Origin of the sequence: Nitrospirillum pindoramense (assembly GCF_007827955.1) — a bacterium.
Lineage (GTDB): Bacteria > Pseudomonadota > Alphaproteobacteria > Azospirillales > Azospirillaceae > Nitrospirillum > Nitrospirillum amazonense_B.
Genome location: NZ_VITR01000001.1, coordinates 57075 through 114109, shown reverse-complemented (window position 1 = coordinate 114109; position 57035 = coordinate 57075). Strand labels below are relative to the sequence as shown.

Sequence of the window (57035 nt, the reverse complement as noted above, 5' to 3'; positions counted from 1 at the left end):
CCTTCCCGACGGAGACGGTCTACGGCCTGGGCGGCGACGCCGGCAATGATCAGGCGGTGGCCGACATCTTCGCCGCCAAGGGCCGCCCCAGCTTCAACCCCCTAATCGTCCATCTGCCCGATGTCGCGGCGGTGGAACGCTATGCTGTGATGGATGAGCGGGCGCACCAGATGGCCGACCTCTACTGGCCCGGCCCCCTGACCCTGGTCCTGCCCCGCAGGAAAGATGCCGCCCTGTCGCTGCTGGTCAGCGCCGGGCTGGATACGGTGGCGGTGCGGGTGCCGCGCCACACCACCGCCCGCGCCCTGCTGCAGGCCAGCGGCCGGCCCATCGCGGCGCCCAGCGCCAATCGGTCCGGCCATGTCAGCCCCACCGCCCCCATCCATGTGCGGGAGGAATTTCCTGACGGCGGCGGGGGCCGCCTGGCCCTGATCCTGGCGGACGGCCGCTGCCCGGTGGGGGTGGAGTCCACCGTGCTGGACCTGTCGGGCGAGCATCCCGTGCTGCTGCGCCCCGGTTCGATCACCCCTGAGGAGATCGAGGCCGTGCTGGGTCCCGTACAGCGCGCCGTCACTCCCGGAACCGGGATCAAGGCGCCGGGCATGCTGGAAAGCCATTACGCCCCGGGCCTGCCGGTCCGCCTGAACGCCCTGAACGCCGCGAAGGATGAGGCGCTGCTGGGCTTCGGCCCCGACCGCTTCGTCCTGGGCGGGGCGGAGCGGCTGAACCTGTCCCCCACCGGCGATTTGAACGAGGCCGCCGCCAACCTGTTCGCCATGCTGCGCCGGCTGGACAAGCCGGGGCTGAGCGGCATCGCGGTCATGACCATCCCGGATGTGGGCCTGGGCCTGGCCATCAATGATCGCCTGCGCCGCGCGGCGGCACCGCGCCCCTGACATCGGCCACCATGACCGGAACCGGTGGGCGGGCGACGCGTTAGCACTTGAATCCCACAGGCCGGGACCGGACACTCTGGCGCCCCGCCCCGGAGTTGAGGCCGCCTTATGACAGAGCCCCGGTATATCGCCCTGATGGCCCGCTACAACGCCTGGATGAACGCCAAGGTGATCGAAGCGGCGGGCAAACTGCCGGCGGAGGCCCTGACCGCCGACCGGGGGGCGTTCTTCCGCTCCATCCTAGGCACGCTGAACCATCTGATGGTGGCGGATCTGCTGTGGCTGCGGCGCTTCCGCACCCACCCCGCCGGCTATACCACCCTGGACCCGGTGATGGACTTGGCCCTGCCGTCGCGGCTGGACGAGGCGCTGTACCCGGATCTGGCCAGCCTGGCGGCCGATCGCCGGGTGGTCGACACGGCCATCACGCGGTGGGCGGCCAGCGTGCGCGCCTGTGACATGAACCACGTCCTGGCCTATATCAACAGCGCGGGCGTGGCCTGCGCCCGCCGCTTCGGCGACCTGACCGTGCAATTCTTCAACCACCAGACCCATCACCGTGGCCAGGCGACCACCCTGCTGACCCAGGCCGGCCAGGATGTGGGTGTGACGGATCTGGCGGCTTTGATTCCGGATGAAGCCCCATGAGCACACCCGTCCCCCAGACCGTTCAAGCCTGCCTGGCCGCCCTGGCCGACCTGCTGGGCCCCGCCGGCGTCATCAGCGAGGCGGAGGCGCAGGCCCCCTATCTGATGGAGGCGCGCGGCAACGCCGTCAGCACGCCGCTGGCCCTGCTGCGCCCAGGCACGGTGGAAGAGGTGGCGGCCGTGGTGCGCCTGACGGCGGCGGCCGGCATCGCCCTGGTGCCCCAGGGGGGCAACACCGGCCTGGTGGGCGGGGCGCTGGCGGCGGCGGGCACCGTGCTGCTGAACCTGGGCCGCCTGAACCGCATCCGCGAGGTGGACGCGCTGGACCATACCATGACGGTGGAGGCGGGCGTTATCCTGGCCACGGTGCAGCAGGCGGCGAACGACGTCGACCTGATGTTCCCCCTGAGCCTGGGTGCCGAGGGCAGTTGCACCATCGGCGGCAACCTGTCGACCAACGCCGGCGGCATCCTGACCCTGCGCTACGGCAACGCCCGCGCCCAGGTGCTGGGGCTGGAGGTGGTGCTGCCGGACGGCCAGATCTGGAACGGCCTGCGCCGCCTGCGCAAGGACAACACCGGCTATGACCTGAAGCACCTGTTCCTGGGGGCGGAGGGCACGCTGGGCATCATCACCGCCGCCACCCTGTCGCTGGTGCCTCGGCCGCGCCAGATGGAAACGGCCCTGGTGGCCGTGCCGGACGTGACCGCCGCCCTGCGCCTGCTGAAACGGCTGCGCCAGGCCAGCGGCGACGCCGTGTCGGCCTTCGAGATCATGCCGCGCTTCGCCATCGACGGCGCCGCCCGCTACCTGGGCGAACACAACGACCCGCTGTCGGAGCCGTCACCCTGGTACATCCTGACGGAACTGACGGCAGGCACGCCCGGCGACGCCCTGCGCGAAACGGTGGAAGGCGCCCTGGCCGAGGCCCTGGAGGCGGGGGAGGCCACGGACGCCACCCTGGCCGCCAGCGGCGACCAGCGCCAGAAGCTGTGGCGCCTGCGCGAGGGCCTGCCGGAGATCGGACGCAAGGTGGGCGGCGCCCTGCACCATGACGTGGCCGTGCCCGTCAGCCGCGTGCCCCAGTTCATCGAGCGGGCGAACCGGGCGGTGGCCGACCTTTGCCCCGGCGCCCGCCCCTACCCCTTCGGCCATCTGGGCGACGGCAACATCCACTACAACATCGCCCGGCCCGACAGCGACGACCCGGCCGACCGCGCCGCCTTCCTGGCGCTGGGGCCCCGCATCATGCGGGCCGTCCATGACGTGGTGCTGGACCTGGACGGATCGATCAGCGCCGAGCACGGCATCGGCAGCAAGAAGCGCGACGAATTGGCCCGCGCCCGCTCCCCCCTGGAAATCACCCTGATGGCGGAGTTGAAGCGCGTGCTGGACCCCCGGGACCTGATGAATCCGGGTAAAATCTTACCCTAATTGGCAGGTTTCGGCGCCCCGGCCAGCGCCAGGGCATAGGCCCGCACTGACCTTTGGCATCAATTGACGGCGACTCGGCGGCCGTGAGACGCTTCCACCTGAGATAGTGGAGCCGGTGACGCCGCCGCATTGCCCCGGTGGCCCACCCAGCAAAGGGAGGGAGCCCATGCCTGGCAAGACCTCGACCCCCACCGGCACCGCGCCCTCCCCCCTGGCCCTTTACCGCCGCCTGGTGCGCGGAACAGCCGGGATCCCATCCCCGGCCGACACGCTGCTGGACGCCGATGGCGCCCTGCATGTGCGTCCCCAGATGGCGGGCAGCGCCTGTGCCGGACAGATGATGGCCGGCCGGTGCGATGACCCGGCGCTGGTTCATTTCTAAGGCGATATACCGTCGGATGTAGTGCGGTTGGCCGAGGCGGCGCTATGATCCGCCGCCATGACGCCCTTTCTCACCACCTTCCTGGCCTTGCGGCGACGCCCCGCCCCCCTGCGCTATGCCGGGGCGGCACTGATGGTGATCCTGTCGTTCGGGCTGCGCATGGCGCTGGACGAGCTGCTGGACGGCTATCCCGTCCTGCAGTTCTTTCCCGCCCTGGTGCTGGCCACCCTTTGCTTCGGCGTGGGGCCCGGCCTGGCGTCCGTGGCCCTGAGCACGGTGCTGGCCCTGCCCTTCATCGCCCCGGCGGACGACACCCTGACATGGGCGCAGCAGTTGGCCACCCTGCCGGACCGGCTGGCGGCCCTGCCGCCCAAGGCATGGGCGGGCCCCTGCCTGTTCGTCATCATCGGCCTGGTGGTCGTGTCCATCATCGCGGCGCTGCACCGCGCCCTGGACACTCTGGCGGCGGGGGAGCAGCAGCAAGCCATGCTGTTGCGCGAGATCTACCACCGCATCCGCAATGACCTCCAGTCCGTCTCCAGCCTGCTGATGGTGGCGGAAAGCCGCGCAGGCGGGGTGGAGGCCGCGGAACTGGCCAAGGCCGGGGAACGCGTGCGCGTGCTGGGGCTGGTGTATTCCAGCCTGCAGCGGCTGCAGCGCGAACCCTTCGTGCCGGCCCGCAGCCTGCTGGAGCAGTTGGTGGAGAACCTGGCCGCGGCCCATGCCACCGGCCGGCCCATCACCTTCACCGTGGAGGTGGAGGACGTGCAGTTGCCGCAACGCGCCGCGGTCACCCTGGGCTTGGCCGCCAATGAGCTGCTGACCAATGCGTTGAAGTACGCCTTCCCCGATGGCCGTACCGGCACCGTCGCCGTGCGGCTGGCGACGGAGGGGGAGCAATGGGTGCTGCGCGTGGAGGATGACGGCGTGGGGCTGGGCCCCCCGTCCAACGACAAGGACCCGGCAACAAGCGCCGGGTCGGCAGAAGATTCCGGCACCGGGGCGCGGCCGCCCGCCGGCCTGGGGCGCCTGCTGCTGGAACAGCTGGCCCGGCAGTGCGGCGGTCAGTTGGGGCAGGTCAGCGATGGCGGTGTCAAGGCGTGGATGGCTGTGCCGGCGACGCCGGAGACCTACCGCTCCGCTTAGGCGCTGGCCATGTAGGCGGCGGCCATGTTGGGGGCGCGGTTGATGGTCATGCGCTGTTCCTGCTGGCTGTAGCCGTCCTTGTTGTCCTGGTCGTCATCCTCGGTGGGGGCGGCCAGGGCGTTCAGCATCATGATGGTGTAGGTGGACAGCGGCATCTTGGATGAGCTGGCGCCCCGCGCCATGTCCCACGGCTGCGACGTGCTGTCGGCCGCCTGCACGGTGCCCAGCGTGGTGGACCCGGCATATTTGTCCGCACTGGTGCCGCCCGTGCCGTCGAACTTCTTGGCGAAGCGGTCGTAGACCTGGCCCAGGGACAGGGCCTTGCCGTTGTTGTCATAGAAGACGGCGTCGTTGGCGTCCGCCGCGTCCGGCACGACGGTATCCGCCGCCTGGTTGGGGTTTTTCTTCAGCGCGTTCAGGAACTTGGCAGCGCCGCCGGCACCCAGGAAATGGGCCAGGTACAGCTCGGTACCGCCGATGGTGCCACCCACCTGCTGCTGCAGGGTGGTCTTGTTGTCCTGCGCCAGTTGGGCCGCCATCATGGCCGAGGTGGCGGCGTCCTTGCGCAGGTCGAGAATCTTTTGCCGGGTGGCCGGGTCGGAAACGTAGGCGCTGCCGTCGCTGCGGGTCTTGATGGCGCTGGCGTACTGGCCCAGGCCAACCTCGGCGCCATGCTGCTGCACCATGTTCAGCCACGTGGAGTCGGTGAACTGATAAAGGCCGGTGGCGCTGCTGGTGCTGGCCTTGGCGTTGGTATCGTAGCCGCTTTCCACCGACGCCTGCTTCAGCAGATAGGAAAAATCTACCCCGGCCTTGGTGCTGGCCTGCTGTACCGCCGCCACGATCCTGGCGGGGGCGGATGACGCCAAACCCTGTGCTGCAGTCAGCTGCGTGGTGGACAGTGCGCTGTTCACGACCGGACCTCACTTACCTGGGAAACGACCGGCCGACGGGGCCGATCCGATGTTGGCCCAAAAGGAAAGCAAGGGCCGTGCCAGATACAGGGAGCGGGATGAAATTGCACCGACCCTTGCCCGGTCGCCGCCATCCCGGCAGGATGAGACCCGCGTCGACGGGACGCGGCCTTTCCGCACCGATGAGGGGCCCGCCCGCCCAATAACAGTGAGCACCCCGCCGGCCGTGCCGGGCCCGCCCCCCTTGTCCTGAAGCGAGGGGGCGCCGGGCCGCCGCCGGCGCCCGGGAGGACCCGAGAGACCATGACCTATGAAGCGCCCCTGAAGGAAATCCGTTTCGTCCTGAATTCCGTCGTCGGCCTGGACCGCGTCGCGGCCTTCCCCGACTTCGAGGCCGCGACCCCCGACCTGGTGGACGCCGTGCTGGAGGAAGGCGCCAAGCTGGCCGACAACGTGCTGGCCCCCCTGAACGCCCCCGGCGACCGCCAGGGGTCCCACCTCACCGACACCGGCGTGCGCACCCCCGACGGTTTCAAGGACGCCTACCGCCAGTTCGTGGAGGGCGGCTGGAACAGCGTGCCCTTCGACCCCAACCATGGCGGCCAGGGCCTGCCCTGGACCCTGTTCATCGCCCTGCTGGAAACCTGGACCAGCGCCAACATGTCCTTTGCCCTGGGGCCGCTGCTGACCCAGGGAGCGGTGGAACTGCTGACCGCCCACGGGTCGGATGAGCAGAAGACGCTGTACCTGGAAAAGCTGATCTCCGGCGAATGGGCCGGAACCATGAACCTGACGGAGCCGCAGGCAGGGTCCGACGTGGGGGCGGTGCGCACCCGCGCGGTGCGGCACGAGGACGGCACCTACCGCATCACCGGCCAGAAGATCTTCATCACCTATGGTGACCATGACTGGACGGACAACATCGTCCACCTGGTGCTGGCCCGCACGCCGGAGGCGCCGGCGGGCACCAAGGGCATCTCGCTGTTCATCGTGCCCAAGTTCCTGCTGAACGCCGACGGCACGCCGGGTGAGCGCAACGACGCCCGCTGCGTCAGCCTGGAACACAAGCTGGGCATCCACGCCAGCCCCACGGCCGTCATGAGCTATGGCGACAACGGCGCCTGCGTCGGCTACCTGGTGGGCGAGGAGAACCGCGGCATCGAGTACATGTTCACCATGATGAACAACGCGCGCCTGGGGGTGGGCCTGCAGGGCGTCGCCATCGGCGACCGCGCCTACCAGCAGGCGCTGGCCTATGCCAAGACTCGGGTGCAGAGCCGCGACGTCGCCGGCGGACCGCAGCCGGTGACCATCATCCACCATCCCGACGTGCGGCGCATGCTGCTGACCATGCGGTCGAAGGTGGAGGCCGCGCGGGCCATCGTCTATTTCACCGCCTCCTTCCTCGACGGCCGGCACCATCATCCCGACGCGGCCGCCGCCCACCAGGCCGGCCTGCTGAACGACCTGATGACGCCGGTGGCCAAGGCGTGGAGCACCGACATCGGGGTGGAGGTCGCCAGCCTGGGCGTGCAGGTGCACGGCGGCATGGGCTTCATCGAGGAGACGGGCGCCGCCCAGTATTACCGCGACGCCCGCATCGCCCCGATTTACGAGGGCACCAACGGCATCCAGGCCAACGACCTGGTGTTCCGCAAGCTGGGCAGGGACGGCGGCGCCACCGCCCGCGCGCTATTCGCCCAGATGGCCGAAACGGCGGAGGCGGCATCCGCCCAGCCGGGCGACGACCTGGCCGTCATCGCCCAGGGCCTGAAGCGCGGCATCGCGGCGCTGGAGGACGCGACCTCCTTCCTGGTGAACCATGTGAAGGCCGACGCGCGCGCGGCGGCGGCCGGGGCCGTGCCCTACCTGACCCTGTTCGGCAACGTCACCGGCGCCTTCCTGCTGGCCCGCGGCGCCATCGCCGCCAGTCAGGCGCTGGCCCAGGGCCAGGACGCCGCCTTCCATGAGAGCAAGCTGGTCACCGCCCGCTTCTTCGTGGAACAGGTGGTGGGCCCGTCGCTGGGCCTGGCCGAGTTGATGCGCACTGGTCACCGCACCCTGATGGCCTTGTCGGAAGACCAGTTCTGAGTCAGGCACAGTGTACCTGGAGAGGTCGGCGTGTAATATCGCCGACCTCGCTCGCCGATATTAAATGTTTTTGGGTATTTTTTCGAGAAGATAAATAAATTCCAAAGTAGCATAGCTTATAAGCAGGGCCGATATCAGGTAAAGAGAAATTACTGCTGCCAAGAACGTGGCTGGATGCTCTCGGCTGGCAACATCTCCCAGTCGCCAGTATATTGATTTTATCTTTAATGACATAAATCTTATAATCCCCGCAATTGCTTTTCCACATAATAATGTGAGCGCCCATACAATTATAAAGAAGCTAGAGATGAAATAATGCATGAATGGATAGGCGTATGCTGCCACAGGATATCTACCGCCAAAATGAATATAAGATACAAGCTCCCCATCAGATAATGGGACAGGGATTCTGACAAATGTTGCCTGCATATTCCCAGACACCACGTTCATGAAGAACGTGAATACACTTGCAATGTCTTCATAAATACTATGCTTAAATGCCACGCCCATATAATCTAAAACTCCAGTCATCTGTATGCACGAAGTCTCCGTCACTAGGGATTGATGGAAATTCATGCCGCCTCGATTCGCCAAAATAAGAAATACGACAGAGTAGAAAGCAGAAAATAGAACTAAGAACATCGCGGGCGTAACAACGAGATCGGCAACAATGGCTAATATCCTATACCGTCCATTTCCATTGGCTACCTTAATAAGAAACAGAGTCTTATGAATAGAAATCATATCTATGACGATGGTAGATATGAATAACAATACGGCACCAAGAGCCATCCGATCATCATAAAATCTTATAGCCATAAACGCCTGATAGTTGGCAGAAGGCAAAAATATTTGATAAAGCAGACATGTTATAATAAACCACAGGACAGAAAATATTATAGATGCAAATACCCTCTTAAATGATAAGATTTTTTCTCCAAAAATTATCTGACAAAACTTCAGTTCAAATTTGAAATTGTGCAGAGAAAGTATATTTAATATTAATTCCCTGCTTCCATTTTGCAAAAGACGCCTAGATTTCCTGGGCCCCTGATATTCATACGACGACAAAAACGCAAGAATTGCGACAGACGCGCCAGCAAGCCACAAGATAATTTGCCAGAGCAGAGAGGCAATCATTTAATAACCATTACTTATCTTGAAGATAGTATTCAAATCCCCCCGCCGTCCATCAGATCGGACAGGCGATCGCGGATGCGGGTGACGAGCGCACGGGCGGCGCTGTCGTCGCGGGCGCGGGGACGGGGTGTGGCGATGCGATCCTCCGACCGCACGGTGGCGGGCGATCCGGCCAGCAGGATGACGCGGTCGGCCAGGTAGACGGCCTCATCGATGTCGTGGGTCACGAACAGGATGGTCTTGGACGTGCGCCGCCACAGATCCAGCAGTTCGTCCTGCAGGGACTGGCGGGTGATGGCGTCCAGGGCACCGAAGGGCTCGTCCATCATCAGCAGGTCGGGATCGACCGCCAGGGCGCGGGCGATGGCCACGCGCTGGCGCTGCCCGCCCGATAGCTGGTGCGGCCAGCGGCCGGCCTTGTCGGCCAGGCCCACCAGGGCCAGCGCCTCCTCCGCCCGCCGGCGGCGTTCGGCGCGGGACAGGCCCAGCCCTTCCAGGCCGAAGGCGACGTTGGCGCGCACGGTACGCCAGGGCAGCAGACGGGCGTCCTGGAACACCAGGCCGTAGGGGCGGCGGCCCCTGAGGTCGCCGCTTTGGGCATGAACCATCGTGCCGCTGTTGGGTGGAACCAGGCCGGCCACCACGCGCAGCAGCGTGGACTTACCCACCCCCGACGCGCCGACGATGGCGATGAACTCCCCCGGCGCGACCGACAGGTTGAAGTCGCGCAGCACCACAGTACGGCCATCGGGCGACGCGGGGTTGGGGAAGGCCAGGCTGAGATCGCGGATCTCGATCATGTGGGTCGTCTCCGCCATCTTAAGCCTTCCACCGCATCAGGCGGTCGCGCACCGCGACGAAACCCATGTCGACTAGGCCGTAGAACAGGGCCATGGTGGCCATGTAGACGATGACGATATCGGTCGCCAGCAGGGAACTGGCCTGCATCATGCGCTGGCCCAGGCCCGGCACGCCGAACAGTTCCGCCGCCACCACCGACATCCAGGCCTGGCCCAGGCCGGTGCGCAGGCCCGCCAGGATGGTGCCGGAGGCCGCCGGCAGCACGATCTTGACCAGCTTGGCCAGGGCGGAGCGATGGCCGAAGGCGTCGGCCAGTTCCAGCAGGTCCCGGTCCACCGCCTGCACGGCGCCCAGTGCCGCGAAGTAATTGATCCAGAAGACACCCAGCACGATGATGAAGGTGGCCGCCGTGGGGGTGACGCCGAACCAGATGATGGCGAAGGGGACCCACGCCAGGCCGGGGATGGGCCGCAGCAGGCGCACCACCCAGCTGGTGAAATCCTCCAGCCGCCGGGACATGCCGGTCAGCACGCCGGCGGCAATGCCGGTGACCGAGCCGATGAGCAGGCCCCAAAAGTAATGCACCAGGCTGTGGACGATGGCGTCGGTCCACTGGCCGCTGCGCACCTCCGCTACAAAGGCCTGCGGAATGGCGCTGGGCGGCGGCAGCAGGACGGGGCGCACCAGGCCCAGGCGAGGCACCGCCTCCCACACCGCCAGGAAGGCGATCACGCCCAGCAGCGCCCACAGGCCGCGATGCCGCCGGGACGGCTTGGCCAGGAAGGCGGACGGCGGAATGCGCTTGCCCGGGGCGGGTGTTTCCGCCCCGGGGCCGTTCTGCGATGCGGGAGGGGTCAAACGACGACGCTCACTTATGGAGTTTTTCGTAGTAGCTGGCGTCGAACAGCGTATCCAGCGGCTCCGCCTTCTTCAAGACGCCGGTCTTCACCTGGAAGTCCTGCAAGGTCTTGGTCTTTTCCACGATGCGGCGGGGGTCGACCACGAACTGCGAGGCGGGGGACGTCAGGGCCCGCTGCATGGTCTTCACGTCCACGATGCCACGGCCCAGCACCTTTTCCACGTCGGCCGCCGCGCGCGCCGGATCCTGGGCGATCAGGGTGACGGCCCTGTCCACCAGTTCCACCAGCTTCTGCACCTGGTCCGGATGCTCCTTGGCCAGGGCGGCGGTGACGCCCAGCACGGTGCCCGGCTGGTCCTTGATCATGTCCTTGCCATAGGCCAGCACCTTCACCGCCGGCTGACGGTCCTGGATGATGGTCAGGGCCGGCTCACGCACGGTGGCCGCGTCCACGGCGCCGGCCAACAGGGCCTGCTGGGTGGCGTCGATGCCCATGGCCACGATCTGCACCTTGGCCGGGTCGACGTGCTCATCCTCCTGCAACCAGTACTTCAGCACCGTGTCGGGGATGGAGCCCACGGGCTGGGTCGCGATCTTCACCGGCCGGCCCAGCTTGGCGGCCAGGCGCGAAATCGCCTCCGCCTTCGTGCCGCCCTTGGCCGCCTCGGCCGACAGCTCCGGCCCACCGGCCACCACCAGTTCCTCCACCGCGGTGGAGGCGACGACCTTGACCGCGATGCCCTGGGAGCCGGCGACCATCAGGGGGCCGATGCCGCCCATGTAGGCCTCCAGCGTGCCGGACGCCAGGCCCAGGATCATGTTGGGGCCGCTGTCGAATTGCGTCAGCTTCAGCTCGAACCCCGCCTGCCTGTCCCAGCCCTCCTGGCTGATGATGTAGGCGGGGGCCGCCCCCAGCACGGGGATGTAGCCGATGTGGATGACCGGCTGGGCGGCCTGGGCCTCCGCGTGGGTCGGGGCCGCCAGCAGCGCGCCGATCAGCGGCAGGGCCGTCAGCAGGGACGAATAGGCACGACGCATGGGCGCTCCCTTTCCAATTCCAATGTCGCCGACATGTTAAAGGCGGGTGGCGATACCCCGGCCGGCATAGGATCAACGGCGACGCGCGCCTGTCAATGCCCACGCATGCGTGCGGGATGTGCACAAATTTAACATGGCAATATGTTGAATTGTCGCGCCCCCGGATGGGCGCTCTTCCAGGTGACAGGCGTCACGGACGCGGCCACCCGGCCGAAGCACCCTTCACGCCGCGTCGAATGCCCGCCGAAAATGACCAATTCGCACCACTATCGTCCGCCCCTCAATTCAACATTAAAAATTCGTCATTGTAATCTTTATTGACATGGAAATCGGCGGATGACAGCCTTGGCATCAAGGAAGGGGCGCCCCCAGCGTCCTTTCCGGCCAGCGCCGGGCCCCACGACCCGCCAGGAACAACCGCCCGTTCGTTCCCTTATCGGTGTGGGGCCCGGCCAACCGGCCCGCGGCCATTTGACGGAGCAGCTTGCGCCGCGTCACCAACCGCTAAAGCGCCACGAAGCCCCTTCGTGGTTCTCCGGAACGTGAAGGACCAGGCAATGACCAGCACTTTCCCACACGCGTATCCGTCCCGAGTTTCCACGCCCGTCATTCCCCTGCCCGGCGCCGCCCTGGCGGCCCCGGGTGGACGCTGTCGCCTCATGCGCATGGATTGCCGCTGTTGATGCCCCGCCGGACGCGCCACACGCGTCCCGCCGGGCCCAGCCGCACCGTTCCGGGCCCCGGGGCCCCGAGCCACAAAACCATCGTGTTGTTTTCACACCCCCGTAATGGCGGGGGTGTAGAGGGAGCTCACCATGAGCCAGCGACTTCAAAACCAGGACATCGTCCGGGCGCCCGCGCCCGCCGCGGTCATCATCGAGACCGCCCGCCACACGGCGGGGCTGGCCGTGCAGGACGGCCGGGACGTGCAGTTCTTCGCCTCGCACACCCTGTTCCAGGCCCTGGACGGGCAGCGGTTCCGCAGCGTGCGGGCCGTGGAGCGGGCGGTGAGCAGCCTGGAGGCGGCATTGGCCGACCAGCGCCGCACCCGCGACAGCCGCGGCCAAATCTGGCGCAGCTGGGAAGGCCCCACCAGCCCGGGTCAGCCCGAAGCGGCCTGATCCCCGGCGGGGGCCCCGGCCCTTTCCTCAAAATACGTGTCACCGAACTCGGCGATCATCGCCTGGGCGTCCGTCACCAGCGCGCGCACCAGGCGGCGGTCGGGGTGTGTGCACAGCGTCTCGTTCATCGCCTTGCCCAGCAGGGCCTGGGCCTGGGCCAGCAGCTTCACCGCCAACCGATCCTCGAGTTCCATGCCATCCACCCTCTCTGCCTATCCGGCGCGGGAGCGCCGGGCCTTTTCGATAGCGCATCATCGCCGGCGCTGCCAACCCCGCCGGCACCACCCCGGAGGATACGCCATGACCCTGCGACTGGGCGACATCGCCCCCGACTTCCAGGCCGACACGTCGGAAGGCCCCATCCGTTTCCATGACTGGATCGGCGACGGCTGGGCCGTGCTGTTCTCCCATCCGCGCGACTTCACGCCGGTCTGCACCACCGAACTGGGGGCCGTCGCCCGGCTGAAGCCGGAATTCGACAAGCGCGGCGTTAAGCCCATCGGCCTGTCGGTGGACCCGGTGGGCCGCCACCGCGACTGGGCCCGGGACATCGAGGAGACGCAGGGTGCCGCCCTGAACTTCCCCCTGATCGCCGACCCGGACCGCGCGGTGGCGGCGCTCTACGACATGATCCATCCCAACCATGACGAGACGCACACCGTCCGAACCGTCTTCGTCATCGACCCGAAGAAGAAGGTGCGCCTGCTGCTGACCTATCCGCAGACCACGGGCCGCAACTTCCACGAAATCCTGCGGGTGATCGACAGCCTGCAACTGACCGACCGTCACAGCGTGGCCACCCCGGCCGACTGGCAGGCAGGCGACGACGTCATCATCGCCCTGTCGGTGTCGGATGAGGCCGCCAAGGCCAAGTTTCCGGACGGGTGGACAGCGCCCAGGCCCTACCTGCGCATCGTTCCGCAGCCGAAATAGGCTGGATTGGCGGCCGGCCGCATTCCGTGCGGCCGGCCTTCACCCTTAGGCCGCTTCCTTCAGCACGTCGGCGTAGAACGCCGGATCAACGTTGCCCCCCGACAGCACCACGGCGATGGTCCGCCCGGCGGCATCCACCTTGCCGGACAGCAGGGCCGCCAGCGCCACCGCCCCGCCCGGCTCCACCACCAGCTTCAGGTTCGCCGCCGCGAACCGCATGGCGGCGCGCACCTCCGCCTCCATCACCACCAGGCCGGGGCCCAGCAGGACCTGGGCCAAGGGGAAGGTGATGGTGCCCGGAATGGGGGACAGCAAGGCATCGCAGGAGGACTTGCCCCCCGGCGCGTTGGCCAGCCGTGCCCCGGCCGCCAGCGACCGCGCCATGTCGTCGAAGCCTTCCGGCTCCGCCGTATGCACGCGGGCGCCGGGGAAGGTTTGCTTCAGGCCCAGGGCGGTGCCGGTGGCCAAGCCACCGCCGCTGCAATTCACCAGGCAGGCGTCCACCGTCAGGCCCAGGGCCGCCGCCTGGTGCCCGATCTCCAGCCCCACCGTGCCCTGGCCGGCGATGATGTGGACATCGTCATAGGAGGGGACCAGCACAGCCCCGGTGCGGGCGCTCAGCTCCCGCCCGATGACCTCGCGATCCTCGGTATAGCGATCGTAGAAGACGATCTCGGCCCCCAGGGCGCGCGTGCCGGCCACCTTGATGGCGGGCGCGTCGGCCGGCATGACGATGGTGGCCTTGGTGCCCACCAGCCGCGCGGCCTCCGCCACGCCTTGGGCATGGTTGCCGGAGGACCAGGCGACGACGCCCCGCGCCCTTTCCTCGGCCGTCAGGCGGCCCAGGCGGTTATAGGCGCCGCGGAACTTGAAGGAGCCGGTGCGCTGCAGCACCTCGGGCTTCAGCAGAACCCGGGCGCCCACCGCCGCGTCCAGGGCTGCGTTGGTAAGCAGCGGCGTCATCACCGCCTTGCCCGCCAGCAGGTTCGCCGCCGCCTCGACATCCGCGCCTGTCACCGCCATGCCCATGACCCATCCCCTTCCGTGTGTGCGAGGGAAGCAGGCTGGCACCGTGCGCCCCCCAGGGGCAAGGGCCGCCCCGGCATGGCGCTCATTCCGGAAAGGGCGCCCAGCGCCCCCCGCAGTCGGGCGGCGGGCCCGCCGCCGGTGTCAGAGTAAGGCCGGGCGGCGTGGGTGAGACCCCGCCCGGCCCGGCGGACAGCTCCACATTTTCGACCTGCCAGGTCGCGCCCTGCCCAAACCGCACCCCGTCAAACTGGACCGTGAGGGGATGGTCACCGTCATGGCCCCGCAGGATCAGCGTGCCATCCGCCCCCGTCACGTCGTGCAGGCTGATCGCCTCATAGACGGGGATCGACAGGCCCCAGGCGCTGGCATCGTAACGGGTGTCGAAATCAATCGGCTTCTGATTGTCGCGCAGGCACACATCCTCATAGCGCACCCGGGTGACCAGGCCGCCCCGGCTGACATCGCTCTTGATGCGGAGGCCCGAGGCGGTCCCGTCGAGCGTCACGGCGCTGACCAGGATGTCGCTGACCCCCGCATTGGTCTCACTGCCGATCGACAGGCCGTGGCCCCAATAGAAATGGTCGTCCAGGATCGAGACATGGCGGGTGGCACCCTTGCCGGCCTTGATCGCGATATTGTCGTCGCCGGCGCGGATATAGCTGTGGACGATGGTGATATCCTGCGACGCGCTGGGATCAATGCCGTCGGTGTTGCGCGCGTCGGCGGGCGTGTCGATCTTCACGCCCCAGAAGGTCGCGCCCTCGACCTCATCGAGCATAACGTGAAAATTGGCCGCGTTACGCAAGGTGATGCGATAGAAGGTCAGGTCACGGGCGTGATCCGCCTGGATCAAGCGGGGATTGTTCTGCTTGCCGCCCTCCCGGTCGGCGCGCCGGGCGATCTGCCACCACGTCTCATCATGGCCGACCATGACCGCACCCCCCTGGCCGTCAATCTCGCCATCGCCGACGATGCCGCCGCCGGTCGTCCCCTTGAAGCTGATGAAGGGCAGGCAGCCACTCCCTTTCGCCGCGACGGAACCGCAAAGCCGCGCCCCGGTATCGTAAGCGCGTGGGTCCGGAACGGCGCTGAGAATGGCGCCGCGATCGATCCACAGCGTGACACCGGACTTCATGGTGAGTGGTCCGCTGAGGAAACGCCCGCCCTGGGCATCGGCAACCAGGCGAACGGCACCGCCGGAGGGACAGTGGTTGATCGCAGATTGCAGGCGCTGGGTCTCCTCCGGCCAGCGGCCTTCCGCCGAGGCCGGGGACGGGGATAGGGTGGCGCAAAGCTGTACCGGGAGGCTGGGCTCACTGACCGCCCGGCGGTCCTGCGCCTGAGCCGGGGCCGCCAGGAGGACGGCGCCAAGCAGTATCATCGAGATGAGGGCCGGGAGCATGCGACGCCACTGTCCTTGATCAGGATTCAAGGCGATAGAGTGACGGGTCCCCGAAGACGTCAAACGGCACGGTGTCGCACTGGCGCTAGTACCGGGGGATCACTCATAACGTAACGCCTGCACCGGCTTGGCCACCGCCACCCGCGCGGCGTGGCCCGCCACCGTGATCCAGGCGATCAGCAAGGCCCCAAGGCTGGCCAGCGCGAAGACCAGCGGGTCCATCTGGATGCGATAGACAAAGCCCCCTAGCCAGCGGCCCATCAGGACCCAGGCGACAGGCCAGGCAACCAGGTTGGCCACCAGCACCGGCTTGCTGAATTGCCAGACCAGCAGGCGCACGATGTCGGCCACGCCGGCGCCCAGCACCTTGCGCAAGCCGATCTCCTTGGTGCGCCGTTCCGCCATGAACGCCGCCAAACCGAACAGGCCCAGGCAGGCGATCAGGATGGCGAGGCCGGAGAACAGGGCCAGAAGATCCCCCTGCCGCGCCTCGTCCGCGTAGACCTGGCGGATGTGGTCATCCAGGAATTCACGCGTCAGCGGCAGATCCGGGAACAGCCGGCGCCAGGTGTCATCGATGGCGGCCAGGGTGGCGCCATCGGCCGTGGGCGACAGGCGCACCAGCAGGACGGAGCGGTCGTCATGCATGGCCAGGTAAATCGTGGGCTCGAAACCGGAATGGGCGCTGCCGAACTGCACGTCGTCGACCACGCCGATGATGGTCAGCGCGGTGCCGCCGCCATACATCACCGTCCGCCCCACCGCCTGTTCCGGTGTGGCCAAGCCCAGGCGCCGCACCGCCGTGCCCGACAGCACGACGGGAATGGTGACGCCTCCGGTACCCGCCCGCAGGGCGGCATGGCTGGTGATGTCGCCCGGTCGCGCCGGGTCGAACAGGCGTCCCGCCCGCAGGGGCACGCCCAGGGCCTGCAGATAGTCCGCGTCCACCGGCTCGGTCCGGATCAGCAGGTCGGGTGCGCCGGCCGGCGCCTCCGGCAGGCGGTAGTTGTTGGTCCATTCGCTGCGGTCGCTGGGCACATTGGCGGCGGCGCCGACGGCGGCGACGCCAGGGACGCGCCGCAGCACGTCGCGCAGGGCATCGATGCCGACCAGCCCCGCCGGTCGGTCCAATCCGCGCAGCACCACCGCCCCCTCCGCCCGGAAGCCAAGGTTCTGCGTACTGGCATAGCGGGTCTGCTGGCCGATGACGACGGTGGCGATCCCCAATACGATGGCCACCGTGAACTGCAGCATGACCAGGGCGGCGCGCATCCGCCCGCCGCCGCTCGCCCGGCTGGCCCGAAGCAGGTCGGTGGGCCGGGGCCGCGACAGGTCATAAGCGGGGTAGAGGCCGCCCACCAGACCGACAACCAGCACCAGCGGTGAAATGGCCGCGAAAAGCCAGGCGCTGGACAGGAAACCCGCATCCAGCCGCAGGTTCAGAAGGCGCAGGAAACGCGGCATGGCCAGTTCCACCAGCACCAGCCCCAACAGGCCGGCCACCAGGGCCAGCAGCATCGATTCCAGCAGGAACTGCGCCACGAGCTGACCGCGCTGGCCGCCCAAGGTCTTGCGGATGGCGACCTCGCGCGCCCGCAATGAGGAGCGGGCGGTCGACAGGTTCACGAAATTGACGACGGCGATGGCCAGCACCAGGCCGGCGATGCCCACGAACCCGGCCAATGTGGTGGGGGAAACGCCCCTGCCCTCCATCGGCTCGATGTGCATGGCCGTCAGCGGCTGCAATTCCAGGGTTTCCACCAGGCCCGGGGCCACAGTCTCCATGCCTTCGCGGTGGGCCGCCAGCAGGGCCGGGAAGCGCGGCGCCAGGGTCGCCGGGTCAACGCCCGGCCGCAGCATCACGAAGGTTTGCAGGAACTCATCCCGCCACCGGGTATCCTTGGCGGCGAACAAGGGGTCCCAACCGTCCTGGAACTTGGTGGCGATGTTGGTCCAAATCTGGGTGGGCGTGTCGCGGCTGAACAGGGTGTTGGACGGCAGGTCCCGCACCACGCCCGTCACCACCAACCCGGCGCCGGACGTCAGGGTCAGGGTCCGGCCCAAAACCTCCGTCGTGCCGAAATAGCGGCGGGCCTGGCCCTCCGTCAGGACCACGGTGCCCGGTCCGGCCAAGGCCGTGGCCGGGTCGCCCGCCAGGAAGGGAAAGTCGAACAGGCGGAAGAAGGGCGCATCCACCAGCGCGATGCGGTCCTCCACCGGCGTGCCCTTGTCGCGCAACACCACGGCATGGCGCGCCACCCGCACCATGGCTTCCACCTCCGGCAGGTCCGCCGCGAGGACGGGGCCCAGGGGCTTGGCCGTCACCGTCATGCGGCTGGGCTCATGGCCGGGCAGGTACTGGGTGGGGAGTACGCGGAAAACGCGGGCGGCATTGCTGTAAAAGCCGTCGAAGTGCATCTCATGCCAGACGAAGAGGCCGATCATGGCCGCCGTGGCAATGCCCAAGGCCAAGCCCGCGATGTTGAGGACGGTATAGAGTCGTTGGCGCACCAGCACGCGCACCGCGAGCCGCAGGTGGTACATCAGCATCGGCGCCCCCTTCCCCTCTGTCCGAATGGTCACTCGTACCGCAGCGCGTCGACCGGCTTGGCCGCCGCCACCCGTGCGGCGTGGCCCGCCACCGTGACCCAGGCGATCAGCAGGGCGGCGAGACCGGCCAGCGCGAAGACCAGCGGGTCCATCTGGATGCGATAGACGAAGCCCCCCAGCCAGCGCGACGCCAGCACCCAGGCCACCGGCCAGGCGATCAGCGCCGCCGCCATCACCGGCCGGCTGAATTGCCAGACCAGCAGGCGGACGATCTGCGGGATGGTGGCGCCCAGCACCTTGCGCAAGCCGATCTCCTTGGTCCGCCGCTCGGCCGTGAAGGCCGCCAGGCCGAACAGCCCCAGGCAGGCGATCAGGATGGCCAAGCCGGCGAATGTCGCCAGCAACACCGATTGCTGGTGTTCGCCGGCGTAGGCGGCGCGGATGTTGTCGTCCATGAACTCCCGCTTGAGCGGCAGGTCGGGGAACAGATGGCGCCAGGTGTCATCGATGGCGGACAGGGTGGCAGCACCGCCGCCCGCAGCCAACCGCACCGCCATGGCCTCAACCTGGGCGGGATAGATGACGTAGACCGTGGGCTCCAGCACCTCGCGGGCGGTGCTGAACTGCACATCGTCAACCACGCCGATGATCGTGAAGCCGGTGCGTTCCCCCATCATCAAGGTTTTGCCCAGCGCCTGTTCCGGTGTGCCCATCCCCAGGCGGGAGACCGTCAGCGCCGACAGGACGATGCTGCCGCCCAGGGGGGCAGCCGGGTCCTCCGGCGGCTGGCCCCGGTCGATGATGGTGTCGACAGGATGGGCAGGATCGAACAAGCGGCCGGCCAGCAAGTGGACGCCCATGGTTTCCATATAGCCCATGCCCACGCCCTCGGTCCGCAGGCGCATGGCCCCCTCCTTCGGCGTATCGGGCAGGTGGAAGGTGGAGAACCAGTCGGACCCATCGGACGGCGGCGCCATGGTGGCACCAGCCTGTACGACGCCAGGAATGCGCAGCAGGGCCTGACGCAAGGCATCCTGGTGCGCATGGCCCTGCGGATTGTCCAACCCCCGCAGCAGCAGCACGTTTTCCGGCAGGAAGCCCAGGCGCTGGCTGCTGGCGAAGGAGGTCTGCTGCACCATGATGACGGTGGAGATCACCAGCACGATGGCGGCGGCGAACTGGATGACCACCAGCGCGGCGCGCAGGCGGCCGCCACCGGGGCCGCTTCTGCCCCCCCTCAGCAGGTCACCCGGCCGGGGACGGGACAGCACCAGGGCCGGGTACAGGCCCGCCAGTAATCCCACCAGCGCCGCCAAGGGAATCAGGGCCGCCGCCATCCACCAGCCGGACAGGAAGTGATGATCCATGTGCAGGCCCAGAACGCGCAGGAACCGGGGCATGACCAATTCCAGCAGGACCAGCGCCACAATTCCGGATAGGAACGACAGCAGCAGCGATTCCGCCAGGAACTGCGCCAACAACGCTCCGCGCCGGCCGCCCATGGTCTTGCGGATCGCCACCTCCCGCGCCCGCAGGGAGGAACGGGCGGTCGACAGGTTCACGAAGTTCACCATGGCGATGCCCAGCACCAGGAGGGCGATGCCCACGAACGTCATCAGCACCGGCATGGGCACGCCGTCGTCGCTGATGGTCTCCACATGAATGCGGGTCAGGGGCTGCAGGGCCTGGGTAATATCGGGCTTGCCGGTCGTCGGGTTCAGGTAGTCCTTCATGCGCGCCAGAAGGAAATCCGGCAGCCGTGCGGTCACGGCCGCCGGATCCACCCCTGGCTTCAGCAGGACATAGGTGCGGAGAAAGCTGTGGGTCCACTCCTCATCAGCGGTGGCGAATACGGCATCCCAGCCATCGTTGAACCGGGTGGCGATGTTGGTCACCATCTCCAGACGGAAGACCGTATTGGAGGGCAGGTCGCGGATGACCCCGGTGACCGTCAGATCGGCGCCCGAGGTCAGCGTGAGCACCCGGCCCACGGCGTCGATGGTGCCGAAATACTTGCGCGCCGCCGTCTCGGTCAGCACCACCGTGCCGGGGGTGCGGATGGCCGTGGCGGGATCGCCCGCCAGGAAGGGCCAATCGAAAAGCCGGAAATAGTCCGCATCGGCCACGGTGACGCGCGCGCCGAAGACGCCGCCGTCCCGCCGCACCGCCACGGTGTGGCCGCTGACCCGCACCACGGCCTCCATCTCCGGGAAGTCGCGGGCGAGGGCCGGCCCCAGGGGCTTTGCCTGCGCCGCCACCGTGGTCGGCACGCCGCTGGGGGTGCGATAGGTGCGCACCATGCGGTAAATGCGATCGGCATGGGCGAAGAAGCCGTCATAGTGCATCTCATGCCAGACGAAGAGGCCGATCATGGCGGCCGTCGCGATGCCCAAGGCCAAGCCCGCGATGTTGAGGGCGGTGTAGAGCCGCTGACGCACCAGCACGCGCACCGCGACCCGCAGATAGTTCATCAGCATCGGCGCCCCCTCCCCCTCTGTCCGGATGGTCACTCGTACCGCAGCGCGTCGACCGGCTTGGCCGCCGCCACGCGCGCGGCGTGGCCCGCCACCGTCACCCAGGCGATCAGCAGGGCGGCCAGGCCGGCCAGCGCGAAGACCAGCGGGTTCAGCGCGATGCGGTAGGCGTAGCCCTGCAGCCAGTGGCTGAGCCCCAGCCAGGCCAGGGGCCAGGCGATCAGGTTGGCCACCATGACCGGCTTGCTGAACTGCCAGACCAGCAGGCGCATGATGTCGGGCACGCCGGCGCCCAGCACCTTGCGCAGCCCGATCTCCTTGGTCCGCCGCTGGGCGGTGAAGGCCGCGAGGCCGAACAAACCCAGGCAGGCGATCAGGATGGCCAGGCCGGTGAAGCCCGCCAGCAGCGTGCCCTGGCGCAGTTCGGCGGCGTAGGCGTCCCGCACATGGTCGTCCAGGAATTCCCGGTTCACGGGGATGGTGGGGAAGCTGTCCCGCCACAGCCGGTCGATGGCGGCCAACGTCGCGGCGTCGGCGGCGGGCGTCAGGCGCACGGCCATGACGTCCAGCCCGCTTTCATCCAGCAGGAAGGCCGTGGGCTGCAGGGCCACGCGGGCGCTGTTGAACTGCACATCATCCACCACGCCGATGATGGTCAGGGGATAGTCGACATCGTAGATGACCTGGCGACCCACGGCCTCCTCCGCCGTGTGGAAGCCCAGGCGCTGGGCCGCCCGCCAGGACAGGACGGCGGTGCGGCCGGGCGGATCGGAGGCGCGGACGGTCACGCCCCCCTCACCCACCGTCGATCCCGGCGGCCGCAGAGCATCGGCGGTGGCGGCCCGGTCGAACAGGCGGCCGGCCAGCAAGCGCACGCCCATGGCCTGCAGATAGTCGTGGCCGATATACTCGCTGCGGAAGACGATGGTGCCGTCATCCAGCGTGCCCGGCACATGGTAATTATCGGTGCTGTCCGATCCGTCGCTGGGAGCGTGGAAGGCGGCGCCCGCCTGCGCCACCCCCGGAATGCGCAGCAGCGCCTGGCGGAAGCTTTCGATATGAGCGCGCGCTTCGGGCTGATGCAGTTCGCGCAGCAACAGCACGCCATCGGCGTTAAAGCCCAGTTGCTGGCTGCTGACATAGCGGGTCTGCTGGAAGATGACGATGGTGGCGATGGCCAGCAGGATGGCCGCGCTGAACTGCGCCACCACCAGCAGGGCGCGCACGCCCGCGCCGCCGGCCGCCGTCGGCCCGCCCCGCAGCAGCACGGACGCCGTGGGCCGTGACAGGACCAGGGCGGGGTACAGGCCGGCCACGCCGCCCACCGCCACGACGCCCAGCAACTCGGCCAGCAGAAGCCAAGGGCTGTAGAGATAGGCGCGGTCGAAGCGGATGCCCAGCGCGGCGACGGAGGCGGGCATGGCCACCTCCAGCAGGACATAGGCCAGCACCGCCGCCACCAGGGTCAGCAGCACCGATTCCACCATGAACTGGCCGACCAGCATGCTGCGCGGCGCGCCCAGCGCCTTGCGCACCGCCACCTCGCGCACCCGCAAGGAGGAACGCGAGGTCGACAGGTTGACGAAGTTCACGACGGCGATGCCCAGCACCACGGCGGCCACGGCCTCCAGGCCATGCAGCACCCCCAGCAGGTTCGCGGGAACCCCGGTCGGATCGGTGTGGATGTGGGTAAGGCCGGTCAGAACCAGGGCCTTGGAGGGCTTATTGGTGCCGGTCGAGAGATAGTTGGGGTCGCGTGCCGACAGGAAGGCGGGGAAACGCGCCGTCAGCGCCACCGGGTCCGTGCCCGGCTTCACCAGGATATAGGTCTGGAGGAAGTTGCTGTTCCACACCGTGTCCATGCGGGCGAACCAGCCATCGACATTCTCGCCCAGCCGGGTCCGGATGTTGGTCAGCATGGCGTCGCGGCGCAGATGGGTGTTGGTCGGCAAATCGCGGATGACGCCGCTGACCGTCAGGCTGATGCCATTGGTCAGGGTGAGGCTGCGGCCCAGCACGTCCACGCCGTTGAAATACTTGCGCGCCAGGCTTTCCGTCAGGACGACCGTGCCGGGTGCGGCCAGCGCCGTGGCCGGATCGCCGGCGATGAAGGGCAGGTCGAAGAGGCGGAAGAAATCGGGGTCCACCACCTGCATATGCTCCCGGAACGGGCTGCCGTCGCGGGCGACCACCACCGGCTCGTCATGCACGCGGACGCTGGTTTCGATCTCCGGAAAGTCCTGCGGCAGCAGGGGGGCCAGGGGCTTCGGCGTGGACGAATAGGTGACGGGCTCCCGGCCGGGCATGAACTCCGTCTTGTCCACGCGGTAGATGCGGTCGGCCTTGCTGAAGAAGCCATCGTAATGCGTTTCATGCCAGACATAGAGGCCCAGCATGCTGGCGGCGGCGATGCCGATGGCCAGGCCCGCCACGTTCAGCACGGTGTACATCCGGTCACGCACCAGGATGCGCACCGCCACCCGCAGGAAATTGCCCAACATCTTCATGACCGGGACTCCTTACTCATAGCGCAGGGCGACGACGGGCTTGGTAGCCGCCACCCGGGCGGCGTGCAGCCCCACCGTGGCCCAGGCGACCATCAGGGCCGACAGGCCGGACGCCACGAACAGCAGGGGATTGAGCGAAACACGGTCGGCGAAGCCCTCCAGCCAATGCCGCATGGCGATCCAGGCGATGGGCCAGGCGATCAGGTTGGCCACCAGCACGGGCTTGCTGAACTGCCAGACCAGCAGGCGCACAATGTCGGCCACGCCGGCGCCCAGCACCTTGCGCAGCCCGATCTCCTTGGTCCGCCGCTCGGCCGTGAAGGAGGCGAGGCCGAACAAGCCCAGGGCGGCGATAACGATGGCGAGCCCTGAGAAGGCGGCGAACAGTTGCCCGATCTTGATCTCGCGCTCATAGACGCTTTGCAGTTGGGCATCCAGGAACAGCCGGGGCACCGGCCGGTCCGGAATCATCTGCCGCCAGGTGCGGTCGATCAGGTCCAGGGCGCCGGGCATCTCGCCCGCCTTCACCCGGATGAGAAGCTGGCTGTAGCTTTGCGGCGCCACCAAAAACATCTGCGGCGCCACGGCGGTGTGGACGCTGGCCTGGTGAAAGTCCTCCACCACACCCACCACCGTCATCTCTATGCCGGCACTGCCCAGGTTGCTGGGCAACGTCAGCGGCTGGCCCACCGCCGCCTCGGGCGAGGCGAAGCCCAGGCGCTTAACCGCGGCCCGGTTCAGGACCAGGCCGCCGTGCCGCGTCTTTTCCGGATGCGCGGGGTCGGCCGGGGGCAGCGTGTCGGCGGCGACGGATCGCCGGTCGAACACGCGACCGGCCAGCAGCGGCACCCCCAGGGCGGCGAAATAGTCGCCATCCACCGCGTCCTGGCGCAGCACCGCCGCGTCATCCATCATCGTGCCGGGGCGGTGCGCGCCCATGTTGTTTTCCGTGCCGCTGCCGGGATAGGACTGGGCCAGGGACGCCGCGACGATGCGCGGATCCTGGCGCAGGGCGTCGCGCAGCGTCTCCGCCTTTCGCAGATCCGGGCCATACAGGTCGGTCAGGACGACCACGTTTTCCTTGTTGAAGCCCAGGGCCCGGCCCTGCGCGTAGGCCAGCTGGCGATAGACCACGCCCGTCGCCACCATCAGGCCGATGGAAATGGCGAACTGCACCACCACCAGGACGACGCGCAGGCGGCCGCCGGCGCCGGTGCCGCCGCTGTTGCCCTTCAACACTGGGCCCGGCTGGAAGGCGGACAGGAAGACCGCCGGGTACACCCCGCCGGCGCCGCCCACCACCAGCACCAGGGCTGCCAGGCAGCCGATGACGCGCGCGTCCCGCAGATAATTGAAGGCCAGCGACGGCTTGCCCAGGAAGGCGGTGAAGGACGGCAGCAGCACCTCCACCAGCGCCACGGCCAGGATCAGGGCCAGCGTGGTCAGCAGGATGGATTCGCCCAGGAACTGGGCCATGATCTGGCCACGGCTGGCGCCCACCACCTTGCGCAAGGCCACCTCGCGCGCCCTCAGGGAGGCGCGCGCCGTCGCCAGGTTCATGAAGTTGATGCAGGCGATGACCAGCACCAGCACGGCGACGGCCGTGAAGATGGCGATTTCCACCGGGCTGATCCCGTCCACCATGGTGCCGCGCACGGGACGCAGGTGGGCGTCGCTCAACGGCACCAGGAAGAACTTGAAGACGTCGCCCACGCGAAACTCGCCCGTGTTGCTGCGAATGGGCGGTATGGCGGCGCCGAAGGCGGGCAGGCCAGCCTGGACGGCGTCGGCGCCGGCCCCCGGCTTCAGCTTCAGGAAGGTCATGGTCATCAGGCCGCCCCAGTGCTGGCGCAGATAGTCGGGGATCTGGTTGGCCTGGCTGTCCATGGGGATCAGCAGGGCGAAGGCGAACTGGGTGTTCGCCGGCAGGTCGCGCACCACACCGGTCACGCGCAGCAGATGGCCGTCCACCGACAGCGTGCGGCCCAGCGGATCGGCATCGCCGAAATACTTGGCGGAGGTCTTGGCCGTCAGCACCACCGAATTGGGATCGTCCAGGGCCGTGGCCCGGTCACCGGCCAGAAAGGGCCAATCGAACAGGTGGAAGAAACTGGCATCCGCCACGGCCGCCTGCTCGCTGAACAGTGCGCCGTCCTGGTCAGCGGCGGCCCGCTTCACCGTGGAGGTCTGGGCCGCGACGCGGGTCATGTCCGCCACCTGGGGGAAGGCCTGCCGCAGCGCCGGCCCCACCGGCATGGGCAGTGCCGCCCCATCCTCCGGCGCGCGGCCGGGCAGCGTCGCCGTGACCAGAACCTGCTGGATGCGGTCGGCGTCGGTGACGTCGCGGTCGTAGGTCAGTTCGTTATGGACGAACAGGCCGATCAGGATGGCCGCCGTCAGGCCCAGCGCCAGCCCGGCCACCGTGATGGCGGAATAGAGCCGGTGTTTGACCAGCATGCGCAGCGCCACGGTCAGGTAGTTGGCGAACATGGGGTGACATTCCCCCTTTCCGGCGAAGGGCGGCAGCAGAGCTCGGGCGGGACAAACGGATGCTGAGCGTCAGGCGGCGCGCAGGTTTTCCGCCACCACCTGGCCATCGAACAGATTGATGATGCGCCGGGCGTACTGGGCGTGCGGCATGGAGTGGGTGACCATGACGATGGTCGTGCCCTCGCCATTCAGGTCGGTCAGCATGTTCATGACCTCCTCACCGTTGGCGCTGTCCAGGTTGCCCGTGGGTTCGTCCGCCAGCAGCATGCGGGGGCGCGAGACGACGGCGCGGGCGATGGCCACGCGCTGCTGCTGCCCGCCGGACAATTGCTGCGGCAAATGGCTGGAGCGATGGGCGATGCTGACCTTGGCCAGCGCCTCCTTGACCCGTTCCTTCCGCTCCCGCGAAGGGATGTCGTGGTAGAGCAGCGCCAGCTCCACATTCTCGAACACCGTCAGCTCATCGATCAGGTTGAAGCTCTGGAAGATGAAGCCGATGTTCTTCTTGCGGATGTCGGCCAGCTTACGCTCGCCATAGCCCGCCACATCCTCATCCCCGAACCAGTATTGGCCGCTGCTGGGGTTGTCCAGCATGCCCACGATGTTCAGCAGCGAGGACTTGCCGCAGCCCGAGGGGCCCATGATGGCCACGAACTCACCCTGCTTGATGTGGATGTTCACCTGGTTCAGGGCCGTGGTCTCCACCTCTTCCGTGCGGTAAACCTTGGTCAGGTCGACTAGCTTCAGCATTCTTGCCACCCCGTCTTATAGCACCAAATCCGGTCATCATTTCGGTATCGGATCAATTTAACTCGATACGATCCATGTGGGCGAGATCGCCGTAGGACGAGACGATCACCCTGTCCCCCGCCGACAGCCCGTCGCGCACCTCGATCATCTGGGCGTTGCGGCGGCCCAGGTGCACGCGTCGCTTGTCGGCATAGGTCCCGTCGGGCCGCACCACGAAGATCCAGTCGCCGCCCGTGTCCTGGTAGAAACCGCCGTTGGGGATCAGCAGGGCGGTGGCCGCCGCCCCCAGCTTCAGGCGCATCTGCAGGGTCTGGCCGCTGCGGATATCCTGCGGCGCGGCGCCCAGGAATTCCAGGTCCACCTGGAACTGGCCATCGCGGACCTGCGGGTAGATCTTGGCGACCTTCAGTTTGTACTCCCCGGTGCCGATTGCGGCCTCCGCCGTCTGGCCTAATTCCAGGCGCGACAGGTAGAATTCGTCCATCTGCGCCTGCACCTTAAAACCGTCGTCGCGGTCGATGCGGCCCAGGCGTTCGCCCTTCTGCTTGGTCTGGCCGATTTCCACGTCCAGCACGGTGATCTGACCATCCACCGGCGCCCGCACCACCAGGCTGTCCAGGTTTTTGCGCGCCATGGCCAGGTTCTCCTCCAGCCGGCGGGTGCTGTCCTGCATCTCGGTGTATTGGCTGGCGCGCATCTTGTCGGTGGTGCGCATGGTTTCCAGCGTCAGCTCGCGCCGGCGCTCATACCATTTGATCTGGTCGCGGATGATGTCGATATCGCGTTGCGAGGACGCACCCGTCTTGATCAGCGCCGTCTTGCGCTCCAGGTCCTTGGACAGCCAGGACACATTGTAGTCGCACTCCGCCAACTCACGCTGGTTGCTGATGCGGTTGGTTTCCAGCTGCAGCTCGGTATCGTGCAGGCGGTTGATCTGTTCCATCACCTGCGCCTCGCGCGAGATGATGTCCAGCTGCAGCTGGGTGTTGGACAGCTCCACCAGCGGCTGGCCGGCCTTCACCTTCTGGCCCACCTCCACCAGCTTCTTCTCCACCCGGCCGCCCTCGATGCTGTCGAGATAGACGCTGTTCAACGGCTCCACCGCGCCGCGCACGGGGATGAAGTCCTCGAACGTGCCTTGGGCCACGGTGGCCACCGTCAGGCGGGATTCCGCCACGCGCACCGTCTGGCCGCCCTGGGTCTGGGTCAGCACGGCGGCCCCGCCGGCCAGGGCCAGCAGCGCCACGCCGGCGGCCCAGGCGCGCTTGTCCGTCCGGGCCCGATGCACCCAGCCCTTCCAGCCCGTGGGCCGTTCCACCCGGCGGTCCATGCCGGCCCCCATGCCCCCGCTCACGCCCGGCACCAGGGTGGACTTGACGATATGGGGACCGGTGCCGTCCAAGCTGGGGGACCCCGGCGCGCTCATCACAAGCCCCCCAGGCAGCGGATGGCGACCACCAGCAAGGCGCTGACCAGCCACAGGTCCGGATTGACCGACAGCAGCGCATCTTCGACCCGCTCGATCAATGGCCGGGCGTCAGCGGCTTGCGGCATGCCCATCAGGATGTCGTTGCGGACCATCATCAACCCCACTTCCTTATCAGTCGACCAGGGCCTGCCCCCGAGGCGGCCCGCCAGCGTCCCGTTCCCGATGGGACGCCGCACCCTTCCCGTTGGCAAGGGGTATGCCAGACACAATGTTCTTTATTTATCTGTATCTTAACCTCATTTCCCTTCCGTCCGATTGCGGACAGTGTCCGTTAGCGGACACCTGGACCGCCTGAAACCGGACTCCACCGCCAGGGGGCGGCAACGGCCGTTGACCTGGATCAACGCCGCAAAGGCGCGAGGGGTGGAAAAGGGGGCATCGCGGCAAGGTCCGTCCCGACCGGCCTCCCCGCCTCCGCCTCGTCAAGGTGCCCGAATGCCCGCCCTCTCCTCCCCCGCCGCGCCCAAGGCCCCGGTGCCGCCGTCGGCCATTTCCCCCACCAACCGGACGGACGGCGTCCTGAACCTGGACGGCCTGCGGGCCCTGCGCCCGGCCGAGGTGCCCTTCCCCCATCTGGTGATGACGGGATTCATCGCGCCCGCCGTCGCCGTCACCGCCCGCCACGACTTTCCCGACAGCCCCCATGGCGGCCTGGTCCCGGCACCGTCGCGCGCGGTGCTGGAGCGGGGCGGACTGGACGGCTTCACCCGGCTGCTGGCCGCGCTGACGGCGCCGGAGACGACCCAGGCTTTCGCCGAAACCTTCAACCTGGACCTGGACCCCAACGCCTTGATGGTGACGGTGCGCAGCCGCTGCGTGCCCAAGGATGGCCGCATCCACACCGACAGCGTGACCAAGCGCCTGACGGCGCTGCTGTACCTGAACGAGGAATGGAACGCACCCGGCGGCCGCCTGCGTCTGCTGCGCAGCGCCGACGACATGGAGGACATGCTGGCCGAGGTGCTGCCGCTGGACGGCACGCTGGTGGCCTTCCGCCGCACCGACAATTCCTTCCACGGGCATAAGCCGCATGACGGTGTGCGCCGGTACATCATGCTGAACTGGATGGTGGACGCCGGCACCGCGCGGCGCGAGACCCTGCGCCACGGCGTCACCGCCGGGCTGAAGCGCCTGGCCCTGGGCGGCGCCTTCTCCAAGGGGGAAATGTGATGAGCTTGACCGCAACCGTCCGCGCCGCCAACACGTCCGCCTTCGACCCGCAGGCCCTGGACGACACCACCGGCCGCCATGTGCGCGCCTGCCTGACGGCGGCGGACCGGGACGACCATCCCTACCGCCACTGGTATCTGAACAGCGTCTTCCCCGCCACCGTGGCGGAAGCCCTGGCCGAGTTGCCGTTCGCGGCCCCGGAGATCGAGGACACCCAGGGCCGGCGCGAAACCCACAACTCCACCCGCACCTTCCTGTCGGCCGACAACCAGCTGCTGTATCCGGTCTGCGGCGCGGTGGCGGCGGCCTTCCAATCGCCGGACACCATCGCCACCCTGGCGCGGCAGTTCGGCCTGGATCTGTCCGGATCTTCCCTGCGCATCGAATATTGCCTGGACCGGGAGGGGTTCTGGCTGGAGCCGCATACCGACATCGGCGCCAAGCTGTTCACCATGCTGGTCTACCTCAGCACCGGGCCGGACGCGGAAACCCTGGGCACCGACATCATGGACGGGCCCGAGGGCGGGCACGTCGGCCGGGCGTCGGGGCGGTTCAACACCGGCTTGGTCTTCATCCCCGGCAGCGACACCTGGCACGGCTTCGCCCGCCGACCGTTCCGGGGGGTTCGCCGCACCATCATCATCAACTACGTGAAGCCGGAATGGCGGGCGCGGCATGAGCTGGCCTTCCCCAACGACCCGGTATCGCCGAGCCCGGCCGCCTAAAAAGACGCGCCTGCCTAAAGGAATACCCCGGCCCGCCAATGGCACGATTGTAGATTGCGCAAGCCGCAACCTATAGTCGGATCAGGTGAGGGCTGGGCTCAAGGGCGGTCGTGACGGTCAATTCCGACATCGGTACGGCGCGATTGCCAGGCGCGGGTGCGCACGCTGCCGCCGCCCCCGCCCGGGGGACCTCCACCATGGCGGCCCTGCGGTTGCAGATGGCCGCCGCGGTGCTCATCCCCCTGGGCGTGCTGGCCGCCGCCGCCAGCCAAAGCTGGAAAGACATTACGGCCCAGGCCGGAGACCGGGTGGAGCGCATCGCCAGCCTGGCGGATGAGCGCGCGCAACGGACCGTGGAAAGCGACCGCCTGGTGCTGGATCGCATGCGCGACCTGCTGGTGCCCACGCGGCCGGCCGGCGGCGCTGTTCCCCCCGCCCCGGACACGCGGGAACTGGGCCGCGCCTTGGCCGGCATGGTGGCGGACACCCCGTCCATCCGGGCGCTGTGGCTGTGGGACGCGGATGGCCGGACCCTGGCCGCCAGTCGCCCACCCACCGCCGATGGCGCCGACATCGCCGGCACCACCCTTCATAGCCAGTTGAGCGCCGGCCAGGCGGAGGTGCTGGTGCCTCCCGGCCAGGAGCCGGTGAAGGGAACCGCCGCGCCCTCCGGCGTGGGCGCCTTCAGCCAGCGGGCATTCACCCTGGTTCGGCGCCTGAGCCGCGCGGACGGCAGCTTGGCGGGCATCGCCGCCGTGTCCATGTCGCCGGTCCACTTCGACGATTTCTTCCGGCGGGCGACGCGCGACGATCCGGCCACCGCGGTGGCGCTGCTGAGCCGGGACGGCCGGGTCATGGCCGGCGGGCCGGTCCCCGCCGGGGATGCGCGCGCCGACACGAGCTGCCCCGGGGCAGCCGCCGTCTGGCGGATATCGCCCCTGGATGGACGGGAACGCCTGACGGCCTGCCGCATGGTCGCCAACGCGCCGCTGGTGGTCATGGTGGGGGTGGACCGGTCCCAGGTGGAAGCGGCGTGGCATCAGCGCCTGGGCTGGCTGACACTGCTGACCTTGCCGGTCATGGGCATCTTCTGCGGCACCACGCTGCTGGCCATGCGGCGGGCGCGGCGGGAAAGGCGGGCGGCCAAGGCGTTGCGGGGGGCCGAGGCGCGGCGCGAACAGGCGGAGAGCGCGCTGCTTCGCACCCAGCGCCTGCAGGCCCTGGACCAGATCACCGGCGGCATCATCCACGACTTCGCCAACCTGCTGATGACCGTGCGGTCCGGCGCGGAAATATTGTGCCACCGGCCCCACACCGAACCGCAGCGCGAGGTGCTGGACGCCATGTTGCAGGCGATCACCTGGGGGGAACGCCTGACCCGCAACCTGCGCACCTTCAGTCGCCGGCCCCAGGCGAACCTGGACCCGGTGAGGCTGTCGGACATGGCCGACGACATCGCGGAATTGCTGCGCCCGGCGCTGCGCGGCGACATCCAATTGGCGACCGACCTGCCACCCCGCCTATGGCCCCTGCGGCTGGACAGAACGGAATTCGATCTGGCGCTGCTGAACCTGGCGGTCAACGCCCGCGATGCGATGCCCAGGGGTGGGACGCTGCGCCTGGCGGCGGCCAACGTCCACATCGCCCCTGCCACCCGCGAGAGCGAGCGTACCGGTGGCCTGATGGGCGATTTCGTCCGCCTGACCATCAGCGATACCGGCGACGGCATCCCCGCCGACATCCTGGATCGGGTCTTCGATCCCTTTTTCACCACCAAGCAGGACGGCCGATCGACCGGCCTGGGCTTGGCACAGGTGCAGAGCATGGTCGGCCAGGCGGGCGGCGCCGCCCTGGCCGACAGCCTGAGCGCCCGGGTTCCCGGCGCCGCGGCCGGGGGTACCACCATCACACTCTACCTGCCCCGGTCGGACGAGGATGAGGACGGCCAGGATGCCGCGGCCGGCCGATCCCCCACCGACGAGGTTCCGGACATCGACGGCAACGGACGCCAAGTCCTGCTGGTCGAGGACAATCCGGCGGTGTGCAAGGTGATGCAGCACATGGTGGAGGGGCTGGGGTTCGCCGTGCAGGCCACCGCCACGGCGGACGCGGCGCAGGTGCTGCTGACCGAGCGGCCCGACATCTCCCTGGTGCTGTGCGACATCGTGCTGCCGGGGGGGCGTGACGGCCTGGCACTGGCGCAGGGGGTGCGGCATATGCACCCCGGCCTGCCCATCCTGCTGGTCAGCGGCTATGGCGACAAGGTGGCGGAGGCGGAGAGCCTGGGCTTCGTCATCGTGGCCAAACCCTTGGACAGCACCCACCTGCGCCAGGCCCTGGCCCGCTGCTTGGCGCCCACCCAACCGGCGCCGGGGACGGGGGCGGGAACGGGCCGCGGCATACCCCGTTAAGAAGAGGGATGCCATTCCCCATCGCGCCGGGTTTCACGAAACGCTTGTCGCTGCTATATCTTGGTCGCAGACCAGCCGTCGGCGGCTGACGCCGGCGCGAATGGAGGACGGGTGTGACCAGACACGAGGAACGGGTTTTCCGCTCCGCCAAGCCGAAAACGGACCTGGCGACCTTGCGCAGCCAGTTGCAGCGCCTGAAGGGCGATCTCGAACAATACCTGGCGCGTAACAGCAGCAGCGCCATGATCGCCCCCTTGAAGGAGCGCATCCGCGAATTGGAAGGCACCATCGCCGCCGCCGAGGAACGCAGCGCCCGCCCCCGGGCGTCGGGCTGGACAGGCGCCATCGATGGCGCCGCCGCCCAGCGGGCCGAGGCGCCGCCGCGCAGCCATGGCGGCCCCGCGGGGGGCGATCGGTTCCCGCCCCGCCGCCGACCGGCCTCTGGCCCGGCCGGCGACAGCGAGGAGTAGGCGAAAACGCCTGAGCGGAAGCACCAGGGGAACGGGCGTCCGGCCCTGCCCCTTGGTGTGATCTCCAGGGTTCTGTCCGGCGGTGATTGCTGGACCGTCAGGTGCTTGTCGCCTTGGGCGGCGTTTCGTCTTTTTGCGCACCGGGCTGTGCCTCCCCGTCCTTGTTCTGGGAGTCTTTATCGGGGGAGCCTGACTTCTTCGGCTCAGGCGGCACGGCGATGATCTCCCGCACCGGCACCCGCAAGTGCAGCGGCTCGCCGATGATCTCGATATCCATGGGGGAGCAGACCCAATCGGACCCGCCCGGTTTGGTCACGATGGCCAGTTGCAGGCGCGTGGACAGGTCGGGCTGAGGCATGAACAGCTTCAGGTCATAGCGTTTGTTGATGCCCACCCGGATGCGCACGGTGTAGGGATCGATGCTGTTCCAACCGTCGATATCCCGGGTGAAAAAGCAGGGCGGCTGTTCCGCCTTGGGGGTGGCGCCAGGGGCCGCATCGGCCGAGGCGACAGCGCCGGCCCCCGCGCTGGCCGCGCCCGTTTGACCACCCGCTGGGCCACCGCCTGGGCCGGTCGACTGGCATCCCGCCAGCAGCACCGCCAGCGCCGCGGCGCCCCACCGGACCCCTGCCCCTATCCGACCATACCGCTCTGTCATTGCCATGCTCCCGAATCGCCGGAGAAACGGCCCTGGAACGCCCCCCGGAACGTGAAGGTTCCCCAGCCATCATAGGGGGATGGGCGCACGGGGCCACTATACCTGGGATTATACGGACCAAGGCCGCCTGGGCTTCTTGCGACAAAATTTCTATCCTGCCGCCAGGGGCAGGTGTACTTTGCCTAGTGGTTCAGGGCCCCGCTCGTGGTTTGGGCCCTTAGTTGTGGTTCGGAAACGTGTTTCAGGGGCGGGGGCGTGACGACGGCCCGCCCCAGCGGGACAATCCGGCGGCGGTGTGACGCCGGACAGGAGATGACGATACATGGCGATCCGGGTACGTGAAGATTACCGGGGTCTGACGGGGCCGGAGAAGGCCGCGGTGCTGATGCTGGCGCTGGGCGAGGAGCATGCCAGCCGCCTGTTCGCCCTGATGGCCGAGGACGAGATCAAGGAACTGTCGCAGACCATGGCCAATTTGGGCTCGGTCAGTTCCAACATCGTGGAGCGCCTGTTCGTCGAGTTCGCGGAGCAGATCAGTTCGACCGGCTCCCTGGTCGGTACCTTCGACAGCACCGAACGCCTGCTGATGAAGGTGCTGCCCAAGGAAAAGGTCGACACCATCATGGAGGAGATCCGCGGTCCCGCGGGTCGCACCATGTGGGACAAGCTGGCCAACGTGAACGAGCAGGTGCTGGCCAACTACCTGAAGAACGAATATCCGCAGACCGTCGCCGTCATCCTGACCAAGATCAAGGCCGACCACGCCGGCCGCGTGCTGCAGCTGTTGCCCGAAAGCTTCGCCATGGAAGTCATCATGCGCATGCTGCGCATGGAATCGGTGCAGAAGGAAGTGGTGGACGATATCGAGCGCACGCTGCGCACCGAGTTCATGTCCAACCTGGCGCGCACCAACCGCCGCGACGCGCATGAGATGATGGCGGAAATCTTCAACAGCCTGGACCGCAGCACGGAAAGCCGCTTCATCGCCGCGCTGGAGGAACGCAACCGCGACAGCGCGGAGCGTATCCGCGCCCTGATGTTCACCTTCGAGGATCTGGGCAAGCTGGACCCATCCGGCGTGCAGTCGCTGCTGCGCTCCGTCGACAAGTCCAAGCTGGCGACGGCGCTGAAGGGCGCCTCTGAGACGCTGAAGGACCTGTTCTTCACCAACATGTCGGAACGCGCCGCCAAGATCATGCGCGAGGACATGGCCGCCATGGGACCGGTGCGCCTGCGCGACGTGGACGAGGCGCAGATGTACATGGTGCAACTGGCCAAGGACATGGCCGCCCGCGGCGAGATCGTCATCGCCTCCGGCAAGGGCGACGACGAGCTGGTGTACTAAACTCCCGCATCTTCGTCCGCTGCGCCCATGCCGCCGCTGTGACCATCGCCACGGCGCGAGGTTCACACCCTAGGCAAGGTGCGGACGTCCTTCCTGCATACCGGAAATCCCCCATGACCAAGCGCCTGTCCCTCAACTTCGTCTCCGATGTTTCCTGCCCCTGGTGCGTCATCGGGCTGAAGGGCCTGCTAGCGGCGCTGGCGCGGCTGGAAGGGGAGGTCGAGGCCGACATCCACTTCCAGCCGTTCGAGCTGAATCCGCAGATGGGGCCGGAAGGCGAAGATGTGGATGAGCATATCGCCCGGAAATACGGCGCCGGCGCGGAGCAGATGGCCCAAACGCGGGAGATGATCCGCACCCGCGCCGCCGCCGTCGGCTTCACCATGTCAGCCACCGGGGCCAACGGCACGAAGCGCCGCATCTACAACACCTTCGATGCCCACCGCCTGCTGCACTGGGCCGACATCCAGGCGCCCGAGCGTCAGTTGGCGCTGAAGCTGGCTCTGTTCGAGGCGTACTTCACCCGGGGCGAGGCGCCATCCGATCCCGATGTCTTGCTGACCGCGGTGACCCAGGCCGGCCTGGACGCGGCGGAGGCCCGGGCCATCCTGGCCGGCGACCGCTACGGCGCCGAAGTGCGGGAGGCGGAACAGCTGTGGCTGTCGCGCGGCATCCAGTCAGTCCCCGCCGTGATCGTCAACGGCCGCTACCTCATTTCCGGCGGCCAGCCGCCGGAGGCGTATGAGGACGCGCTGCGAAAGATCGCCGAGGCGGCCTGACGCGGGCCCGTCCCCCGCTCGCCGCCCTCGGCGGTCCTTATTCGCCCGCCGCCCTCGGCGGTCCTTATTCGCCCGCCGCCTTCGGCAGTCCTCATTCGCTCGCCGCCTTCGGCGGCTGGGCAAACTGGATCAGGTAGTTGGCGTAGTCGGCAACCTTCAGCTTGAAATCCAGGCTTTCATTGCCGGCCATGGCGCGGGCCACGATCAGGTGGTTGCCCACCGTGGTGGGCGTCAGCTTGTAGATGCCGGCGGCCCCCTTCAGGCGAGGATAATAGTTGGGGTCGACCGGCTTTTCTTTGGCGGACAGGCGCTGCAGCGCCTCTTCCTCCGTCCAGTCACCGACCTCAACCTTCTTCACCAGGGTCCAGTCCTTTTCCGCCGCCCATCCGGCGGCCAGCGCCGCGGCCACCGCGTCGGCGCCGCCATCGACCACGCCCACCTTGAAGATGTTCTTGGGCAGGCCGACGTCGGAGGCCCATTTCGACAGGTTGGCGCTACGGGCGACGAACAGGGTGGCCATGACAAAACCGGTCTGTTGTTGAAAATCGGTTCCCAGGTCTACTCCACCACGGGCCACCTGGCCAGATTTAGCCGTCGCCAAGGGATTTCGACCCGGCGCGGCATGGAAGCGGATGCAACGCCGCCCGCATCTGGGTATGGTGGGGCCGCGGGCGTCGGTGGGGTGGCGTTCCCAAGAAAAGCTGTAAACCATTATTTAAGATTTGCCGCCCCATTCACAGGCGTCGCGCTGAAACGCGTCTTATAGAGTCGGGCGATCATCCATGTCGGCATTTCACCGGTTTCGTTTACCCCGGCCCGCGCGGGTCCTTGGGCTGGCCCTGACGGGCGCGCTGATGCTGTTCACAGGGCTGCTTTCCACCGGCGCTCTGGCATCGTTCCGCCTGATCCCCATCGAAATGGACATGGAGCCCAGCGGCCGCGGCGCCACCCAGATCTTCCGGGTGGAGAATGACGGCAAGGACCCGGTGGCCATCGACGTCAAGATCATGTCGCGCGGCATGGACCAGGACGGCCAGGACATCCTGGCCGATGCCGAGGACAGCTTCGCCATCGTGCCGGAACAGATCATCCTGCAGCCCGGCGAAAACCAGTCCATCCGCGTGCAGTGGTCGGGCGATCCCAAGCCGGCCAAGGAACTGCCCTTCCGCCTGGTGGCCGAGCAGTTGCCGATCGACCTGGGCAACGCGCCGGTGCAGGGCGGGCAGGTGAAGCTGCTGGTGAGGTACGTCGCCTCGCTCTACGTCGTGCCGGAAGGGGCGAAACCCAAGCTGACCGTCGTGTCCGCCGGCCCCAAGCCCGCCACGGCCCCCGCCACCGGCACGGTGATGGAGGTGGTGGTGCGCAACGACGGCGGCTCGCGCCAGGTGATGCGCGACCTGGAACTGACCGCCCAGGTCAACGGCAAGAGCGTCACCCTGCGCAAGGAGCAGCTGACCGGCATGGTCGGCGAAAACGTCCTAGCCGGGGTCACCCGCCGTTTCCACATCCCCTGGCCGGCGGATCTGCCCCAGGGCCCCGCCACGGTGACCCTGTCGGTGCCCTGATAAGAGGACGGCGGTGCGCCTGTCGCGACCGAAGATGCCCGGCCGCCGGACGTGCGGTCCGTTTTGTGTTGCCCGCCCCGGCCCCCATCCCGGCCGCCTGCGCCAGGGCGCGCTTGCCTGCGTCCTGGTTTCGGCCCTGCTGGCCCCGCTGCTGACCTCCCGCGCGGCGTGGGCCCAGACGGCGCCACCCGCCAACCAGAACACCGAGGCGCTGTTCGAGAAGACGTTCGGCAAGAAAAAGAAGGCGGAAAAGTCCACCAGCCTGGACCTGCCGGTTAAGGTGGAGGGACGGGAGGTCGGCCAGGTGCCGGTCAAGATGGCCCCGGACCCCGCCGAGACCCAGGTGGATCTGAACCGCCTGTCTCTGCTGCTGCGCGACTTCGTGCAGGCCAAGGCCCTGGGCGACCTGGTGGCCCAGGCCGGCCCCGACGGCTATGTCAAGCTGGGGGCCCTCTACCAGGGCGGGCCGGCTGGCGGCACGCGCAGCGGTCCGTCAGGCGCCACCATTTCCATCACCGTGGACCCCAAGGAGCTGACGCTGTCGGTGAAGGTGCCGGCGCAGCTACGCGCGGTGCGCAACCTGACCGTGGTGAACCGCGCCAACGCGGCCAGCGGCTATCAGGTGCTGGAACCGGCGGATGCCGCCGCCTACGTCAACCTGCGCACCGCCCAGGTCTTCCTGGCGCAGCCCGCCACCGACAGCGGCAATTACCGCCAGCCGCTGAACCTGGGCCTGGACGGCGGCGGCAACATCGACGGCTGGTCCTTCGAATGGCAGGGCCAATACCAGGAGCAGTACAGCCACCATTTCATGCGGGGGCCCGCGCGGCTGATCCGCGACTTCCCGGAGGACGCGGTGCGCCTTCAGGCCGGCGACCTGGACTATTCCATCACCGGCATCCAGACCAACCGCCCCCTGACCGGCCTGTCCATCGCCCGCAATTACACCCTGCAGCCCTATCGCGCCATCCAGCCCACGGGCAGCCGGGACTTCATCCTGGATTCGCCGTCGCAGGTGGAGGTGCTGGTGAACGGCCGCCCCACCCGCGTGTTCCGCGAGGACGCGGGGCCCGTCAACCTGTCCGACTTCCCCGGCACGTCCGGCACCAACGACGTGCAGGTGCGCATCACCGACACCTATGGCCAGACGCGCACCATCGATTTCCCCTTCTTCTTCGATTCCGAGCTGCTGGCCGAAGGCGTGTCGGAGTTCAACTACACGGTGGGCGTGCCCTACACCACCGCCAGCGACCGCCTGACCTATGACCGCAGCCGCCCGACCTTTTCCGGCTATCATCGCCAGGGCATCACCGACAACCTGACCGTGGGCGCCAGCCTGCAGGCGGACAAGAGCCAGCAGGTCATCGGGACCGAGGTGCTGTTCGTCACCGGCCTCGGCACCATCGGCATCAACCCCGGCGCCAGCCTGGGCGCCTCCCGCGGGGCGTCGGTGGACCTGACCTACCGCGACTACACGAACGACGAACAGTTCTTCCAGCAGCGCACCCTCACGGCCCAGGGCAGCTGGCGGTCCGGCGGCTATGCCAGCCTGGGCACCCTGGATCCGCGCAACACCGTGTCCTACGACCTGGCGGCGCGGTACGGCCAGCCGCTGGATGAGGATTTGACCGCCACCGTGAGCGGCCGCTACCAGTTGGTGCGCGATGACAGCCAGATCGACGGCTATTCCGTGGATCTGGGGTTCCGCCGCCGCTTCGGCCGGCACGCGACGCTGGAGCTGACGCTGAGCCGGGCCCGCAACACCGTGACGCGTGAGGCGGACAACAGCGCGTATCTGGCCTTCCGCTACACCTTCGGCGACGGTGTGCAATCCGCCGGCCTCACCATGGACACACTGAGCCGCCAGCGGGAGCTGGACTGGCGCTACCAGGACCCCTGGCCCACGAATTCCTGGAACCTGGGCGTGGACGCGACCAACACCACCGGCACCTACCAGGCCAGCGGCTCCGTCGGGTACACCATGGACCGGTTCGAGGCTTCGATCCGCCATGACTACAGCCAGCGCCTGTCCACGGTGGACGGCCCGCTGCAGAATGACGAGCGCACGACCCTGAACTTCGCCACCGGCCTGGTGTTCGCCGATGGCCATGTCGGCGTCACCCGGCCGGTGACCAACAGCTTCGCCCTGGTGGTCCCTCACCCCCGCATCGCGGATGAGGAGATCGGCGTGGACCCCGTCACCGGCCATTACCTGTCATCCAGCGATTGGCTGGGCCCGCCGGTGGTGCCCAACATCTCAGCATATCTGGTGCGGCCGCTGCTGCTGGACGTGCCGGACGCGCCCATGGGCTATGACATCGGCAACGACCGGCCCGCCATCGTGCCGGGCAACCATACCGGCACCCTGGTGCCCATCGGCACCGACGCCACCGTGTCGCTGGACGGCGTGCTGCTGGACCCGGCGGGCAAGCCCGTGCCGCTGGCGGCCGGTCTGTTGCGGCGCACGGACGGCAAGGCGGTCAAGGCCACCAACGCCAAGGACCCCAAAGCGGGGCTGGAGGTGCCGTTCTTCACCAACCGCAAGGGCCGGTTCCGTGTGGAGGCGGTACGCCCCGGCGAATGGCTGATGCAGTTGAATGGCGTGCCGCACAAGCCCATCCCCGTGACCGTGCCGGCGGCGGCCGAAGGCCTGTTTCCGCTGGGCACGCTGACGCTGGAGCCGCTGCCCGGCCAGACCATCAACCTGTCGCCCGTCAAGCCGGCCTCCACCCCCGCCGGGGACGGCCCGTCATGAGCGGGACCACCACGCGGGGATGGCAGGGTGGGGATGGATGGCGCCCCCCGGCGGAACGCTTCTTGCTTACATTTGCCAGACCGACCGGCGGCCCGCGCTGCCGCCCCCCTTTTTCTGACCGGGTGCCGCCCGGCCGGAACGCCGCTATCCTGGACGCCATGCAACAGCCGACCCGCCTTCGCTCCGCCGCCGCCCGGCCTTCAGACGCCCGGCCCCGGGGCGTCCCGCTGTGGGCCCTGCTGGCGCTGGCCCTGCTGCTGGCCTTGGCCAGTGTGCCCGCCCGTGCCACCCAAACCTGCTACGCGCAGCTGAGCGGCCTGTCGCAGGTGACACCCGTCACCAGCTACGACCCTTTCGCGGCGCTGCAGCCCCCCACCTACAACACGGTGACGGTGCAATACATCGCGGGCAGCAACTGCCTGTTCGGGATCGGCATCGACAGCGGGCTGTGGAGCAACACGCGGCGCATGCTGGGCTTCAGCGGCAACTGGCTGAGCTATGATTTGTACAAGGACGGCGCCCTGACCCAGCGGGTGGGGGACTATGGCACGGGCAACGCCAGCAACCTGATCACCGGGTCCGTGAGCAACGGGCGCGGCTCCCAGACGGCGACCACCGGATTCTACGCCTCCGTCCCGGCCGGGCAACTGGTGGGGGCGTCCTATTATTTCGACCAGGTGACGGTGACGCTGTACCAGCTGAACAGCGCCGGCACCATCGTGGCCATCATGGACAGCGCCATCGTCCAGGTGCGGGCCACCGTGCGCACCTCCGTCTCCGCCACCGTCAATGTCGGGGGCGTGCGCAGCAACCTGGCGGCATCGACCGCCAACGTCGACTTCGGGGAGTTGACCACCGGGGCCAGCCGCAGCTTCGACCTGGAGGTATCGGGCAACACCGGGTACAGCGTCACCATCCAGTCGCAGAACGGCGGCCAGCTGGTGAACAGCGCCGCCAACACCCGCATCCCTTACAGCATGACGGTGGACGGCCGGGGCGTGGCCGCTGGTGGCACCACGCTGAACTATTACAGTTATTCCAGCCTGGACCGGCACACCTTCATCATCGTCATCGGTGACGTCACCAAGGTCATCGCCGGGACCTATACGGATTATCTCCTGATGACGGTGACGGCGAACTGACATACCATCTGGACCAGGCGGCTGGATCATCCATTTGATCCAACGCAGGGCGCCGCAGAAGGCGGTTGCCCATTCTGACCGACAGATGGCGTCCATCCCGGGGCGCCCATGGAGACAAAAAATGTCCCAGCGTCTGCCCGCCGCACCCCGCGACCATACCCCCGCCCATGGGGCCCCCGCGCATAGGGTTTGCCTGGCCCTGACCATCACCGCCACCCTGGTCCTGGGCTGTTCCGCCTGGGCGGGCAACAGCAGCGGCACCATCCAGCTCAGCGCCACCGTCCCCACCGTCTGCACCGTCGCCGTCACGTCCAGCAACGCCACGCTGGATCTGGTCAACGGCCAGAACGCTGTCACCGTGGGATCGGTGACGGAGCAGTGCAACGCCGGCAACGGCTATACCGTCTCGGTCGCCTCGGCCAACAGCGGCACGCTGAAGAGCAGCGCCACCGGGTCCACGGCCGTGGCCTACAACCTATCCTACGACAACACGGCCGCCGCCAAGAACGGCACGCTGACCACGGACCGCGCCGGCTCCACGCAAAGCCGCCAGGGCACCTTGGCCGTCAGCCTGCCCGGCAACAGCCAGGCCGCCGCCGGCGTCTACCAGGATACGGTCACGGTGTCGATCGCCGCCAAGTAGGAACCCGTCCGAAGGCCCCCAACCTCAAAGCCACCTGAAATCGCTTGCCCATGCTGCGCCTCGGAGCCAATCCTGCGCCGGGATGGCGGCCCCATCATGGGAACGGCCGCCGTAAGAATGAAGGGGAAGCGATGCGTCGTCCGATGGTAGCCGCCCGCCTGGCGGCGGCCCTGGTTTGCCTGTCCGTCACCGCCTATGCCGCCGACGCGGCCAAGCCGACCGCGCCAAAGCCAACCGCCAAGGCGGGCCCGGTCGCCGCCGATGTCCTGGCCGCTGCGGGCCCCATGGATTGGCGGTCCCCCAACCCGGAAAACCTGCTGTACATGGACCTGGCCCAGGGCCGGGTGATCATCGAGCTGGCCCCCGCCTTCGCCCCGGCGCATGTCGACAACATCCGCAAGCTGGTGCGCGAGGGCTGGTTCGACGGCCTGGCCGTGGACCGGGTGCAAGACAACTACGTCACCCAGTGGGGCGATGCCGACAACACGCGCACGCCGAAGACGGCGCAGACCAAGCTGGCCCCCGAGTTCGTGGTGCGGGGCGACGCCGTGGCCAAGCTGCCCTTCACCCCCCTGCCCGACCGCGACACCTACGCGCCCGAGGCGGGCTATAGCAATGGCTTCCCCGCCGCCCGCGACGCCAAGGGGCGCGAGGCCTGGCTGGTCCATTGCTACGGCATGGTGGGCGTGGGCCGCGACATGGCGCTGGACAGCGGCAGCGGGGCGGAACTCTATGCCGTCATCGGCCAGGCGCCGCGCCATCTGGACCGCAACATCACCGTGGTTGGCCGGGTGCTGCGGGGTATGGACATCCTGAGCAGCCTGCCGCGCGGCACGGCCGCCCTGGGCTTCTATGACAAGCCGGAACAGCGCATTCCCATCGCCAAGGTGAGGCTGGCCGCCGACCTGCCCCCCGACCAGCGCGACAACCTGGTGGTGTTGCGCACCGACACCCCCACCTGGGCCGCCTATGTCGAGGCACGCCGCAACCGGAGGGAGGACTTCTTCCCCGTGCCGGCGGGGCACGTGGACGTTTGTAATATCCCCATACCCGTCCGTACGGCTGAGGCCAAGCCTATCCAATAGGGCTGATCGCAGCGGGGAGCGGGCGGCACCCTAACCTTAAGAACAGCTACGCGGCATTGCATCCTGCAATGTCCCGCGTTGACAGCGCTGGGCGATTGCTTGAAAACCTGCAAGCTGCAATGCCCGACGCATTCCCCTAAAGGATAGGCGCGGGCGATGTCCCCCTGAAAGCATCCGCCCCATGGAAACCCGCCCGCGCCGCGTCCTGATCGTCGAACCCACGCCGTCGATGGCCGCCGCCTACAGCCAAGCATTGCGCAAGGACGGCCACGCCCTGCAGGTGGTGGACACCGCCCCGGCCGCTCGCCGGGCGCTGGCGGAGGCGCCGGCCGACGTGGTGCTCTTGAACCTTCAGTTGCCAGGCGGCAACGGGCTGGATTTGCTGAAGGAATTGAAGGCGGACAGCCGGGCGCCGCAGGTGGTGGCGCTGACGTCTCAGGGCTCGGTGCAAATGGCGGTGGACGTGATGCGCGCCGGTGCCGTGGACGTGCTGCTGCTGCCGGCGGGCACGGATCGCCTGCGCCAGGCCATGGCCACCGCCTTGACCGAACGGGAAAAGGTGTTGGAGGCGGCGCCGCACACCGCCCCGGTGGAGGACCCGCTGGGCTATCTGGGCTTCGTCGGCATCTCGCCGGCCATGCGCGGCGTCTACCGCATGATCGAGGCGGCGGCGCCGTCCAAGGCCACGGTGTTCATCACCGGCGAAAGCGGCACGGGCAAGGAGGTCTGCGCCGAGGCCATCCACCGTCGCAGCCCGCGCGCCAACAAGCCTTTCATCCCGGTGAACTGCGCGGCCATCCCTAAGGATTTGATGGAAAGCGAAATCTTCGGCCACGTGAAGGGCGCCTTCACCGGGGCGACGGCGGATCACGCCGGCGCCGCCCTGCAGGCCGACGGCGGCACGCTGTTCCTGGACGAAATCGGCGAAATGGATTTGGCGCTGCAGGCCAAGCTGTTGCGCTTCCTTCAGACCGGCATGGTCAAGAAGGTGGGCAGCGAAAAGGCCGAGGCGGTGGACGTGCGCATCGTCTGCGCCACCAACCGCGACCCCTTCGCCGAGGTGCAGGCCGGCCGCTTCCGTGAAGATCTGTTCTATCGCCTGCAGGTGATTTCCATCGAGCTGCCGCCCCTGCGCGACCGCGGCGACGACATCCTGCTGATCGCGCGGGAGTTCCTGGCCAAGTACACGCAGGAGGAACGCAAATCCTTCACCGGCTTCAGTGGCGAGGCGGAGGATATCATGCGGACCTACACCTGGCCGGGCAACGTGCGCCAGTTGCTGAACGTGGTGCGCAACGTGGTGGTGCTGAACGACGGCGCCGTCATCCAGCCGTTCATGCTGCCCCCACCGCTGAACAAGCCGACCATGATCGTGCCCCCCATGCTGAACGATCCGCGCTGGGCGGCCATGGCCGGGCCCATGCCCTTCCCCTTCTCGCCGCCGCCGCCCGCCAACCTGGCCGGTCCGGCCCCCGGTGGGGCCTCTCTGGGGGGCGTGGCGCCGACCGGATTCGGCATGCCGCCCGCGCCACCCGCCGCACCGGCGCCGGGGGGCGTCTCCATGGGTGCCGCGCGCCTGCCGGGCGTCAACAGCTGGGCCGCCCCCATTTCCCTTGAGGATGGGACGGCCGCCCTCGAATCCGACCCCGCCCCGGAGCGCCGAATCCGGCCGCTTTGGATGGTGGAGGAGGAAACCATCGAGGAAGCCATCCGCCTGTGCCAGGGCAACATCACCCGCGCCGCGGCGCTGCTGGAGATCAACCCCTGCACCATTTATCGCCGCCGCCAGAAGAAGCGCGCCACGGCCTGACGTCCAAGGAAACGGTCATGATCACGGAAATCCGGCACATCATCTTCTCCAACGACGAGCTGAAGCTCGTCTTCCAAACCGTGCCGCCAGAGGAGTTCGACGCCAGCCGCCGCATCCTGAGCATCCAGGTGGTCGAAGGCCCCCCTCCGACGGTGAAGCTGACCAGCGAGTTGCCCACCGGCGGCGGGCGCGAGGTGATGCAGCTGGAATCCTACCTGCTGGCGCGGTTGATCGTGGCCTACTGCCAGAAAAAGCGCATCCCCCTGCCCAAGGACGCGCTGAAGACCCTGCACGCCCAAGGGGACCAGCTGTGCTTCAGCATCATGAGTTCGCTGAGCTAACGGAATCTTCACGGGTGGGCGCCGACTGTATGCCTTGAGCGGCCGGCCGATCGGAGCGATACTGCGACTGATCGGCCGCGCCCGTAGCGGGCGCAGCCCCCGGAGTAGCGCAGATGCAGATCGACAGCCAAGCCGCCGCGGCCACCGCCGCCAATGTGTTGCAGGCCAGCCTGCAATTCCAGGTGCAGGCCCTGAAGCAGACCACGGACGCGCAGTCCGCCGTGGCGACCGAACTGCTGACCGGGCAGAGCGCCGGCCCCGCCCCCACCGATGGGCGCGGGCAGTTGATCGATATCAGCGCCTGATTCCCTTTGCCGTCATTATCTGAGACACTGGCCACCGCCGTGGCCCATCACTCCGCAGGCCGTCTGGATGATGCCGAAGCCTTGTACGCGGCCATCCTGGACCATATTCCGGACCAGATAGACGCCCTTCACCTGACAGGCGTTTTGACCTTGCAGCGGGCAAGCGGCGCCAAGCCCCCCGACCCGGCGCGGCTGGCTGCCGGCGTGGCCCTGATCCGTCGCGCCTATGCCCAGCCGGCGGCCGCCACCGTCCCTGACATCGCCATCAACCTGGGCAATGGGCTTAGCGCCTTGGCCGGCGCCCATTCCAGGGCGGGCGCCCAGGCCAAGGCGTTGGAAGCCTTGCTGGAAATGGATGACCTGGGCCTGCCGATGAGGCCGGCCGACCGTCTGATGCTGGCCGATGGCCTGGCGCTGGTGCGCGCGGCGACCGAGGCGAAAAGGCACTATCGCGCCCTGCTGTCTGCCAGTCCCGCCACGCTCCCCCAGGCCCTGCCCGCCCGGGTGAACCTTGTCAAAATGCTGATGGCTCAGAGACAGGTGGCCGAAGCCTTGTCCTTGCTGAACGAGCCGCTCTCCACGGATCCCAGCCACGCCCACGACCAGGCCACCGCCCTGGCCCTGCGCGCGCGATTGCTGATGACCACGCCGATGGACGAGACCGCGCGCGCCTTGATACGCCTATCCCTGACCGACATGGAGCGGATTGGCGGGACCAGCGCGGAGCTTCACTTCCTGTCGGGCAGGTTTCTCCAAAGCCAGGGGGACATTGCCGGCGCCCGCGCCCGGTACGCCCAAGCCCTGACGCTTGAACCGGCGCACGCCGAGGCGCGGCTGGCCCATGCCGAGGCGTGTCTGCGCCTGGGCGCGTGGCGGGACGGCTTCGCCGACCTGTCTTGGCGCTGGATGCTTCCCATGGCCGGCCGCCTCCATGGCTCCATCCCCCTGTGGGAACGGGCGGATCAGGACATGTCCGGCCGCCGTGTCCTGGTTTGGGATGAGGTGGAGCCTGACGCCCTGCCCCATTTGGCCCGCCTGCTGCCCCGCCTGCGCGACCGGGGGGTGACGGTGGTCGTGGAGGTGTCACCCGGCTGGGCCGCCCTGTTGCCCACGGGGCGGGGGCAGGCGCTGGCCGGCGTCACCATCGCCACACGGGGAATGGACACCGTGCACGCCGATTTCCAGGTGCCCCTGCAGGAACTGCCTGACCGGCTGTCGCTTTGGAGTGCGGACGATTTCTGGCACGGTCCCTACATGACGGCTCCGGCCGACACACCCGCCCCGTCCTTCCCTGGGCCCGCCGTAGGGGTGCCCGCCGACGCGCTGCCATCCATGCGGCCCCCCTTGCCTCCCGGCGTGACGGCCGTGCCCCTGGCTCTGCCCCCCGCGGACGAGCCGGAAGGCTGGGGCCGGCTGGCCGCCACGCTGGCTGGCGTGGACGCCGTGGCGCTGCCCGCCGGGCCGCTGGCCCATCTGGCCGGCGCCCTGGGCCGCCCCGGCGTGGTGCTGGTGCCGACGAACGCGGATTGGCGCTGGCCAGCCACGGGGGAGCGCACCCCCTGGTATCCATCCCTGCGCCTGGTGCACGGGGCCGTGTGGCCGGCAGCCCCGATTCCGGGCCTGGATCTGGAAACCTCGTCATGAGCGGCATTCTTTATGTGACTGGCGCCGACGAGCGTTATTTCGCCACCACCCTGCTGCTTCTGGAAAGCTTTGCCCGGCAAATGCCGCAGGCGCGGCTGATGGTCTGCGACTATGGCTTGGCCCCGGGGCAGCTAGCCTATCTGGCGGACCGGGGGCAGCTTTTGCCCCGGCCCGAGGGTTTGCCGGAAACGCTGCATCCTTACGCCAAGAAGGCCGCCATCCTGGACTATGTCGGCGACCTGCCCTGGCAGGCGCTGTGCTGGATAGACGCCGACATGCTGGCGGTCGGCCTGGATGGCGCGATCATGGCCCATCTGCTGCAGCGCCTGGAGGCGAGCGGCGCCGACATTGCGCTGACCACGGACATCAACGAGTTGACGCTTTCCGACGTGGCGGCCATGGACGCGGGCGGCACGACGATGGCGCCTTTCCGCGCCCTGCTGGCCGAGAGCGGCGCCGACCCGGCCGCCCCCTATATCAGCGTCGGCTTCTGGCTATGCCGATCCCGGGCGCTGCTGGTCGACTGGGATCGGCGCAGTCGGGGTTTGCGGCCGCATCCCCTGTTCGAACAGAACGTCATGGCCCTGCTGATCCACGGCCCCAACTGGGGCTACGCCGGCCGGGCGCTGTTGCTGGACCCGGTGGAATGGCAGCCGCAAAATCACCTGCTGCCCCTTATCCGCACCGCAGGCGACGGCTATACGGTGCGGGGACGAACAGTCCGCCTGGTTCATTGCACATCCTGCCGCTACTGGTTCATGGATATCTACAAAAGCCATGTCGAGGTGCAGGGGCAAGCCTTGGCCGGCTATTTCCGCATCCTGCAGAATCCGGCGCTGCGCGCATTGCAGAAGGACCTTTTGCACGACCACGTCGTGCGCCACGGTGACGCTCTGAGTCGCCACGGGCTGCTGACGATCGCAGATCCCTGAATCGCCCGATGAATCGGCGGCCGGTGGGCATATCTTGCCTCTGTTCACGGGCGCCGCCGCCCCCTATCCTCTCCCCATGAAATGAAGCGAGCCGGGGCCCGTGTCGTTGGTTCCGCCGGCGGAGGAAGCATGACCGACCACACCGACAGCACGCCCGCCACCAGCACGCCGGCCACGCCGGAAGACGCGGCCGTCCTGATCCTGCAGGCCGACGGCCTGGCGGCATTGGAAAGCGGCGACGCGGCCCAGGCTGTCTCGCTGCTGAGCCAGGCGGTGGCCCTGCGCCCCGACGACGCCGCGCTACGCGCCGACCTGGGCCTGGCGTTTGAACGGCAGCAGGACAACGAGTCCGCCAAGGCAGCCTATGGCATGGCGGTGGCCCTGGACCCGGACAACCCCATCCATCGCTTCAACCTGGGCGCGGCCTGCCAGCGCCTGGGCCAGGGGCACGAGGCCGCCACCCATTACCTGGACGCGCTGGAACGCGAGCCCATGCTGGCGGAGGCCTATTTCAACCTGGCAACGCTGTTCCAGGAGGCCGGCCACCTGGACATCGCGGAACAACACTACCGCAACGCGCTGGAGGCCCGGCCGTCCTATGTCGAGGCCGCCGCCAACCTGGGCCTGGTCCTGCGCCGCCTGGGCCGCCTGGACGAGGCGCTGGACTATCTGCGGGCCACGGCCGAGGCCCAGCCGGACCTGGCGCAAACCCATTCCAACCTGGGCTTGGTGTTGAACGAGGCCGGGCAGTACCAGGAGGCGCTGGCCGTGTTCGACCACCTGGCCGCGCTGCGCCCGTTCGAGGTGGCCCCCCACGTCGGCCGCGCCGGCGCGCTGCGGGGCCTGGGCCATTTGGCCGAGGCGGCCACCGCCATCCGTCAGGCGCTGAATCGGCCGGAAACCACCATCTCCGCCGAGTTGGAGGCCGCCCAGATCGCCGCCGCCCTGCAGGCTTCCGGCAACGGCGCCGCCGCCCGATCGCTGGTGGACGCCTGGCGGACGGCCGGCGTCACCCCCATCCTGCGCCATACGGAGGCGGCGCTGGGCCTGGCGCCACCACCACCCCGGGCAGATTCCGCCTATCTGGAACAGATGTACGACGCCCAGGCCGCCATGCTGACGGAACAGGCCGTCGCCGCCGCCACGGCCGCCCTCTCACCCACCCTGGCCGCCACCTTGGCACGGCACCTCGGCCCTGCCGCCGGCACCCTGCAGGTGCTGGAGATCGATTGCGGCGTGGGTGCCCTGGGCCCGCTGCTGAAGCCTTACGCCACCGACCTGGTGGGCGTGCATCCATCCGCGACCGCCGTGCAGGCGGCGGCGCGGAGCGGCCTCTATGACCAGTTGGTTCACGGCGACCATGCCGTGGTGCTGGAGCGCTCAGCCGCCAACGCCAACCTGATCGTCTCGACCGACATCGCCAACCATGTCGGCGATCTGGGGCCGCTGGCCTCGGCCGCCGCCGACGCGCTGCTGCCCGGCGGCACGCTGGTCCTGGTTCTGGACGCGGCTGAGCCATGGGCCCCTGCCGTAGCATTGAAGGAAAACGGCCGCTATCTGCATCGCCGCGACCATGTGGAGGGCGCCCTGCGCCAGGCGGGCCTGGCTGTGCTGGAGGGCACGACGCTGCCACCCGCCATCCCCGGTGGGACCGAGCGCCTGCTGGTCGTCGCCCGCAAGGGCTGAGACCGGCATCCCCATGGCATCCCCGCCGCTCCGCACCCCGCCCCGCCCGGCGCGGGTGCTGGCCTTGCCCCGCTATGACCGGCTGGGGGCCAGCAGCCGGCTGCGCTTCTTCGACCCGCTGCCCCACGTGGCGGCGGCGGGCCTGGAGGTCGCCACCGCCCCATTCTTCGACGACGCCTATCTTCGGCGCCTGTATGCCGGGCAATCGGTGGACAACCGCGCCCTGATGGGACGCTATCGACAGCGGTTGACGGCCCTCGGCCGCGCCGGACGTGGCGATCTGCTGTGGATAGAGAAGGAGGCCCTGCCCTGGCTGCCTGATGCCGCGGAACGCCTGACGTTCCGGGGGCGCCCGTATGTTCTGGACTTCGACGACGCCTGGCACCTGCGCTATGCCGGCCATCGCAGGGGGCCGGTGCGCGCGCTTCTGGGCCGAAAGCTGGAGCGGCTGGTGGCGGGGGCGGCCCTGACCGTGGTCGCCAACGAGGCCCTGGCCGGCTGGGCGGATGCCGCCGGCGCCCGCCGCCTGCTGCGCCTGCCCACGCCGGTGGACCTGTCCCGCTACCAGGCCGCCGCGCGGGCGGAGCCGCCCGCCGGCGGGTTCCGCGTGGGCTGGATCGGCACCCCGTCCTCCGCGCGCTATCTGGCGGCGTTGGCCGGGCCCCTGGCGGCGCTGGCGGCCAGCGGCCCGCTGACGCTGGTGACCATCGCCAGCGCCCCCGTCAACCTGCCCGGTGTGCCGGAGGAGTTCATCGCGTGGAGCGAGGCGGGCGAGGCCGCCGCCCTGGCCGGAATCGATGCCGGGATCATGCCGCTGCCCCACACGCCGTTCGCGCAGGGCAAGTCAGGCTTCAAGCTGTTGCAGTACATGGCGGCCGGCAAGGCCGTGGTGGCCAGCCCGGTGGGGGAGAACCGGCGCATCGTGGCCGACGGCGTCACCGGCCTGTGGGCCGACAGCCCGGAAGGCTGGGTCCAGGCCCTGGAAGCGGTGCGATCCAACCTGGATTTGCGCCACCGCCTCGCCACGGCCGGCCGCGACCTGGTGGCACGGGAGTATGACTTGGCGGTCCTGGGGCCCCGGCTGGGGGCGGCCCTGGCGCACGTGGCCAGGGCCTGAAGGCCTCAGACCGGGAAGGGCGCGCCGATCTCCGCCAAGGTCGGCTGCCTGCCGTCCTTGTCCGACAGCACGGCGCCGGCGAACTCGGGCCACTGGATGGCCAGCGCCGGGTCGTTCCACAGCAGGCCGCGGTCATGGGCCGGGCTATAGGGCGCCGTCACCTTGTAGGCAATTTCGGTGTCCGGGACGAGGGTGCAGAACCCGTGGGCGAAGCCCACCGGCACCCAGAGCTGCCAGCCCTCTTCCGCATCCAGCTCCGCGGCGACGTGGCGGCCGTATGTGGCGGAGCCCTGGCGCAGGTCCACCGCCACGTCCAGGATACGCCCGCGGATGACGCGCACCAGCTTGCCCTGGGCCGCCGGCGCCAACTGGAAGTGCAGGCCGCGCACCGTGCCCTGAATGCGCGACAGCGACTGGTTGTCCTGGACGAAGGGCCCCGCGATACCGGCGGCGGTGTGCTTTTCCTCATTCCAGGTTTCGACGAACCAGCCACGGTCGTCGCCGAAGCGGCGGGGCTTCACCATCACCAGGCCATCGATGTCCAGGCGCTTCACTTCCATGCTGGGGTCCTATCGTCTTCGGTTGTGCCGCGCGCCCGGGATACGCCGGACGCCATCAGAAGTCCAGGGGGCCGCCGCCCCTTAGCACGGCGTCGGCCGCCGGCGTATAGCCCCCGCCCTCGCCGTGCAGCACCAGGCCGGGCAGCAGGCGGGCGGGGGTCCGGGCGCCCAGGCGGGCGCGGATGATGACGCGCCGCGCCTCCGCACCGGCGCGGGGCCACAGGGGGTAAAGCACCACGGCGCCGAAGCGGCCCGCCAGGCGCGCCAGGATATCGTCCACGCGGTCGGCGCGGTGGATCATGGTGAGGGTGCCGCGTGGGGCCAGCAGCCGGGCGGCCGCCGCGATCCAGGTGGCCAGATCCGCCGTCCCCTCGCCATGCGATACCGCCTTGCCGGCGCGGGGGGATCGGGTATGCCGCCCGCCCGGGTAAAAGGGCGGGTTGGTCATCACATGATCGAAGCGTCCAGCCAGGAGGTCGGGATCGGAACCGGGTGGCAGATGGCCGGGCGCCTGGGCCGCATCGCCCAGGGTGATGCGGACGCGGGCGGCGACGCCGTTGAGATCCGCGTTGCGCCGGGCCAGATCCGCCGCCGCGGGCTGAACCTCCAGCCCGGCGATCCGCACGCCGGGCAGCCGGGCGGCCAGACAAAAGGTCGCGGCCCCAGCGCCGCAGCCCAGATCCAGCACGCGATCCCCTCCGTCGGCGGGGGTCGCCGCCGCCAGCAGCACCGGATCGATGGCCGCGCGGTATCCTTGCGCCGGCTGCAACAGGCGCACCCGCCCATCCAGCAGCTTGTCCTCCGTGATGTCGCCCTCCACCGGTGGGGCCAGGAGGACGGCCTCGGCGGTCACGGCGCCTCCTCCAACTGCGCCCGGGCCACGGCCAGGGCGACCGTCGCGGCGGTGACGGCACCATCCGCCACCATAAGCCGCCGGGGAATGGCCAGGATGCTGCCCTCCGCCGCCGCCGTGTATTCGTCCAGCAGCACGGCCTCGATACCCGCGTCGGCCAGCACGGCGCGGGCCCAGGACAGTTCCACGGGGTCATTGCTGCTAAGGATGGGCTGCATGAAGGCTTCCTTTGGAAAGGGACCGCCGGCCTTGATCAACGGGGGCAACTTATATGGGGGACGGCGATGCGGTCTGCCAGCTTGACCACAGGGGTTGCGCCGGTATGCTCACTGTCCTATCCAGGGCCGTCAACTGGGTCTCGCGCGATAGCGACGTTGGCCCCCATGTTGGCTCCCATTGGCAGGAGTTCGTTTCGTGGCCGTCGTCACCCCCCTCGATCCCAAGCGCCGGAAGCCCGGCACCGATGCCCTGGAGGCGCTGGTGGAACTGGTGGCGACCGACTTGGCCGCGGTCAATGACATCATCATCCGCCGCATGCATTCGGATGTGGAGATGATCCCGCAATTGGCGGGCTACATCGTGGCCAGCGGCGGCAAGCGCCTGCGCCCGGTGCTGACCCTGGCCGCCGCCCGCCTGTGCGGCTATCAGGGGGAACGCCACCAGCCCCTGGCCGCCTGCGTCGAGTTCATCCACACCGCCACCCTGCTGCACGACGACGTGGTCGACGAAAGCGACCTGCGCCGGGGCCAGCCCTCGGCCAACGCCGTCTTCGGCAACAAGGCCAGCGTGCTGGTGGGTGACTTCCTGTTCTCCCGCGCCTTCCAGGTGATGACCGAGGACGGGTCGCTGGACGTGCTGCGCATCCTGTCCAGCGCCTCCGCCGTCATTTCCGAGGGCGAGGTGCTGCAGCTGATTACCGCCAACGACACCACCACCAGCGAGGAAGCCTATCTGGAGGTCATCCGCGCCAAGACGGCGGAGCTGTTCGCCGCCGCCTGCCGCATCGGCGCCGTGGTGGCCGGCCGCCCGGCGGCGGAGGAGGAGGCGCTGCGCAGCTATGGCCTGAACCTGGGCATCGCCTTCCAGGTGGTGGACGACGTGCTGGACTATTCCGCCGTGCAGGCCCGCCTGGGCAAAACCATCGGCGACGACTTCCGCGAGGGCAAGATCACCCTGCCCGTGGTCCTGGCCTTCCGCCGGGGCGATGACGAGGAACGCGCCTTCTGGCGCCGCACGCTGGAGGAGGTCGACCAGCGGGAAGGCGACCTGGAGCATGCGCTGGCCCTCATGCAGCGCCACAACACCCTGCGCGACAGCGTGGAGCGCGCCAGGCACTACGGCGCCGTGGCGCGCGACGCCCTGGGCCTGTTCCCCGCCAGCCCCATCAAGCGTGCCCTGCTGGACGTCATCGACTTCGTCGTCGACCGGGATTTCTGAACCGGGTTCCAGCCCGTTACCGCAAAAGGCGCGCCCTCACCGGCGCGCCTTTTTTGTTGCGCCGGACCGCGCTCATCTGCGCCCGGCGCAGAAAAGCAAAACGGCCGGCTTCGGGAGAAGCCGGCCGCTTATGCGTCCCTGAGATGGTCGGAGAGAGAGGATTCGAACCTCCGGCCCCTGCCTCCCGAAAGCAGTGCTCTACCAGGCTGAGCTACTCTCCGTCTCGGGGTGGGCGGGTATATATCGACATCCGCCGGCCATCGCAAGCCTTCTCTTTCATCCAATCGCCCGTCATCGCCGCATGGGTGTCCCGCAGGCGGCGACAGGGTCGACTGTTGCCTATTCGCCACAGGGGTTCGGGAGTCTGCGCCTGCCCCGGTAAGTGCCGGTTCTTGCCATGGTTCCGCCACGGTTGGCCTCGACCTTCAAGTCACGCCCATCAGTCGTTCGGCCTAGCAGAGGAGCCGCCCGAGGGCCGATCGTTTTATGGAGGTGGTATTATGACGACCGTTCGCAGCGTTCTCACCGGCCTGTTCCTGGGCCTGCCCTTCCTGGTCGCCCCCGCCATCCTGGTCGCGGCGCCCCGTCCCGACGTCGCCACCGTGGCGCAGGCCGCCCCCCTGGGACCGACGCCCGCCGCGACGCTGGCGGCCTCGAAGTCGGGCCGGCTGACGGTCATTCCCGCCCAGGCGGTGACCACCCCGGGCGCGAGCCGTGACGGTCTGGCGGTCCCCTGCAAGGCGACGGGCACGAGCGTGATCAAGGCCCATGCCGGCCACAGCGTGCCGCACCGGCTGATCGCCCTGAACTGAGTCTATTCAGGAATCGGGAAAGGCGCCGGCAACCAACGACCGGCGCCCCCAAAGGGACAGTCCTCAAAAGGGTTGATACGCGAAGGGCCGGCGGTGGCGACACCGGCCGGCCCTTCCCCTTTCAGGCGTGCGTCTTCCAAATCTACTTGGCTTGACCGCCTACCCGCGCCAAGCCTTGAGGCGGCGGGCCGCCTCCACCATCTCCGCCTCCGCCCCGGCGAAACTGATGCGCACGGTGTGGTGACCGCGCGCGGGGTCGAAATCCACGCCTGGCGTCAGGGCCACGCCCGTCTCGTTCAACAGCCGAGTGCAGAAGGCCTGGGCGTCGTCGGTGCGGTCGGAAATGTCCGCATACAGGAAAAAGGCGCCATCGGCCGGGGCCAGGCGGCCGAATCCGGCGTCGGGCAGCAAATCCAGCAGAATGTCGCGGTTACGGCGGTAGCGGGCGACGTGGCCCTCCAGCTCCTCAACACAGCCGAAGGCCGCGACCGCGGCGTGCTGTGACAGGGTGGGCGGGGAGATGTAGAGGTTCTGCGCCAGGCATTCCACCGACCGCACCAGCCGTTCGGGCACAACGGCCCATCCCAGGCGCCACCCGGTCATGGAGAAATATTTGGAGAAGCTGTTGAGGGCGATGGCGCCCTGCCCCCCATCGACCGCCAAGGCCGTGGCGGCCGGCACCGTGCCATATTCGATGCCGTGGTAGATCTCATCCGATATCAGCCAGACGCCGTGACGGCGGCACCAGGCACCCAGCGCCGCCATGGCGGCGGCGTCCAGCATGGTGCCGGTGGGGTTGGACGGGCTGGCGACGATCAGCCCGCGGAGGGGACCGCCCCCGCGCGTCAGCAGCTCATCCAGCAGGGCCGGGGTGGGCTGGAAGCGCGTCTCGGGCCCCGTGGGCAATTCCACCGGCACCAGGCCCGCCGTCTTCAGGATGTTGCGGTAGGCGGGATATCCCGGTGCCGCCAGGGCCACGCGGTCACCCGGATCGAAGGCCGCCAGGAAGGCCAGGAGGAAGGCGCCGGAGGAGCCGGTGGTGACCACCACTCGATGCGGCGAGACCACCAGCCCATGGCGGTCTTGATACCAACGTGCTATGCCCTCTCTCAAGGCTGGCAGGCCCAGGGCATCGGTGTAGGCTAGGCGATCAGCGGCCAGGGCGTGGGCGGCCGCGGCGATCACCCCCTTCGGTGCCGGGGTGGACGGCTGGCCTATTTCCAGGTGCAGGACGTCGCCGCCGGCGGCCTGGCGGGCATTGGCGGCGCGCAGTACCTCCATCACCATGAAGGGTGAAATGGTACTGGTGCGTACAGCGACAGCCGGTTGCCCCGCCGCGCGTGGAAATTCGTCCTTGGAGTCTGTAGGGGTCATACCTTACCGCTCGCCTGTTCGGGTATCGACGGCACCGCCGATGGAATCGACTATGTTCTTGCGACCACGCCGCCTAGCCCGCCTGATCCTGGTCAGCCTGTTGTCTTCGGCCTTGGCCGTGGAACCGGTGATGGCCCAGGACCGCGGCATCAGCCTGGTGCGTGACGCCGAAATCGAGCACACGCTGCGCGTCTTCGCCACCCCCATCTTCCGCGCGGCGGGTATCGTCCCCGACGCCGTCACCCTGGTCCTGGTCAACGATGACGAGCTGAACGCCTTCGTCGCCGGCGGCCAGAACATGTTCATCAACACCGGCCTGATCATGGCCGCCGACACGCCGGAACAGCTGATCGGCGTCATGGCGCACGAAACCGGCCACATGGCCGGCGGCCACCAGGTCCGGTCCCGCGACGCCATCGAGAACGCGGTCATCCTGTCGACCCTGGCGACGCTGCTGAGCGTCGCGGCCGCCATCGGCGGCACCCGCCGCGGCGACGGCGGCGGCGCCGCCATGGGCGGTATCGCCGGCGCCCAGGAACTGGGCGCCCGGTCCTTCTTCGCCTTCAGCCGCGCGCAGGAAGCGTCGGCCGACGAGGCCGGCCTGTCCTACCTGGAGGCCAACGGCTATTCGTCGAAGGGCATGCTGGAGTTCATGGAGAAGCTGCACAAGCAGGACTCCGGCCTGCCGCAGACCAAGCAGGTGGAGTTCCTGATGACCCACCCGCTGACCAAGAACCGTATCGAGTACATCGAGAACTTCGTCGACCATATCTCGAAGTTCACCAACGCCAGGATGCCCTCGGCCTATTACGACATGCACCAGCGCATGCGGGCCAAGCTGTACGGCTTCATCCATCCCGACCTGGCCCTGCGCAAGTATCCGGAAAGCGACACCAGCGTCGCGGCCCGCTACGCCCGGTCCATCGCCTATTACCAGGTGGGCGACATCAACAAGGGCCTGAAGATCGTCGACGGCCTGATCGAGCAGGAACCCAAGAACCCCTACTTCTATGAGTTGAAGGGCCAGATCCTGTTCGAGAACGGCCGCGCCAAGGAGGCGGTCGATCCCTATCGGAACGCGGTGAAATACGCCCCGGACAGCGCCCAGCTGCGCATGGCCCTGGGCCACGCCCTGCTGGAGGCCGGCGACGACAAGCTGGTGCACGAGGCCATCGACGTCCTGCGCTCTTCCGCCCGGGATGAGCCGCTGGTGGAACTGACCTGGCTGCTGCTGGCCAGCGCCTACGCCCGCGCCGACATGGCGCCGCAACTGGCCTATGCCCGTGCGGAAGAGGCGTTGGCGCGGGGCGACATCCGCGCCGC

Annotated in this window: 50 protein-coding genes and 1 tRNA gene (2 of these 51 cut by a window edge); 29 read left to right on the top strand and 22 right to left on the bottom strand. The window is 68.4% G+C overall.

Annotated elements, in window-relative coordinates; genetic code table 11:
• From FBZ90_RS00490 to FBZ90_RS00470, 5 genes are all read left to right on the top strand, one after another.
• On the top strand, positions 1 to 896 hold the 3' portion of the coding sequence (locus FBZ90_RS00490) for an L-threonylcarbamoyladenylate synthase (protein WP_145729455.1). 67 nt of this gene lie to the left of the window's left edge; only the last 896 of its 963 coding nucleotides appear in the window; its start codon lies off the left edge, out of view; the stop codon is at positions 894 to 896.
• 108 nt (positions 897 to 1004) lie between these two features.
• Positions 1005 to 1544: a DinB family protein gene (locus FBZ90_RS00485; RefSeq protein WP_145728957.1), complete on the top strand. Its 540-nt coding sequence runs from the start codon at positions 1005 to 1007 to the stop codon at positions 1542 to 1544.
• Entirely contained in the window at positions 1541 to 2977 is a 1437-nt protein-coding gene (locus FBZ90_RS00480; RefSeq protein ID WP_145728954.1) for an FAD-binding oxidoreductase, read from the top strand. Before FBZ90_RS00485 ends, FBZ90_RS00480 begins: the two co-directional genes overlap by 4 nt.
• A gap of 166 nt (positions 2978 to 3143) precedes the next feature.
• Positions 3144 to 3359, top strand: coding sequence for a hypothetical protein (locus FBZ90_RS00475; protein WP_145728952.1), 216 nt, complete (start codon positions 3144 to 3146; stop codon positions 3357 to 3359).
• 57 nt (positions 3360 to 3416) lie between these two features.
• On the top strand, positions 3417 to 4505 hold the full coding sequence (locus tag FBZ90_RS00470) for a sensor histidine kinase (RefSeq protein ID WP_145728950.1): 1089 nt from the start codon (positions 3417 to 3419) through the stop codon (positions 4503 to 4505).
• Here FBZ90_RS00470 and FBZ90_RS00465 read toward each other — a convergent pair.
• Positions 4502 to 5419 carry a transglycosylase SLT domain-containing protein gene (locus FBZ90_RS00465; RefSeq protein WP_246130078.1) on the bottom strand — a complete coding sequence of 306 codons (918 nt, stop codon included), beginning with the start codon at positions 5417 to 5419 and terminating at the stop codon, positions 4502 to 4504. The two genes, FBZ90_RS00470 and FBZ90_RS00465, sit on opposite strands and share 4 nt — an antisense overlap.
• A gap of 303 nt (positions 5420 to 5722) precedes the next feature.
• Between FBZ90_RS00465 and FBZ90_RS00460 the strand changes: the two genes are divergently transcribed.
• Positions 5723 to 7510, top strand: a complete 1788-nt coding sequence (locus FBZ90_RS00460; RefSeq protein ID WP_145728948.1) for an acyl-CoA dehydrogenase — start codon at positions 5723 to 5725, stop codon at positions 7508 to 7510.
• A gap of 60 nt (positions 7511 to 7570) precedes the next feature.
• Here the strand turns inward: FBZ90_RS00460 and FBZ90_RS00455 are convergent, their stop codons facing one another.
• From FBZ90_RS00455 to FBZ90_RS00440, 4 genes are read right to left on the bottom strand one after another with little or no spacing between them, the layout of a single operon-like run.
• Positions 7571 to 8650, bottom strand: coding sequence for a hypothetical protein (locus FBZ90_RS00455; protein ID WP_145728946.1), 1080 nt, complete (start codon positions 8648 to 8650; stop codon positions 7571 to 7573).
• Between the two features lie 32 nt (positions 8651 to 8682).
• Positions 8683 to 9468, bottom strand: a complete 786-nt coding sequence (locus FBZ90_RS00450) for an ABC transporter ATP-binding protein (RefSeq protein ID WP_145728944.1) — start codon at positions 9466 to 9468, stop codon at positions 8683 to 8685.
• Position 9469: 1 nt separating this feature from the next.
• Entirely contained in the window at positions 9470 to 10309 is an 840-nt protein-coding gene (locus FBZ90_RS00445; RefSeq protein WP_420872578.1) for an ABC transporter permease, read from the bottom strand.
• A 10-nt stretch (positions 10310 to 10319) separates the two neighbouring features.
• Positions 10320 to 11348, bottom strand: a complete 1029-nt coding sequence (locus FBZ90_RS00440; protein WP_145728942.1) for an ABC transporter substrate-binding protein — start codon at positions 11346 to 11348, stop codon at positions 10320 to 10322.
• 815 nt (positions 11349 to 12163) lie between these two features.
• On the opposite strand from FBZ90_RS00440, the gene FBZ90_RS27675 reads away from it, so the two are divergent.
• Positions 12164 to 12469, top strand: coding sequence for a hypothetical protein (locus FBZ90_RS27675; RefSeq protein WP_186455522.1), 306 nt, complete (start codon positions 12164 to 12166; stop codon positions 12467 to 12469).
• Here the strand turns inward: FBZ90_RS27675 and FBZ90_RS00430 are convergent.
• On the bottom strand, positions 12451 to 12663 hold the full coding sequence (locus tag FBZ90_RS00430) for a hypothetical protein (protein WP_145728940.1): 213 nt from the start codon (positions 12661 to 12663) through the stop codon (positions 12451 to 12453). The two genes, FBZ90_RS27675 and FBZ90_RS00430, sit on opposite strands and share 19 nt — an antisense overlap.
• Before the next feature lie 106 nt (positions 12664 to 12769).
• Here FBZ90_RS00430 and FBZ90_RS00425 point away from each other — a divergent pair, with 106 nt between their 5' ends.
• Positions 12770 to 13402 carry a peroxiredoxin gene (locus FBZ90_RS00425; RefSeq protein WP_145728938.1) on the top strand — a complete coding sequence of 211 codons (633 nt, stop codon included), beginning with the start codon at positions 12770 to 12772 and terminating at the stop codon, positions 13400 to 13402.
• A gap of 45 nt (positions 13403 to 13447) precedes the next feature.
• Here the strand turns inward: FBZ90_RS00425 and FBZ90_RS00420 are convergent, their stop codons facing one another.
• From FBZ90_RS00420 to FBZ90_RS27670, 9 genes are all read right to left on the bottom strand, one after another.
• A complete protein-coding gene (locus FBZ90_RS00420) occupies positions 13448 to 14425 on the bottom strand; it encodes a threonine ammonia-lyase (protein ID WP_246130077.1) in 978 nt (325 codons plus the stop codon).
• A gap of 88 nt (positions 14426 to 14513) precedes the next feature.
• The gene (locus FBZ90_RS00415; RefSeq protein WP_145728934.1) at positions 14514 to 15833 is read right to left on the bottom strand and encodes a glycoside hydrolase family 28 protein; all 1320 of its coding nucleotides are present in this window, start codon (positions 15831 to 15833) and stop codon (positions 14514 to 14516) included.
• Between the two features lie 99 nt (positions 15834 to 15932).
• Positions 15933 to 18383, bottom strand: a complete 2451-nt coding sequence (locus FBZ90_RS00410) for an ABC transporter permease (RefSeq protein ID WP_145728932.1) — start codon at positions 18381 to 18383, stop codon at positions 15933 to 15935.
• Positions 18384 to 18412: 29 nt separating this feature from the next.
• Entirely contained in the window at positions 18413 to 20860 is a 2448-nt protein-coding gene (locus FBZ90_RS00405) for an ABC transporter permease (protein ID WP_145728930.1), read from the bottom strand.
• 29 nt (positions 20861 to 20889) lie between these two features.
• Positions 20890 to 23364, bottom strand: a complete 2475-nt coding sequence (locus FBZ90_RS00400) for an ABC transporter permease (RefSeq protein ID WP_145728927.1) — start codon at positions 23362 to 23364, stop codon at positions 20890 to 20892.
• Between the two features lie 12 nt (positions 23365 to 23376).
• Positions 23377 to 25854: an ABC transporter permease gene (locus tag FBZ90_RS00395; RefSeq protein ID WP_145728925.1), complete on the bottom strand. Its 2478-nt coding sequence runs from the start codon at positions 25852 to 25854 to the stop codon at positions 23377 to 23379.
• A gap of 69 nt (positions 25855 to 25923) precedes the next feature.
• Positions 25924 to 26604, bottom strand: a complete 681-nt coding sequence (locus tag FBZ90_RS00390) for an ABC transporter ATP-binding protein (protein WP_186455521.1) — start codon at positions 26602 to 26604, stop codon at positions 25924 to 25926.
• A 52-nt stretch (positions 26605 to 26656) separates the two neighbouring features.
• On the bottom strand, positions 26657 to 28030 hold the full coding sequence (locus FBZ90_RS00385; RefSeq protein WP_145728921.1) for an efflux RND transporter periplasmic adaptor subunit: 1374 nt from the start codon (positions 28028 to 28030) through the stop codon (positions 26657 to 26659).
• Positions 28030 to 28188 (bottom strand): hypothetical protein, encoded by a 159-nt coding sequence (locus FBZ90_RS27670; RefSeq protein ID WP_186455520.1) that lies wholly within the window; start codon positions 28186 to 28188, stop codon positions 28030 to 28032. The genes FBZ90_RS00385 and FBZ90_RS27670 overlap by 1 nt, the downstream gene beginning before the upstream one ends.
• Before the next feature lie 340 nt (positions 28189 to 28528).
• On the opposite strand from FBZ90_RS27670, the gene FBZ90_RS00380 reads away from it, so the two are divergent.
• From FBZ90_RS00380 to FBZ90_RS00365, 4 genes are all read left to right on the top strand, one after another.
• The gene (locus tag FBZ90_RS00380) at positions 28529 to 29263 is read left to right on the top strand and encodes a 2OG-Fe(II) oxygenase (RefSeq protein WP_145728919.1); all 735 of its coding nucleotides are present in this window, start codon (positions 28529 to 28531) and stop codon (positions 29261 to 29263) included.
• On the top strand, positions 29263 to 29988 hold the full coding sequence (locus tag FBZ90_RS00375) for a 2OG-Fe(II) oxygenase (RefSeq protein WP_246130076.1): 726 nt from the start codon (positions 29263 to 29265) through the stop codon (positions 29986 to 29988). Before FBZ90_RS00380 ends, FBZ90_RS00375 begins: the two co-directional genes overlap by 1 nt.
• Positions 29989 to 30098: 110 nt before the next feature.
• Positions 30099 to 32399, top strand: coding sequence for a hybrid sensor histidine kinase/response regulator (locus tag FBZ90_RS00370; RefSeq protein ID WP_145728917.1), 2301 nt, complete (start codon positions 30099 to 30101; stop codon positions 32397 to 32399).
• A gap of 113 nt (positions 32400 to 32512) precedes the next feature.
• Complete coding sequence (locus FBZ90_RS00365) at positions 32513 to 32869, top strand: hypothetical protein (RefSeq protein WP_145728915.1); 357 nt, start codon at positions 32513 to 32515, stop codon at positions 32867 to 32869.
• Between the two features lie 97 nt (positions 32870 to 32966).
• Here the strand turns inward: FBZ90_RS00365 and FBZ90_RS00360 are convergent, their stop codons facing one another.
• Entirely contained in the window at positions 32967 to 33527 is a 561-nt protein-coding gene (locus FBZ90_RS00360) for a DUF6491 family protein (RefSeq protein WP_145728913.1), read from the bottom strand.
• A gap of 322 nt (positions 33528 to 33849) precedes the next feature.
• On the opposite strand from FBZ90_RS00360, the gene fliG reads away from it, so the two are divergent.
• Positions 33850 to 34872, top strand: a complete 1023-nt coding sequence (gene fliG, locus FBZ90_RS00355) for a flagellar motor switch protein FliG (protein WP_044563751.1) — start codon at positions 33850 to 33852, stop codon at positions 34870 to 34872.
• 113 nt (positions 34873 to 34985) lie between these two features.
• The gene (locus FBZ90_RS00350; protein WP_145728911.1) at positions 34986 to 35651 is read left to right on the top strand and encodes a DsbA family oxidoreductase; all 666 of its coding nucleotides are present in this window, start codon (positions 34986 to 34988) and stop codon (positions 35649 to 35651) included.
• Positions 35652 to 35742: 91 nt separating this feature from the next.
• On the opposite strand, the gene FBZ90_RS00345 is transcribed toward FBZ90_RS00350, so the two are convergent.
• Positions 35743 to 36171 carry a hypothetical protein gene (locus FBZ90_RS00345; RefSeq protein ID WP_145728909.1) on the bottom strand — a complete coding sequence of 143 codons (429 nt, stop codon included), beginning with the start codon at positions 36169 to 36171 and terminating at the stop codon, positions 35743 to 35745.
• Positions 36172 to 36505: 334 nt separating this feature from the next.
• On the opposite strand from FBZ90_RS00345, the gene FBZ90_RS00340 reads away from it, so the two are divergent.
• The 12 genes from FBZ90_RS00340 (at position 36506) to FBZ90_RS00285 (ending at position 50676) form a co-directional block, all read left to right on the top strand.
• The gene (locus tag FBZ90_RS00340; protein ID WP_186455519.1) at positions 36506 to 37216 is read left to right on the top strand and encodes a fimbrial biogenesis chaperone; all 711 of its coding nucleotides are present in this window, start codon (positions 36506 to 36508) and stop codon (positions 37214 to 37216) included.
• A gap of 34 nt (positions 37217 to 37250) precedes the next feature.
• Complete coding sequence (locus FBZ90_RS00335; protein ID WP_246130075.1) at positions 37251 to 39971, top strand: fimbria/pilus outer membrane usher protein; 2721 nt, start codon at positions 37251 to 37253, stop codon at positions 39969 to 39971.
• A 158-nt stretch (positions 39972 to 40129) separates the two neighbouring features.
• Positions 40130 to 41113, top strand: a complete 984-nt coding sequence (locus tag FBZ90_RS00330) for a spore coat protein U domain-containing protein (RefSeq protein WP_145728905.1) — start codon at positions 40130 to 40132, stop codon at positions 41111 to 41113.
• A gap of 121 nt (positions 41114 to 41234) precedes the next feature.
• On the top strand, positions 41235 to 41756 hold the full coding sequence (locus FBZ90_RS00325; RefSeq protein ID WP_186455518.1) for a spore coat protein U domain-containing protein: 522 nt from the start codon (positions 41235 to 41237) through the stop codon (positions 41754 to 41756).
• A gap of 131 nt (positions 41757 to 41887) precedes the next feature.
• Positions 41888 to 42841, top strand: a complete 954-nt coding sequence (locus FBZ90_RS00320) for a peptidylprolyl isomerase (RefSeq protein ID WP_246130074.1) — start codon at positions 41888 to 41890, stop codon at positions 42839 to 42841.
• A gap of 181 nt (positions 42842 to 43022) precedes the next feature.
• Positions 43023 to 44651 carry a sigma-54-dependent transcriptional regulator gene (locus FBZ90_RS00315; RefSeq protein WP_145728899.1) on the top strand — a complete coding sequence of 543 codons (1629 nt, stop codon included), beginning with the start codon at positions 43023 to 43025 and terminating at the stop codon, positions 44649 to 44651.
• A 17-nt stretch (positions 44652 to 44668) separates the two neighbouring features.
• Positions 44669 to 44992, top strand: a complete 324-nt coding sequence (locus tag FBZ90_RS00310) for a hypothetical protein (RefSeq protein WP_145728896.1) — start codon at positions 44669 to 44671, stop codon at positions 44990 to 44992.
• Between the two features lie 113 nt (positions 44993 to 45105).
• Positions 45106 to 45297, top strand: a complete 192-nt coding sequence (locus FBZ90_RS00305; protein WP_145728893.1) for a hypothetical protein — start codon at positions 45106 to 45108, stop codon at positions 45295 to 45297.
• Between the two features lie 6 nt (positions 45298 to 45303).
• Positions 45304 to 46941 (top strand): tetratricopeptide repeat protein, encoded by a 1638-nt coding sequence (locus FBZ90_RS00300; RefSeq protein ID WP_145728891.1) that lies wholly within the window; start codon positions 45304 to 45306, stop codon positions 46939 to 46941.
• The gene (locus FBZ90_RS00295; RefSeq protein WP_145728889.1) at positions 46938 to 47873 is read left to right on the top strand and encodes a hypothetical protein; all 936 of its coding nucleotides are present in this window, start codon (positions 46938 to 46940) and stop codon (positions 47871 to 47873) included. The genes FBZ90_RS00300 and FBZ90_RS00295 overlap by 4 nt, the downstream gene beginning before the upstream one ends.
• Positions 47874 to 48002: 129 nt before the next feature.
• Positions 48003 to 49559, top strand: a complete 1557-nt coding sequence (locus FBZ90_RS00290) for a tetratricopeptide repeat protein (protein WP_186455517.1) — start codon at positions 48003 to 48005, stop codon at positions 49557 to 49559.
• A 13-nt stretch (positions 49560 to 49572) separates the two neighbouring features.
• Positions 49573 to 50676: a glycosyltransferase gene (locus tag FBZ90_RS00285; RefSeq protein ID WP_186455516.1), complete on the top strand. Its 1104-nt coding sequence runs from the start codon at positions 49573 to 49575 to the stop codon at positions 50674 to 50676.
• A gap of 5 nt (positions 50677 to 50681) precedes the next feature.
• Here the strand turns inward: FBZ90_RS00285 and rfbC are convergent, their stop codons facing one another.
• From rfbC to FBZ90_RS00270, 3 genes are read right to left on the bottom strand one after another with little or no spacing between them, the layout of a single operon-like run.
• On the bottom strand, positions 50682 to 51236 hold the full coding sequence (gene rfbC, locus FBZ90_RS00280) for a dTDP-4-dehydrorhamnose 3,5-epimerase (RefSeq protein ID WP_145728882.1): 555 nt from the start codon (positions 51234 to 51236) through the stop codon (positions 50682 to 50684).
• Positions 51237 to 51291: 55 nt separating this feature from the next.
• A complete protein-coding gene (locus tag FBZ90_RS00275) occupies positions 51292 to 52089 on the bottom strand; it encodes a tRNA1(Val) (adenine(37)-N6)-methyltransferase (RefSeq protein ID WP_246130073.1) in 798 nt (265 codons plus the stop codon).
• On the bottom strand, positions 52086 to 52307 hold the full coding sequence (locus FBZ90_RS00270) for a putative signal transducing protein (RefSeq protein ID WP_145728879.1): 222 nt from the start codon (positions 52305 to 52307) through the stop codon (positions 52086 to 52088). The genes FBZ90_RS00275 and FBZ90_RS00270 overlap by 4 nt, the downstream gene beginning before the upstream one ends.
• A 196-nt stretch (positions 52308 to 52503) precedes the next feature.
• Here FBZ90_RS00270 and FBZ90_RS00265 point away from each other — a divergent pair, with 196 nt between their 5' ends.
• Positions 52504 to 53526 (top strand): polyprenyl synthetase family protein, encoded by a 1023-nt coding sequence (locus FBZ90_RS00265; RefSeq protein ID WP_145728876.1) that lies wholly within the window; start codon positions 52504 to 52506, stop codon positions 53524 to 53526.
• A 144-nt stretch (positions 53527 to 53670) separates the two neighbouring features.
• Here FBZ90_RS00265 and FBZ90_RS00260 read toward each other — a convergent pair.
• Positions 53671 to 53747 (bottom strand) — tRNA-Pro (locus tag FBZ90_RS00260).
• Between the two features lie 279 nt (positions 53748 to 54026).
• On the opposite strand from FBZ90_RS00260, the gene FBZ90_RS00255 reads away from it, so the two are divergent.
• Positions 54027 to 54338 (top strand): hypothetical protein, encoded by a 312-nt coding sequence (locus FBZ90_RS00255; protein WP_145728874.1) that lies wholly within the window; start codon positions 54027 to 54029, stop codon positions 54336 to 54338.
• A 159-nt stretch (positions 54339 to 54497) separates the two neighbouring features.
• Here FBZ90_RS00255 and FBZ90_RS00250 read toward each other — a convergent pair whose 3' ends face one another.
• Positions 54498 to 55712, bottom strand: a complete 1215-nt coding sequence (locus tag FBZ90_RS00250; RefSeq protein WP_246130072.1) for a pyridoxal phosphate-dependent aminotransferase — start codon at positions 55710 to 55712, stop codon at positions 54498 to 54500.
• 52 nt (positions 55713 to 55764) lie between these two features.
• Here FBZ90_RS00250 and FBZ90_RS00245 point away from each other — a divergent pair, with 52 nt between their 5' ends.
• Positions 55765 to 57035 carry the 5' portion of a M48 family metalloprotease gene (locus FBZ90_RS00245; RefSeq protein ID WP_246130071.1) on the top strand. 343 nt of this gene lie beyond the right edge of the window, so 1271 of the gene's 1614 nt are visible here — the first part of the coding sequence; its start codon is at positions 55765 to 55767; its stop codon lies beyond the right edge, outside the window.

Bases quoted from the DNA above. Each gene is read 5' to 3' on its own strand.
- FBZ90_RS00485 (WP_145728957.1), top strand. From the start codon at position 1,005: ATGACAGAGCCCCGGTATATCGCCCTGATGGCCCGCTACAACGCCTGG.
- FBZ90_RS00480 (WP_145728954.1), top strand. From the start codon at position 1,541: ATGAGCACACCCGTCCCCCAGACCGTTCAAGCCTGCCTGGCCGCCCTG.
- FBZ90_RS00475 (WP_145728952.1), top strand. From the start codon at position 3,144: ATGCCTGGCAAGACCTCGACCCCCACCGGCACCGCGCCCTCCCCCCTG.
- FBZ90_RS00470 (WP_145728950.1), top strand. From the start codon at position 3,417: ATGACGCCCTTTCTCACCACCTTCCTGGCCTTGCGGCGACGCCCCGCC.
- FBZ90_RS00460 (WP_145728948.1), top strand. From the start codon at position 5,723: ATGACCTATGAAGCGCCCCTGAAGGAAATCCGTTTCGTCCTGAATTCC.
- FBZ90_RS00455 (WP_145728946.1), bottom strand. From the start codon at position 8,650: ATGATTGCCTCTCTGCTCTGGCAAATTATCTTGTGGCTTGCTGGCGCG.
- FBZ90_RS00450 (WP_145728944.1), bottom strand. From the start codon at position 9,468: ATGGCGGAGACGACCCACATGATCGAGATCCGCGATCTCAGCCTGGCC.
- FBZ90_RS00440 (WP_145728942.1), bottom strand. From the start codon at position 11,348: ATGCGTCGTGCCTATTCGTCCCTGCTGACGGCCCTGCCGCTGATCGGC.
- FBZ90_RS27675 (WP_186455522.1), top strand. From the start codon at position 12,164: ATGAGCCAGCGACTTCAAAACCAGGACATCGTCCGGGCGCCCGCGCCC.
- FBZ90_RS00430 (WP_145728940.1), bottom strand. From the start codon at position 12,663: ATGGAACTCGAGGATCGGTTGGCGGTGAAGCTGCTGGCCCAGGCCCAG.
- FBZ90_RS00425 (WP_145728938.1), top strand. From the start codon at position 12,770: ATGACCCTGCGACTGGGCGACATCGCCCCCGACTTCCAGGCCGACACG.
- FBZ90_RS00420 (WP_246130077.1), bottom strand. From the start codon at position 14,425: ATGGCGGTGACAGGCGCGGATGTCGAGGCGGCGGCGAACCTGCTGGCG.
- FBZ90_RS00415 (WP_145728934.1), bottom strand. From the start codon at position 15,833: ATGCTCCCGGCCCTCATCTCGATGATACTGCTTGGCGCCGTCCTCCTG.
- FBZ90_RS00410 (WP_145728932.1), bottom strand. From the start codon at position 18,383: ATGCTGATGTACCACCTGCGGCTCGCGGTGCGCGTGCTGGTGCGCCAA.
- FBZ90_RS00405 (WP_145728930.1), bottom strand. From the start codon at position 20,860: ATGCTGATGAACTATCTGCGGGTCGCGGTGCGCGTGCTGGTGCGTCAG.
- FBZ90_RS00400 (WP_145728927.1), bottom strand. From the start codon at position 23,364: ATGAAGATGTTGGGCAATTTCCTGCGGGTGGCGGTGCGCATCCTGGTG.
- FBZ90_RS00395 (WP_145728925.1), bottom strand. From the start codon at position 25,854: ATGTTCGCCAACTACCTGACCGTGGCGCTGCGCATGCTGGTCAAACAC.
- FBZ90_RS00390 (WP_186455521.1), bottom strand. From the start codon at position 26,604: ATGCTGAAGCTAGTCGACCTGACCAAGGTTTACCGCACGGAAGAGGTG.
- FBZ90_RS00385 (WP_145728921.1), bottom strand. From the start codon at position 28,030: ATGAGCGCGCCGGGGTCCCCCAGCTTGGACGGCACCGGTCCCCATATC.
- FBZ90_RS27670 (WP_186455520.1), bottom strand. From the start codon at position 28,188: ATGATGGTCCGCAACGACATCCTGATGGGCATGCCGCAAGCCGCTGAC.
- FBZ90_RS00380 (WP_145728919.1), top strand. From the start codon at position 28,529: ATGCCCGCCCTCTCCTCCCCCGCCGCGCCCAAGGCCCCGGTGCCGCCG.
- FBZ90_RS00375 (WP_246130076.1), top strand. From the start codon at position 29,263: ATGAGCTTGACCGCAACCGTCCGCGCCGCCAACACGTCCGCCTTCGAC.
- FBZ90_RS00360 (WP_145728913.1), bottom strand. From the start codon at position 33,527: ATGACAGAGCGGTATGGTCGGATAGGGGCAGGGGTCCGGTGGGGCGCC.
- fliG (WP_044563751.1), top strand. From the start codon at position 33,850: ATGGCGATCCGGGTACGTGAAGATTACCGGGGTCTGACGGGGCCGGAG.
- FBZ90_RS00350 (WP_145728911.1), top strand. From the start codon at position 34,986: ATGACCAAGCGCCTGTCCCTCAACTTCGTCTCCGATGTTTCCTGCCCC.
- FBZ90_RS00345 (WP_145728909.1), bottom strand. From the start codon at position 36,171: ATGGCCACCCTGTTCGTCGCCCGTAGCGCCAACCTGTCGAAATGGGCC.
- FBZ90_RS00340 (WP_186455519.1), top strand. From the start codon at position 36,506: ATGCTGTTCACAGGGCTGCTTTCCACCGGCGCTCTGGCATCGTTCCGC.
- FBZ90_RS00335 (WP_246130075.1), top strand. From the start codon at position 37,251: ATGCCCGGCCGCCGGACGTGCGGTCCGTTTTGTGTTGCCCGCCCCGGC.
- FBZ90_RS00330 (WP_145728905.1), top strand. From the start codon at position 40,130: ATGCAACAGCCGACCCGCCTTCGCTCCGCCGCCGCCCGGCCTTCAGAC.
- FBZ90_RS00325 (WP_186455518.1), top strand. From the start codon at position 41,235: ATGTCCCAGCGTCTGCCCGCCGCACCCCGCGACCATACCCCCGCCCAT.
- FBZ90_RS00320 (WP_246130074.1), top strand. From the start codon at position 41,888: ATGCGTCGTCCGATGGTAGCCGCCCGCCTGGCGGCGGCCCTGGTTTGC.
- FBZ90_RS00315 (WP_145728899.1), top strand. From the start codon at position 43,023: ATGGAAACCCGCCCGCGCCGCGTCCTGATCGTCGAACCCACGCCGTCG.
- FBZ90_RS00310 (WP_145728896.1), top strand. From the start codon at position 44,669: ATGATCACGGAAATCCGGCACATCATCTTCTCCAACGACGAGCTGAAG.
- FBZ90_RS00305 (WP_145728893.1), top strand. From the start codon at position 45,106: ATGCAGATCGACAGCCAAGCCGCCGCGGCCACCGCCGCCAATGTGTTG.
- FBZ90_RS00295 (WP_145728889.1), top strand. From the start codon at position 46,938: ATGAGCGGCATTCTTTATGTGACTGGCGCCGACGAGCGTTATTTCGCC.
- FBZ90_RS00290 (WP_186455517.1), top strand. From the start codon at position 48,003: ATGACCGACCACACCGACAGCACGCCCGCCACCAGCACGCCGGCCACG.
- FBZ90_RS00285 (WP_186455516.1), top strand. From the start codon at position 49,573: ATGGCATCCCCGCCGCTCCGCACCCCGCCCCGCCCGGCGCGGGTGCTG.
- rfbC (WP_145728882.1), bottom strand. From the start codon at position 51,236: ATGGAAGTGAAGCGCCTGGACATCGATGGCCTGGTGATGGTGAAGCCC.
- FBZ90_RS00270 (WP_145728879.1), bottom strand. From the start codon at position 52,307: ATGCAGCCCATCCTTAGCAGCAATGACCCCGTGGAACTGTCCTGGGCC.
- FBZ90_RS00255 (WP_145728874.1), top strand. From the start codon at position 54,027: ATGACGACCGTTCGCAGCGTTCTCACCGGCCTGTTCCTGGGCCTGCCC.
- FBZ90_RS00250 (WP_246130072.1), bottom strand. From the start codon at position 55,712: ATGACCCCTACAGACTCCAAGGACGAATTTCCACGCGCGGCGGGGCAA.